The organism is Pseudomonas entomophila (genome assembly GCF_013523125.1).
Classification (GTDB): domain Bacteria; phylum Pseudomonadota; class Gammaproteobacteria; order Pseudomonadales; family Pseudomonadaceae; genus Aquipseudomonas; species Aquipseudomonas entomophila_B.
Genome location: NZ_JAAMQJ010000027.1, coordinates 1 through 56,415 on the forward strand (window position 1 = coordinate 1; position 56,415 = coordinate 56,415).

At 66.4% G+C, this 56,415-nt stretch carries 49 protein-coding genes and 1 pseudogene (1 of these 50 only partly in view); 16 read left to right on the forward strand and 34 right to left on the reverse strand.

Features of this window, described 5'->3' with window-relative positions; all coding sequences use genetic code 11:
• Positions 1 to 293 precede the first annotated feature (293 nt).
• The 3 genes from G7007_RS14375 to G7007_RS14385 all read right to left on the reverse strand — a co-directional run bounded on the left by G7007_RS14375 (position 294) and on the right by G7007_RS14385 (position 2,502).
• On the reverse strand, positions 294 to 1,397 hold the full coding sequence (locus G7007_RS14375) for an AGE family epimerase/isomerase (protein ID WP_181102705.1): 1,104 nt from the start codon (positions 1,395 to 1,397) through the stop codon (positions 294 to 296).
• Positions 1,398 to 1,457: 60 nt separating this feature from the next.
• Complete coding sequence (locus G7007_RS14380) at positions 1,458 to 2,090, reverse strand: TetR family transcriptional regulator (protein ID WP_181102707.1); 633 nt, start codon at positions 2,088 to 2,090, stop codon at positions 1,458 to 1,460.
• A 103-nt stretch (positions 2,091 to 2,193) separates the two neighbouring features.
• A complete protein-coding gene (locus G7007_RS14385) occupies positions 2,194 to 2,502 on the reverse strand; it encodes a hypothetical protein (protein WP_181102709.1) in 309 nt (102 codons plus the stop codon).
• A 325-nt stretch (positions 2,503 to 2,827) separates the two neighbouring features.
• On the opposite strand from G7007_RS14385, the gene G7007_RS14390 reads away from it, so the two are divergent.
• Positions 2,828 to 4,867, forward strand: a complete 2,040-nt coding sequence (locus tag G7007_RS14390; protein ID WP_181102711.1) for an AsmA family protein — start codon at positions 2,828 to 2,830, stop codon at positions 4,865 to 4,867.
• A gap of 275 nt (positions 4,868 to 5,142) precedes the next feature.
• Here G7007_RS14390 and G7007_RS14395 read toward each other — a convergent pair whose 3' ends face one another.
• The gene (locus G7007_RS14395) at positions 5,143 to 5,448 is read right to left on the reverse strand and encodes a chaperone modulator CbpM (protein WP_181102713.1); all 306 of its coding nucleotides are present in this window, start codon (positions 5,446 to 5,448) and stop codon (positions 5,143 to 5,145) included.
• Positions 5,449 to 5,450: 2 nt separating this feature from the next.
• Positions 5,451 to 6,401, reverse strand: a complete 951-nt coding sequence (gene cbpA / locus G7007_RS14400; RefSeq protein ID WP_181102715.1) for a curved DNA-binding protein — start codon at positions 6,399 to 6,401, stop codon at positions 5,451 to 5,453.
• A 164-nt stretch (positions 6,402 to 6,565) separates the two neighbouring features.
• On the opposite strand from cbpA, the gene G7007_RS14405 reads away from it, so the two are divergent.
• Complete coding sequence (locus G7007_RS14405; protein WP_181102717.1) at positions 6,566 to 7,831, forward strand: Hsp70 family protein; 1,266 nt, start codon at positions 6,566 to 6,568, stop codon at positions 7,829 to 7,831.
• A gap of 154 nt (positions 7,832 to 7,985) precedes the next feature.
• On the opposite strand, the gene G7007_RS14410 is transcribed toward G7007_RS14405, so the two are convergent.
• Positions 7,986 to 8,993 carry an AI-2E family transporter gene (locus tag G7007_RS14410; protein WP_181102719.1) on the reverse strand — a complete coding sequence of 336 codons (1,008 nt, stop codon included), beginning with the start codon at positions 8,991 to 8,993 and terminating at the stop codon, positions 7,986 to 7,988.
• 181 nt (positions 8,994 to 9,174) lie between these two features.
• On the opposite strand from G7007_RS14410, the gene osmE reads away from it, so the two are divergent.
• Both osmE and G7007_RS14420 read left to right on the forward strand, forming a co-directional pair.
• Entirely contained in the window at positions 9,175 to 9,516 is a 342-nt protein-coding gene (gene osmE, locus G7007_RS14415) for an osmotically-inducible lipoprotein OsmE (RefSeq protein WP_060395088.1), read from the forward strand.
• Between the two features lie 48 nt (positions 9,517 to 9,564).
• Positions 9,565 to 10,095 carry a ferritin-like domain-containing protein gene (locus G7007_RS14420; RefSeq protein ID WP_181102721.1) on the forward strand — a complete coding sequence of 177 codons (531 nt, stop codon included), beginning with the start codon at positions 9,565 to 9,567 and terminating at the stop codon, positions 10,093 to 10,095.
• 263 nt (positions 10,096 to 10,358) lie between these two features.
• Here the strand turns inward: G7007_RS14420 and G7007_RS14425 are convergent, their stop codons facing one another.
• Positions 10,359 to 10,862 (reverse strand): GNAT family N-acetyltransferase, encoded by a 504-nt coding sequence (locus G7007_RS14425; protein WP_181102723.1) that lies wholly within the window; start codon positions 10,860 to 10,862, stop codon positions 10,359 to 10,361.
• Positions 10,863 to 11,216: 354 nt separating this feature from the next.
• Here G7007_RS14425 and G7007_RS14430 point away from each other — a divergent pair, with 354 nt between their 5' ends.
• The 3 genes from G7007_RS14430 to G7007_RS14440 all read left to right on the forward strand — a co-directional run bounded on the left by G7007_RS14430 (position 11,217) and on the right by G7007_RS14440 (position 12,822).
• Positions 11,217 to 11,678: an antitoxin Xre/MbcA/ParS toxin-binding domain-containing protein gene (locus tag G7007_RS14430; RefSeq protein WP_375139498.1), complete on the forward strand. Its 462-nt coding sequence runs from the start codon at positions 11,217 to 11,219 to the stop codon at positions 11,676 to 11,678.
• A complete protein-coding gene (locus tag G7007_RS14435) occupies positions 11,675 to 12,166 on the forward strand; it encodes an RES family NAD+ phosphorylase (protein ID WP_181102725.1) in 492 nt (163 codons plus the stop codon). Before G7007_RS14430 ends, G7007_RS14435 begins: the two co-directional genes overlap by 4 nt.
• 356 nt (positions 12,167 to 12,522) lie before the next feature.
• Entirely contained in the window at positions 12,523 to 12,822 is a 300-nt protein-coding gene (locus G7007_RS14440) for a hypothetical protein (RefSeq protein ID WP_181102727.1), read from the forward strand.
• Between the two features lie 47 nt (positions 12,823 to 12,869).
• Here the strand turns inward: G7007_RS14440 and cycA are convergent, their stop codons facing one another.
• The 11 genes from cycA to cbiE all read right to left on the reverse strand — a co-directional run bounded on the left by cycA (position 12,870) and on the right by cbiE (position 24,172).
• Complete coding sequence (gene cycA, locus G7007_RS14445; RefSeq protein ID WP_181102729.1) at positions 12,870 to 14,261, reverse strand: D-serine/D-alanine/glycine transporter; 1,392 nt, start codon at positions 14,259 to 14,261, stop codon at positions 12,870 to 12,872.
• 132 nt (positions 14,262 to 14,393) lie between these two features.
• Entirely contained in the window at positions 14,394 to 15,758 is a 1,365-nt protein-coding gene (locus G7007_RS14450; protein WP_181102731.1) for a PepSY-associated TM helix domain-containing protein, read from the reverse strand.
• A gap of 55 nt (positions 15,759 to 15,813) precedes the next feature.
• The gene (locus tag G7007_RS14455; protein WP_181102733.1) at positions 15,814 to 17,880 is read right to left on the reverse strand and encodes a TonB-dependent copper receptor; all 2,067 of its coding nucleotides are present in this window, start codon (positions 17,878 to 17,880) and stop codon (positions 15,814 to 15,816) included.
• A 65-nt stretch (positions 17,881 to 17,945) separates the two neighbouring features.
• Positions 17,946 to 18,392 carry a DUF2946 domain-containing protein gene (locus tag G7007_RS14460; RefSeq protein ID WP_181102784.1) on the reverse strand — a complete coding sequence of 149 codons (447 nt, stop codon included), beginning with the start codon at positions 18,390 to 18,392 and terminating at the stop codon, positions 17,946 to 17,948.
• A 20-nt stretch (positions 18,393 to 18,412) separates the two neighbouring features.
• Positions 18,413 to 18,895 carry a copper chaperone PCu(A)C gene (locus tag G7007_RS14465; RefSeq protein ID WP_181102735.1) on the reverse strand — a complete coding sequence of 161 codons (483 nt, stop codon included), beginning with the start codon at positions 18,893 to 18,895 and terminating at the stop codon, positions 18,413 to 18,415.
• A 46-nt stretch (positions 18,896 to 18,941) separates the two neighbouring features.
• Entirely contained in the window at positions 18,942 to 19,343 is a 402-nt protein-coding gene (locus G7007_RS14470; RefSeq protein WP_181102736.1) for a DUF2946 family protein, read from the reverse strand.
• 106 nt (positions 19,344 to 19,449) lie between these two features.
• Positions 19,450 to 20,307, reverse strand: coding sequence for an SPFH domain-containing protein (locus G7007_RS14475; RefSeq protein WP_181102738.1), 858 nt, complete (start codon positions 20,305 to 20,307; stop codon positions 19,450 to 19,452).
• Positions 20,308 to 20,332: 25 nt separating this feature from the next.
• Positions 20,333 to 20,767 carry an NfeD family protein gene (locus G7007_RS14480; protein ID WP_181102741.1) on the reverse strand — a complete coding sequence of 145 codons (435 nt, stop codon included), beginning with the start codon at positions 20,765 to 20,767 and terminating at the stop codon, positions 20,333 to 20,335.
• Positions 20,768 to 21,154: 387 nt separating this feature from the next.
• Positions 21,155 to 21,877, reverse strand: coding sequence for a cobalt-precorrin-6A reductase (locus tag G7007_RS14485; protein ID WP_181102743.1), 723 nt, complete (start codon positions 21,875 to 21,877; stop codon positions 21,155 to 21,157).
• Positions 21,874 to 22,968 (reverse strand): cobalt-precorrin-5B (C(1))-methyltransferase, encoded by a 1,095-nt coding sequence (locus G7007_RS14490; RefSeq protein WP_181102744.1) that lies wholly within the window; start codon positions 22,966 to 22,968, stop codon positions 21,874 to 21,876. Before G7007_RS14490 ends, G7007_RS14485 begins: the two co-directional genes overlap by 4 nt.
• Positions 22,961 to 24,172 carry a precorrin-6y C5,15-methyltransferase (decarboxylating) subunit CbiE gene (gene cbiE / locus G7007_RS14495; RefSeq protein WP_181102745.1) on the reverse strand — a complete coding sequence of 404 codons (1,212 nt, stop codon included), beginning with the start codon at positions 24,170 to 24,172 and terminating at the stop codon, positions 22,961 to 22,963. Before cbiE ends, G7007_RS14490 begins: the two co-directional genes overlap by 8 nt.
• 128 nt (positions 24,173 to 24,300) lie before the next feature.
• On the opposite strand from cbiE, the gene cobG reads away from it, so the two are divergent.
• The 4 genes from cobG to cobJ are packed head-to-tail and all read left to right on the forward strand — an operon-like array spanning position 24,301 to position 28,682.
• Positions 24,301 to 25,632: a precorrin-3B synthase gene (cobG, locus tag G7007_RS14500; RefSeq protein WP_375139499.1), complete on the forward strand. Its 1,332-nt coding sequence runs from the start codon at positions 24,301 to 24,303 to the stop codon at positions 25,630 to 25,632.
• A complete protein-coding gene (locus G7007_RS14505; protein ID WP_181102747.1) occupies positions 25,625 to 26,251 on the forward strand; it encodes a precorrin-8X methylmutase in 627 nt (208 codons plus the stop codon). The genes cobG and G7007_RS14505 overlap by 8 nt, the downstream gene beginning before the upstream one ends.
• Positions 26,251 to 26,982 (forward strand): precorrin-2 C(20)-methyltransferase, encoded by a 732-nt coding sequence (locus G7007_RS14510; RefSeq protein ID WP_219859103.1) that lies wholly within the window; start codon positions 26,251 to 26,253, stop codon positions 26,980 to 26,982. Before G7007_RS14505 ends, G7007_RS14510 begins: the two co-directional genes overlap by 1 nt.
• Positions 26,970 to 28,682 (forward strand): precorrin-3B C(17)-methyltransferase, encoded by a 1,713-nt coding sequence (gene cobJ / locus G7007_RS14515; protein WP_181102749.1) that lies wholly within the window; start codon positions 26,970 to 26,972, stop codon positions 28,680 to 28,682. The genes G7007_RS14510 and cobJ overlap by 13 nt, the downstream gene beginning before the upstream one ends.
• Positions 28,683 to 28,904: 222 nt before the next feature.
• Here cobJ and G7007_RS14520 read toward each other — a convergent pair whose 3' ends face one another.
• The 15 genes and pseudogenes from G7007_RS14520 to G7007_RS22670 all read right to left on the reverse strand — a co-directional run.
• A complete protein-coding gene (locus G7007_RS14520; RefSeq protein WP_181102750.1) occupies positions 28,905 to 31,670 on the reverse strand; it encodes a hybrid sensor histidine kinase/response regulator in 2,766 nt (921 codons plus the stop codon).
• 138 nt (positions 31,671 to 31,808) lie between these two features.
• The gene (gene purD / locus G7007_RS14525; RefSeq protein ID WP_181102751.1) at positions 31,809 to 33,101 is read right to left on the reverse strand and encodes a phosphoribosylamine--glycine ligase; all 1,293 of its coding nucleotides are present in this window, start codon (positions 33,099 to 33,101) and stop codon (positions 31,809 to 31,811) included.
• A gap of 15 nt (positions 33,102 to 33,116) precedes the next feature.
• Positions 33,117 to 33,266: a hypothetical protein gene (locus tag G7007_RS14530; RefSeq protein WP_181102752.1), complete on the reverse strand. Its 150-nt coding sequence runs from the start codon at positions 33,264 to 33,266 to the stop codon at positions 33,117 to 33,119.
• Positions 33,267 to 33,324: 58 nt separating this feature from the next.
• Positions 33,325 to 34,932, reverse strand: a complete 1,608-nt coding sequence (gene purH / locus G7007_RS14535) for a bifunctional phosphoribosylaminoimidazolecarboxamide formyltransferase/IMP cyclohydrolase (protein WP_181102754.1) — start codon at positions 34,930 to 34,932, stop codon at positions 33,325 to 33,327.
• Between the two features lie 80 nt (positions 34,933 to 35,012).
• Positions 35,013 to 35,333, reverse strand: coding sequence for a DNA-binding transcriptional regulator Fis (fis, locus tag G7007_RS14540; RefSeq protein ID WP_060395064.1), 321 nt, complete (start codon positions 35,331 to 35,333; stop codon positions 35,013 to 35,015).
• On the reverse strand, positions 35,330 to 36,343 hold the full coding sequence (gene dusB / locus G7007_RS14545) for a tRNA dihydrouridine synthase DusB (protein ID WP_181102755.1): 1,014 nt from the start codon (positions 36,341 to 36,343) through the stop codon (positions 35,330 to 35,332). Before dusB ends, fis begins: the two co-directional genes overlap by 4 nt.
• Before the next feature lie 248 nt (positions 36,344 to 36,591).
• Entirely contained in the window at positions 36,592 to 37,854 is a 1,263-nt protein-coding gene (locus G7007_RS14550) for a DUF3426 domain-containing protein (RefSeq protein ID WP_181102757.1), read from the reverse strand.
• Positions 37,855 to 37,893: 39 nt separating this feature from the next.
• Positions 37,894 to 38,772: a 50S ribosomal protein L11 methyltransferase gene (gene prmA / locus G7007_RS14555; RefSeq protein ID WP_181102758.1), complete on the reverse strand. Its 879-nt coding sequence runs from the start codon at positions 38,770 to 38,772 to the stop codon at positions 37,894 to 37,896.
• Between the two features lie 222 nt (positions 38,773 to 38,994).
• On the reverse strand, positions 38,995 to 39,312 hold the full coding sequence (locus G7007_RS14560; protein WP_181102760.1) for a helix-turn-helix domain-containing protein: 318 nt from the start codon (positions 39,310 to 39,312) through the stop codon (positions 38,995 to 38,997).
• Entirely contained in the window at positions 39,290 to 39,655 is a 366-nt protein-coding gene (locus tag G7007_RS14565; RefSeq protein WP_181102761.1) for a type II toxin-antitoxin system RelE/ParE family toxin, read from the reverse strand. The genes G7007_RS14560 and G7007_RS14565 overlap by 23 nt, the downstream gene beginning before the upstream one ends.
• A 286-nt stretch (positions 39,656 to 39,941) precedes the next feature.
• Positions 39,942 to 41,288 (reverse strand): acetyl-CoA carboxylase biotin carboxylase subunit, encoded by a 1,347-nt coding sequence (accC, locus tag G7007_RS14570; protein WP_181102763.1) that lies wholly within the window; start codon positions 41,286 to 41,288, stop codon positions 39,942 to 39,944.
• Between the two features lie 17 nt (positions 41,289 to 41,305).
• Positions 41,306 to 41,767, reverse strand: a complete 462-nt coding sequence (gene accB, locus G7007_RS14575) for an acetyl-CoA carboxylase biotin carboxyl carrier protein (protein ID WP_060395059.1) — start codon at positions 41,765 to 41,767, stop codon at positions 41,306 to 41,308.
• 97 nt (positions 41,768 to 41,864) lie between these two features.
• Positions 41,865 to 42,317 carry a type II 3-dehydroquinate dehydratase gene (gene aroQ / locus G7007_RS14580; RefSeq protein WP_181102765.1) on the reverse strand — a complete coding sequence of 151 codons (453 nt, stop codon included), beginning with the start codon at positions 42,315 to 42,317 and terminating at the stop codon, positions 41,865 to 41,867.
• A gap of 176 nt (positions 42,318 to 42,493) precedes the next feature.
• Positions 42,494 to 44,278, reverse strand: coding sequence for a protein-disulfide reductase DsbD (locus G7007_RS14585; RefSeq protein WP_181102767.1), 1,785 nt, complete (start codon positions 44,276 to 44,278; stop codon positions 42,494 to 42,496).
• Positions 44,279 to 44,645: 367 nt separating this feature from the next.
• Positions 44,646 to 45,158: pseudogene (locus G7007_RS22670) on the reverse strand (methyl-accepting chemotaxis protein); the annotation flags it as partial.
• 1,761 nt (positions 45,159 to 46,919) lie between these two features.
• Between G7007_RS22670 and G7007_RS14595 the strand changes: the two are divergent.
• From G7007_RS14595 to speA, 4 genes are all read left to right on the forward strand, one after another.
• On the forward strand, positions 46,920 to 47,987 hold the full coding sequence (locus G7007_RS14595; RefSeq protein WP_181102770.1) for a DUF2333 family protein: 1,068 nt from the start codon (positions 46,920 to 46,922) through the stop codon (positions 47,985 to 47,987).
• Positions 47,987 to 48,523 (forward strand): NUDIX hydrolase, encoded by a 537-nt coding sequence (locus G7007_RS14600; protein WP_181102772.1) that lies wholly within the window; start codon positions 47,987 to 47,989, stop codon positions 48,521 to 48,523. Before G7007_RS14595 ends, G7007_RS14600 begins: the two co-directional genes overlap by 1 nt.
• 189 nt (positions 48,524 to 48,712) lie before the next feature.
• On the forward strand, positions 48,713 to 49,084 hold the full coding sequence (locus G7007_RS14605) for a translation initiation factor Sui1 (RefSeq protein ID WP_181102774.1): 372 nt from the start codon (positions 48,713 to 48,715) through the stop codon (positions 49,082 to 49,084).
• Between the two features lie 151 nt (positions 49,085 to 49,235).
• Entirely contained in the window at positions 49,236 to 51,149 is a 1,914-nt protein-coding gene (gene speA / locus G7007_RS14610; protein ID WP_060395053.1) for an arginine decarboxylase, read from the forward strand.
• A gap of 321 nt (positions 51,150 to 51,470) precedes the next feature.
• Here speA and G7007_RS14615 read toward each other — a convergent pair whose 3' ends face one another.
• A complete protein-coding gene (locus G7007_RS14615; protein ID WP_181102775.1) occupies positions 51,471 to 52,808 on the reverse strand; it encodes an MATE family efflux transporter in 1,338 nt (445 codons plus the stop codon).
• Between the two features lie 155 nt (positions 52,809 to 52,963).
• Here G7007_RS14615 and G7007_RS14620 point away from each other — a divergent pair, with 155 nt between their 5' ends.
• Positions 52,964 to 56,415 carry the 5' portion of an alpha-2-macroglobulin family protein gene (locus G7007_RS14620; protein WP_181102777.1) on the forward strand. 1,450 nt of this gene lie beyond the right edge of the window, so only the first 3,452 of its 4,902 coding nucleotides appear in the window; its start codon is at positions 52,964 to 52,966; its stop codon lies off the right edge, out of view.

Below are 56,415 nucleotides of genomic sequence, written 5' to 3' on the forward strand. Positions count from 1 at the left end.
GCTTGCTCATGGACTGGCCCTCGCTGCCGTTGGCTGTTCAAGAAACGCCACCGTGGCACTGTGATGCCTCGGCGGGGGCGAGTCCATTCAATTACACCCGTAGCCCCACCGCGGGGTTGCAGGCTATAGCGGTCACCTGTGGGGCCCCAGTGCCGCGATCGGCTCCGCAGGAGCCGCAAAGCCCGGCACCTCGGAGCAGCAGGCTGACGGTGTCCAAAGGCTTGCATCTTCTTCACGCCCCGCCAGATTCGCTTGCCGCTTGCCGCTTGCCGCTTGCCGCTTGCCGCTTGCCGCTACCCCTGCAACCCCGCCAGACAGGTCGCCAGGTGATAAGGCGTCGTCGAAGGCATGTCGTGCCGGCTGACCCGTCCTGCACCATCGCGGCACTCATGCCAACCCTCGGCGGTGAGAAAGCGCGTCTCCAGCACCTGCAGCTGCCGCGCCAACGTCTCGCGCCAGGCGGGCCGCAGGGCCAGGGCGCGCACGTATTCGGCCTGAGCCCAGATGCGCTGGGTCGCGTCGATCACCCGCCCGTCGACATCGAGCATTGCCAGCACCGCGCCGTCCTGCACGCCGAACCGCTCGGCCTGCGCAAAACCGCGCGTGATCGAGGCATGCAGCGCGGAGTCGCGCAGCAGCGGCGAGGTGTCGAGCAGGAAGAACCACTCGAACTGATGCCCCGGCTCGAACCAGTTGTCCGGTGCCCCCCTGGGACGCTCCAGCATCACGCCGGTATCGGGGTCGACGAAGTCGCGCTGCAAGGCCTCGCACAGCCCGATCAGCGCCTCCTGCACGGCCTCGTCCGCCCTGACCGCCAGGGTCTGCAGAAAGGCCTCGGCCAAATGCATCTGCGGGTTCTGCAGCGGGCCGCTGCCCAGGTCCGACCAGTTCTCGCCCAGGCTGGCCTCGTACAGGCCGTCGTCACGGGCGAAACGCTCGGCGATGACGCTCAGCGCACCCTCGAGGGTGGACGCGACCAGACGTTCGCCCACCTGGCCCCAATAATGGGCGCAGGCGAACACGATGAACGCGTGGGTGTAGAGGTCCTTGCGCCGATCCAGCGGCTGACCGTGCGCATCGATGCTGTAGAACCAGCCACCGTGCTCGGCATCGTGGAAATGCGTGCGCAACGAGCGGAACAGTGTGGCCGCACGCTCAGCGGCACCGGGCTCGCCCAGACGGCTGCTGAACAGGTACAGCTGGCGCGCGCAGGCCATGGCGCGGTAGCGCACCACGGGCAAGGGGCGATGCTCGGCGTCCAGGGCTTCATAGGGCAAGGCCATGTCCGCATTCCACCCCGGGCCTTGCCACAACGGCACGAGGGTATCGGCAAGGTGCTGCCTGAAGCGGTGCAGGCGGGCATCGAAGTCGGACAAGGCAGGCGAGGGCGTGGACATGAGGGCGCTCAGGACGGTCGGGCAGTGCGCCATGGTAGCAGAATCGGCCGTTGCGCGGCCTCAGCCTGGGTTGCCCAGGCCCTGCCAGTGGCGCGCGCCGACGAAGATGAAGCGCAGCTGCTGGATGATCTTTTCCTGGGCGCTCAAGGACGCCGGCCACTCGACGTCGGGGGTGTCGATCAGCTCCGGCAGGGTGGCGAAGACGGTCTTGACCACCAGGTCGGCCATCACCGCCAGCGCCGGCGCATCCAGGTGCTGCCAGCGCGGCATGTGTGCCAGGTCGGTGGCCAGGTCCGAGCTGATGCCATGGCGCAGGCGGGCAATGGCCTGGCGCACGACCTGTGAGCCCCCATATTGCTCGCGGGCCAGAAACAGAAACTGCGCACGGTGGGCCGCGACCACGTCGAGAAAGATCCGCACCGATGCATCGGTGATGCCGCCCATTTCCAGCTCGTTCTGTCGCACCAGGCGAATGGTCTGGCGGAACGTGGCGTCGATGGCACCGACCAGCGCCAGGCCCAGGGCGTCCATGTCCGGAAAGTGGCGGTAGAAGCCGGTGGGGACGATGCCGGCCAGCCGCGCGACCTCGCGCAGGCTGAGGCTGCCGAAACCGCGCCCGCTCTCCATCAACTGGCAGGCGGCGTCGAGCAGGGCCTGTCGAGTCTGAAGCTTCTGTTCGGCGCGCGGCAGCATGGCGGGCAATCTGTGGCTGATGTGGAACCGCACTCTAGAGAAAAGCACCGAGCCGGGTCAATGCAGGCTGGATCGCGTGTACAAGTCCTTCGACGTAACTCGCTCAGCCGAGATGACCGGCCTTGCGCACACGCTCGGAGCCGCCTTCGGCCACCGCTTCGGCCCGCTCGAGCAGACGATCGGCGCCACCTTCGGCCACCGCAGTGTCGCGTTCGAGCAGACGATCGGCACCGCCCTCGGCGAGCTGTGCGGCGCGTTCGAGCAGGCGGTCGGCGCCGCCTTCGGTAAGGAAGGCCTGGGTACGGGGTGCCGAGCGTACTTCGCCGATCGTGGGCTGATCCGGCGCGGGCAGGGCGAAGGCCTGGGTCGACAGCAGCGACAGGCTCAGGCTGAGCAGCAAGAACGATTTCATAGGGGATGCTCCTGTAATGGGCAAGTGAATGGGGAACGAGGCCCATGCTACGCCGCGTGCGCGTGACGAGAAGTTCATCCGGGTGATGGTGATCATCGACACCAATGATGATCGTTGCAGAGGCTCTGGCGCGCGGGTCTGGCGTCGGCGGCGGTCACTTGCAGAACGGGGATGGGCAGGGCGGTCTAGCCTGTAAGGGGGGGACGACGGCGAAAAAACCGTGATCTCGCGCCTTGGATAAAACCCGGCGGGCTTTCGTCAGTCCGACGTAATACGATCGCTTTCATCATCCTCGGCTTCGGCCCGCCATCAGGAGAACTTCGCAATGACGCGCCCTGCCCGAATCATCGCCTGGACCCTTGCCAGCTTCGTCGCGTTGCTGGCGATACTGGTGGTGATCATCGCCACCTTCGACTGGAATCGGGTCAAGCCGATGCTCAACGAGAAGGTGTCCGAGGCCCTGCACCGACCATTTGCCATCAATGGCAACCTGGCTGTGCGCTGGCAGCGCGAGCCTGAAGAAGGCGGCTGGCGCGCCTGGGTGCCCTGGCCACGGTTCATCGCCGACGACCTGACCCTGGGCAACCCGGACTGGGCCAAGGAGCCGCGCATGGTCGGCCTGGAGCGCGTGGAGTTTCGTCTGTCGCCCTTGCCCCTGCTGGCGCAGCGCATCACCATCCCGCGCATCGACCTGACCAAACCCGATGCGCAACTGACCCGTCTGGCCGATGGCCGGGCCAACTGGACCTTCGACCTGGGGCCCAAGGATGAGAACGCCGAGCCGTCGAGCTGGGAGCTGGACATCGGCTCGATCCGCTTCGACCAGGGCAACGTGCGCTACGACGACCAGATGCTCAAGGCGAGCGTGAAGGTGCAGATCGATCCGCTGGGCAAGCCGATTCCGTTCAGCGAGATCGTCGGCAAGGAGCGCGCGGAAAAAACCGGAAATGCCCAGGACTACGCATTCGGCCTGAAGGCCGAAGGGCGTTACAAAGGTGAGCCGGTCTCCGGCACCGGCAAGATCGGTGGATTGCTGGCCCTGCGCGACAGCGAGCAGCCGTTCCCCATCCAGGCCGACGTCCGTGCCGCCGACACGCGCGTGGTCCTGGCCGGTACCGTGACCGACCCGCTCAACCTGGGGGCGCTCGACCTGCGCCTGCGCCTGTCGGGCAAGAGCCTGGGCAACCTGTACCCGCTGACCGGCGTGACGCTGCCGGACACGCCACCGTACTCCACCGACGGCCACCTGACGGCCAACCTGCAGGACAAGCAGGGCATGCGTTTCCGCTACGAAGGGTTCAACGGCAAGATCGGCAACAGCGACATTCACGGCACCCTGGCGTACGCCGCCACCCAGCCACGGCCCAAGCTCAGCGGTGAGCTGGTGTCGAACCAGCTGCTGTTCGATGACCTGGCCCCGCTGATCGGTGCCGACTCCAACACCGAGCAAAAGGCTCGCGGTGGCGCCAGCAAGCAGCCGACGGACAAGGTCTTGCCCGTGGAGGAGTTCCGCACCGAACGCTGGCGCGCCATGGACGCCGACGTGAAGTTCACCGGCAAGCGCATCGTGCACAGCAAGGAGCTGCCGTTCAACGATCTGTCGGCCCATGTGCTGCTCGAAGATGGCCTGCTGCGCCTGAACCCGCTGCGCTTCGGTGTCGCTGGCGGCAACCTGGAGTCGCGTATTCGTCTGGATGGGCGCAACGTGCCGCTCCAGGGCCATGCCAAGCTCAGCGCCCGCGGCTTCAAGCTCAAGCAGCTGTTCCCAAGCTTTGCGCCGATGCAGACCAGCTTCGGTGAACTCAACGGCGATGCTGACCTGCGCGGGCGTGGCAACTCGGTGGCGGCGTTGCTGGGCAGCTCCAATGGTGATTTGCGCCTGCTGATCAACGACGGCGCGATCAGTCGCAGCCTGATGGAAATCGCCGGTTTGAACGTCGGCAACTACCTGGTCGACAAGCTGTTCGGCGACGAAGAGGTGAAGATCAACTGCGCGGCGGCCGACGTCGGGATCAAGGAGGGCCTGGCAAGTACGCGGGTGTTCGTGTTCGATACCGAGAACGCGATCATCTACGTCGACGGTAACGTCAACCTGGCCAGCGAGCGGATGGATCTGGAAGTGTCGCCGGAGTCGAAGGGCTTCCGGCTGTTCTCCCTGCGCTCACCGCTGTACGTACGCGGGACCTTCGCCAAGCCCAATGCAGGCGTGAAGGCCGTACCGCTGGCGCTGCGCGGTGCCGGCATGCTGGCCCTCGGCGCCACCGTCGGCCCGGCCGCCGGGCTGCTGGCCCTGATCGCGCCAGGGGACGACGTGCCGGACCAGTGCCGACCGCTGCTGGAGAAGGTGAAAGCGGGCAAGAAATAGGGCGAGGGGGAGTGCAGGCGCGCCGCGGAAGAGGCAAGGGCGCTTGAGCCTGCCCCGGCCGCATCGCTGGCAAAGCCAGCTCCCACACGGGCCGTGCGAAAATCTGAAGGATCTGAGGGGCCCATGACCCATTCACCCGCTGGGCTGTCTTCGATCACCCAGCTACGAATGACAGTGTGGGAGCTGGCTTGCCAGCGATAGCGTCGGTACAGGCACAGTGCCTCAAACCGACGTGCCTTGATGAAGCCGGCGCCTGAGCGAGTGCTATACCGGCCTCACACCTGCGTGAACCGCCCCAACCGCTGTCGCAGCCGATCGTTCTCGCTGCGCAACACGCGCACCTCCTGCAGCAGTTCCAGCGCCAGTGCCACACCTTCCCATTCCAGCTGCAGCTCGTCACGCAATCGAGCTGCCCGGCGAGCCAGGTGCGGCGCCTGGTCATCGAAGCGCCAGTCGTCGGGCGTGCGCCCCGACGGTTCAACGATGCCGTGTTCGACGATTTCGATCACACAGTCCGCCGACAGATCGGCTTCCTGGCAGAGGGTACGCATGTCCAGTTGAACGATCAGGGTGCTGCTCATGATCAGCTACTCCATTGAGTCCTCGGGTTGAATGCGGCCTTGTCGGCCAGCTTGCTCCACAATTCGCGGGTATCGGCGTTGGACTGGCTGGGCATCACCACCTTGAGCTGGGCGTACAGGTCACCACGCTCGCCCTGCTTGTTGGCCAGGCCCATGCCCTTGACGCGCAGGCGCTGCCCGGCCTGGCTGTCGGGCCGGATGGTCAGGTTGATCTTGCCGGTCAGGGTCGGGACCGCCACCTTGGTGCCCAAGGCCGCTTCCCATGGCGCCAGGGGCACGGTGATGATCAGGTCGTGGCCTTCGACATCGAACAGCGGATGCGGCGCCATGCGCAGCGTCAGGTACAGGTCGCCATTGGCCCCGCCATCGATGCCCGGCGCGCCCTGGCCCTTGAGACGAATGCGCTCGCCATCGGTCACTCCGGCCGGGATCTTGATGTTCAAGGTCTTGGTGGTGAAGCCGGTGCGCTGACCCTGCGCATTGACCTGCGGCACCTGGAAGCTGACCTGCTTGGACTCCTTGCTCAGGGTCTCCTCGAGAAACACCGCCAGTTCCAGTTCCACGTCCTGCCCTCGTCTGCCCGCGCTCTGTTGTGGGCCACGACCGAAGGGGTTACCACCGCGCGCGCCGAAGATCGAACTGAAGAAGTCCGAAAAATCACCCTGTTCGAACCCGCTGTCGGCGCCACCACGGCCCTGCCAACCAGGAGGGGCCTGGAAGGGTCGGCCATGCTGACCGCCGTACTTGCGGATCTCGTCGTACTCGGCACGTTTCTCCGGGCTGCCAAGCACTTCGTAGGCCTCGTTGGCCTCCTTGAACTTGTCCTCGGCGTCCCGCTCCTTGCTGACATCGGGGTGGTACTTGCGCGCCAGCTTGCGATAGGCGGCCTTGATCGCCTTGTCGTCCGCCGTCGGCTCCACACCGAGTATCGTGTAATAGTCTTTGAAGTCCATCTAAGGGCTCACCCTCGAAAAATAGGCGTTACTGCTGAAGATAAGGATCAAGCATAGCCTTTCAAGGTGCCCTATGGGTGGATCTGGCGCAGACGATCGGTCTTGATTCTCGCGTTCACTCGCATACACTGCGCGGCCGTTTTTGCCTCCGGACACCTGCAAGCATGTCAGATCACACCCCGGCCCGCGCCTGCGGCATCGACTTCGGCACCTCGAACTCCACGGTCGGCTGGCATCGACCGGGCGGCGACACCCTGCTCGCGCTGGAGGACGGCAAGATCACGCTGCCGTCGGTGGTGTTCTTCAACCTCGAAGAGCGGCGCCCGGCCTACGGCCGCATGGCCTTGCACGAATATCTGGAGGGCTACGAAGGCCGGCTGATGCGTTCGCTCAAGAGCCTGCTCGGCTCCAAGCTGATCAAGCACGACACCAGCGTGCTGGGCACGGCCTTGCCGTTCAAGGACCTGCTGGGCCTGTTCATCGGTGAACTCAAGCGCCGCGCCGAGGCGTCGGCCGAACGCAGCTTCGACCAGGTGGTGCTCGGTCGCCCGGTGTTCTTCGTCGACGATGATCCGGCGGCCGACCAGGAAGCCGAAGACACCCTGGCCGAGGTCGCCCGCACGCTGGGCTTCAAGGACGTGTCGTTCCAATTCGAACCGATCGCTGCGGCGTTCGACTACGAGTCGGGCATCGACCGAGAGGAGCTGGTGCTGATCGTCGACATCGGCGGCGGTACCTCGGACTTCTCCCTGGTGCGCCTGGCGCCTGAGCGCCATCAGCTCGATGAGCGCCAGAGCGACATCCTGGCCACCGGCGGCGTACACATCGGGGGTACCGACTTCGACAAGCAGCTCAGCCTGCACGGGGTGATGCCGTTGTTCGGTTATGGCAGCCGCATGAAGAGCCAGGCCCTGATGCCGACCAGCTACCACCTGAACCTGGCCACCTGGCACACCATCAACGCCGTGTATGCGCAGAAGTCGCAGCTGGCGCTGGGCAGCCTGCGCTACGACATCGAGGATGCCCAGGGCATCGACCGGCTGTTCAAGCTGATCGAGCAACGCGCCGGTCACTGGCTGGCCATGGAAGTGGAAGCCAGCAAGATCGCCCTGACCGACGAACCGAGCCGACGCATCGACCTTGGGCGCATCGAGCCGCACCTAGCCGCCGACCTGACCCGTCCTCTGTTCGAGCAGGCCATCGACGGCTTGCTCGAGCGGGTGCGCGGCAGCGTGACCGATCTGCTGAGCAAGGCAGGCGTGGGCGTCGGCCAGGTCGACACCGTGTTCTTCACCGGCGGCTCCAGCGGCATTCCGGCCCTGCGCCAGAGCGTCGCCGCCATGCTGCCCAGCGCCCGCCACGTGGAAGGCAACCGCTTCGGCAGCATCGGCAGCGGCCTGGCCATCGAGGCGCGCAAGCGGTACGGGTGAGGGGGGAGGGCGAGCCTCAAGCTACAAGCTACAAGCTACAAGCTACAAGCGGACGGTGGTGTGGTGCGTCAAGTGTTGACAGGACGTTGAGACAGGGCTGACGCTCTGGCTTGCCGCTTGCCGCTTGCCGCTTGCCGCTTGCCGCTTGCCGCTCTCACACCAACTCGATCCGCCGCAACTCACTCTTGAGGTAGGCGTAGTAGATAGGCCCGGCGACCACGCCGGGCAGGCCGAAGGCTGCCTCGAAGACCAGCATCGCCAGCAGCAGCTCCCAGGACTTGGCGCGGATCTGGCCGCCGACGATGCGGGCGTTGAGGAAGTATTCGACCTTGTGGATGACGATCAGGTAACCGAGCGCAGCGACCGCCACCCAGATCGACAGCGACAGGCCGACGATGGTGATCAGGGTGTTCGACATCAGGTTGCCGATCACCGGCAGCAGGCCGAGCAGGAAGGTCAGCACGATCAAGGTCTTGGTCAGGGGCAGGTGCACGCCGAACAAGGGCAGCACCAGCGCCAGGAAGATCCCGGTGAAGGCCGTGTTGAGCAGGGAAATCTTGATCTGCGCGAAGACGATGTTGCGAAACGCCTGGACCAGCAGGCTGAGCCGCTCGAACAGTGCCGCCGCCAGAGGCTTGCGCCGTGAGACGTCGGGCAGGCGCTGCAGGGCGACGATGGCGCCCAGGATCATGCCGATCAGCAGGGTGACGAACATGTGCGCCGCACCCTTGCCCAGCAGTTGCAGCTCGCCCATGTGGCTCTTGAACCACTCGCCGATGGCCACCCTGAACTCCGCCGCACTGGCCGGCAGGTAGCTGTCGATGAACGGCGGCAGCTGCGCGCGTGCGCGGTCGACCACCACCATGAAGCGATCCAGCGACGCCCCAGGGTTCTCGGCCTCGTGCAACACGAAGCTGATCGCCCCGGCGAACAGCAGCGCCAGGCTGGTGACCACCAGAGTGCCCAGCAGGGCCACCGCCAGCCAGCGTGCCCGTTGACCGGCGATCAGCGGTTGCAGCCGGGGCGTGAGCATGTTGACCAGTTCGAACACCAGCAGGCCCGCCAGCAGGCTCGGCAACAGCTTCAACGGCAGCGCCAGCAACAGGCCAGCCCCCACGATGAGCCAGCTGGCCTGGGTGATCTGACGGGGGGTGAAGGTCATACGGCCTCGCTGTGGGCGGCGAAAAGGCAGCAGTCTGCCAGCCTTCAGTCATCAGGCATAGCGTCTTGCGCCAAGGTGTTTCAGGGTTTTTCAAACTACAGGCCCAATGCTGGCCATCGCGATCGAACTCCTGGCGCGCGCTGCGGTTCCAAACCAAACAGACCTGAACAAGGACCGGACCATGTACAAGCAGACCCTGGCAATCCTTCTGGCCGGCATGACCCTGGCCGCCTGCAGCAGCCGCCCGGAGAACCCGGTGGACTACGTCACCTACCGCGACCAGCCGCTGGTCAAACAGGTGGAAAATGGCATGACCATGCAGCGCGTCATCGCCATCGGCGGTAGCCCGTCCTTCGTCAGCGACCTGCCCAATGGCGGCACCTGCAACGACTACATCCTGAACCACGAAGGCCAGCAGCAGCCGTACTACGTGCGCTTCGACGCCACCGGCCATGTGGACGCCAAGGGCTTCAAGACCTGCAAGGAACGCGAGCAAGACCGCAGAGCGACCCCAGGCGCCTGAGCCTGCAAGTCGCCGCGAGCACCGTGACCTGATTTCCTGGAGATAACGATGAGCAACGCTGAACTGACCGACATTCACGTCCTGCGTGAACGTGCCCGCCAGCACGTGGAGAATGGCGCCGTCACCGAGGGCTATTCGGCCGACCGCGAAGAGATCCTGCGCCTGCTGAACGAGTCGCTGGCCACCGAACTGGTCTGCACCCTGCGCTACAAGCGCCACTACTTCATGGCCAGCGGCATCAAGGCCAGCATCGCGGCCGAAGAGTTCCTCGAACACGCCAACCAGGAAGCCGAGCACGCCGACCGTCTGGCCGAGCGCATCGTGCAGCTGGGGGGCGAGCCGGACTTCAACCCGGACAACCTGAGCCGCAACTCCCACGCTCAGTACGTAGCAGGCACCACCCTGCGCGAGATGGTCCTGGAGGACCTGGTGGCCGAGCGGATCGCCATCGACAGCTACCGCGAGATCATCAAGTACATCGGCGACAAGGACCCGACCACCCGCCGTATCTACGAAGACATCCTGGCCCAGGAAGAAGAGCACGCCGACGACATGTCGGACATTCTCGAAGGGCTGTAAGGGGCGGGCTTGGCTGAGCCTGTCGAGTGAGCTATATGTCCGGTGTGGCTGATGCTACGGGCCCTGCGGGCCCGATCGCGGCACAGGGGCCGCTCAGTGTGGATCGCGCTGCTGACCTGTCAGACCGCCGCGTCCCCTGGAGCGGCCCCTGCCGGGGCGCCGGACCGGCCGCGATTGGGCCCGCAGGGCCCACAGGGCCAATCAACGCCTCGGCAGAATCAGCACCAAACTCCAAGGCATGTGCCCATCACAGCCCCTGGAATTCAACTCTTTCCCACGATCTTCTGCATGAACGTCAGGTCCAGCCACCGCCCGAATTTTACCCCCACCTGCGCCATCTGCCCGGTCACCACGAATCCCAAGCGCTCATGCAGCCGAATGGACGCCGCATTGCCACTTTCGATGGCAGCCACCATCACATGCTTGCCACAGGCGCGCGCGCGCTCGATCAGCGCTTCCATCAGCACCGGCCCCAGGCCCTTGCCGCGTTGATCACCACGCACATAGACCGAATGCTCGACCGTGTACTTGAACCCCTCGAACGGCCGCCAGTCACCGAACGAGGCGTACCCCAGCACGCCGCTGTCATCGACGGCCACCAGGATCGGATACCCTTGTGCGGCACGCAGCTCGAACCACGTCTGGCGATTGGCCAAGTCCACGGGCGTCTCGTTCCAGATCGCCGTGGTGTTGAGTACCGCATCGTTGTAGATGGCGAGAAGGTCGGGGAGATCGTCTGGCAGTGCGTCACGCAGGTGGTAGGTCATGGGTGTTCTTCACGAAGGATCTGGGAACAATAGGCCAAGCAGCATGGGGGTGGTACTGCCAGGGATGGGCATGTGGCAGGTTTGCACACTAGCTTGACCCACTCTATCTGACCAGCAGAAGGTTCAACCGCCAGACCCTGTGCCCAGATGGGATACTCAGGGCCTACGCGCAGGAACGTCGTCTTGCAAAACACATCCCGCTACACGCGCCTTGGCCTATCTGAATCAGGGCACGTAAGGGCAGATGGGCAAATCTGACCATCTTTGAAACATACTGCTGGCAACGTGAGCGTACGGTATACGACATTTGGCGCTATAATTGCGCCAAATGTCGTGCGAGGAGGATGCGCCATGATGTCCATCGAAACCGCCAAGGCCGGTGCTGCACGCAGGCCCACGGAATACCTGCTCAGCGGCAATTCCGACCAGTTGAGCAACGTCATGATCTACAAGCAGACCCTCAAGGGGTTCGCGCTCAAAGACGTACAAGACATGCTTTCCATTTCGCTTCTGTATTCGACTCAGAAAGTCCTGAGCCGTATCGTTGGCAGGTCCGTGAGGACGCTCCAGCGACGGGGCAGCACCGAGCAACCCGCGCAGCTCAACGCTCAGCAGAGCGCTATCGCGTTCCAGTACGCCAAGGTGCTCGAGCACGCCATCACTGTCTTTGGAACCCAGGCGCTTGCCGAGGAGTGGCTGGGACGTCCATGCAAGTACCTGGATGGCGACGTGCCGCTCGACGTCATCGACAACCCGGTCGGCTTTCAGGCAGTCGAGGATTATCTGGAGCGAATTGCCTTGGGCGTCTATCAATGAATGGATTGCCCTGGGCGTCATCCTGGCGTGCCTGGCGCCTCGATCGTGAGGTCTACAAAGCGTCCTGGGACAGTGGCATCGGAGCCCGAACGTTCGGCGGACGGTGGAATCCACCGGGTCGTACTGTCGTGTACGCCTCAGCCGACCCGGCCACTGCCATCCTTGAGGTCGCCGTGCATACTGGTTTCGACACGCTCGATACCGTTGCCCATGTACTCACCTGCTTCGAAGTACTGGATCACCGCCTGATCAAGGTCGTGCAACCCGAGGACGTCCCCAATCCCGTATGGCTGACGAGCGCTGCGGCTTCGCCCAACCAACAGAAGTTCGCCGATACGTTGCTCGCTGAGCATCCGTTCGTCCTGATTCCCTCTGCAGTTACCCGACACTCATGGAACCTGTTGATCAGCTGCGAGCTCGCCGAGGGTCACTATCGACTGGTGAGCCAAGAACGGTTTGGGCTGGACACTCGGCTGATCACGTCTTGACCGCTCGCCGAACATTTTGACACACCCTTGTGACTTGAGTACCGTGCGCCACCGCAGTAGATTCTGCGGCACGGGATTGGCGTCCCGGACAAGACAGAGATCGGACACGGCTGCTGAAGACAGTAGTGTCCTGCATGGTTGCACCCGCTATGGGCGGCGCCGTGTGCGGGAGCCTTCGGGCTCACCGGTCCTCTGTCCGGCACGCCAACCCGCACGGCTCCGCCCACCTATATTGGCGTATGGGTACGGAGCGTCATCACAGAGAGTTGCAAGGAGTGACCCATGCTCGAGAAAGCCCTCCCAGACCCACCCTGCCTGTCGATCAAGCCTCTCTCTTGCTGCCGAGAGGTGCGTTCATGAAACCACCATCCTTCATACGTCCCGACCCTGGTACCCCGCGCCCCGTCACGGCGTGTTCGACCTTCGGCACCTGCAACCACGCCCACGAACCCACCTTCATGGTACGCGCGGGTATCGACAGCGAAGATGCGCTGGTGTGTGCCGTCGCAGCCTTGAAGGCGGCATACGAGGCCAACGCCACGGCCCTGGAGAAAGCGGACGAACCGCTGCGCAGCCTGTTGATGGCGACGGAGAATTCGTTGGAGAAAGGCCTGGCGTTGACCGAAGCCGTGTTGCACGGCATCGAAGCCGACTAGCCAAGCGTGCGCCCTGTGTAAAGGGCGCACTGCTCGACGCGTCTCGATCAGCGGTCGAACGACCGCTTGCGCCGCACGACCTGGTAGCTCACCGCGAGCACCAGGAACCAGATCGGCGTGACCACCAGCGCGGCGCGAGTATCGCTTTCCAGGCTCAACAGCACCAGGATGAAGGCGAAGAACGCCAGGCACACGTAGCACATCACGCGCCCGCCGGGCATCTTGTAGATCGACGCCTGGTGCAGCGCGGCGCGGTGCTTGCGGTAGCTCAGGTAGGACAGCAGGATCAGCGTCCAGACGAACATGAACAGCACCGCCGACACAGTGGTGACCAAGGTGAAGGCCTCGACCACGTCCGGGATCAGGTAGATCAGCACCGCGCCGAACAGCAGGCACAGGCAGGAGAAATACAAGCCGTTGGCAGGCACTGCTCGACGCGACAGGCGCCCGAACGCGCCGGGGGCGTCGCCTTCCTGGGCCAGGCCGAACAGCATGCGGCTGGTGGAGAACACGCCGCTGTTGGCCGACGAGGCCGCCGAGGTCAGCACCACGAAGTTGATGATGCTCGCCGCCGCCGGCAGGCCGGCCAGCACGAACAGCTCGACGAACGGGCTCTTGCCCGGCACCACGTCGCGCCAGGGGGTCACGGCCATGATCGCGATCAGCGCCAGCACGTAGAACACGATGATGCGGATCGGGATCGAGTTGATCGCCCGCGGCAACGTGCGCTCGGGGTTCTTCGCCTCGGCGGCGGTGGTACCGACCAGCTCGATGCCGACGAAGGCGAACACGGCGATCTGGAAACCGGCGAAGAAGCCCATGAGCCCATGGGGGAACATGCCTTCGTCGTTCCACAGGTTGGCCAGCTGCGCGGTGCTGCCGCTCGGCGACTCGAACCCGGTGACCACCATGTACAGGCCGGTGGCGACCAGCCCGAGGATGGCGACGATCTTGATCAGGGCGAACCAGAACTCCATCTCGCCGAACAGCTTCACCGTGACCAGGTTCAGCGACAGCAGCACTGCGACGCAGGTCAGCGCCGGTATCCACTGCGGCAGGTCGGGAAACCAGAACTGCGAGTAGGCGGCGATGGCGATGACGTCGGCGATGCCGGTGATCACCCAGCAGAACCAGTAGGTCCAGCCCGTGAAGAAGCCGGCCCAGGGGCCGAGCAGGTCGGCGGAGAAGTCGATGAACGACTTGTAGTTCAGGTTCGACAGCAACAGTTCGCCCATGGCGCGCATGACGAAGAACAGCATGAAGCCGATGATCATGTAGACGAAGATGATCGACGGACCGGCCAGGCTGATGGTCTTGCCCGAGCCCATGAACAGGCCGGTACCGATGGCACCGCCGATGGCGATCAACTGGATGTGGCGGTTGGTCAGGTTGCGTTGCAGGTGCTGGTCGTCAGCAGGACGGGAAGGGGTCCGGTTCATTGGCTGCATTCCATCGAGGCTCAGTCTTTTTGTCAGGGAAAGCCGCACAGGCTACCACGGCTCCCCGACAAGTGTGCGCGACGGATTGCCTCGACCGGGGTCGAGGCCTGGCAGGCCCGCGACGCCGACGACTCAGGCGCTGGCCAGCACCCGACGGCGTACCAGCAGCTTGTCCACCAGCCACATCGCCAGCATCGACACCCCCACCAGCGGGAAGGCCACGCCCAGCACCAGCATTACCCCGGTGGCCACCTTCCAGCGCGGCAGGTCATGGCGCAGGGGTGGTACCCCCAGGCCTCCGGCCGGCCGCCGTTTCCACCACATCACCAGACCACTGACCGACCCCAGCAGCACCATCAGGCAGATCAGGCACACCACCGCCTGGTGCAGCGGGCCGTACAGCTTGCCCTGGTGCAGCATCACCCCCATTTCTGTGGCACGGGCCGCCAGCCCATAATCGCGCCAGCGCACGTCGGCCAGCACCTTGCCGGTGTACTGGTCGACGTGGAGCGTGGCGTCGTGGCGCGGGTCGTCGGCGAACACCGCAATGGTGAACACGCCTTCGGCGGTGGTGGGCAGCGTGATGCTGTAGCCCGGCTCGACCTCGCGCGCCGTGGCGATATCCTGGACGTGTTGCAGGCTGACCTGCGGTGCGGCAGGGCCGCTGGACATGCCGTGATGGCCGGCATGCTCGGCGTGCGCGCCGGACTGCGGCATCGGGGTGTTTTCCATGGCCCAGGGCACAGTCTGCCGGTGGGCGCTGTTCAGGTCGCGAGCCTGCTGATCCGAGGTGGGCATGGCGTTCCACATGGCCGCTGGAAAGCGATTCCACAGGTCCGCGTACTGCTTGCCCCAGAAGCCGGTCCAGGTCATGCCGCTGAGCAGCAGGAGCAACAGGAAGCCCGCGCCCCAGAAGCCGCTGACGGCGTGCAGGTCGCGCCACAGCACCCGTCCTCGCGCGGCAGCACGAGGCCACAGCACGCCACCGGTGCGCCGACCGCGTGGCCACCACAGGTAGAGGCCGGACACCACCAGCACGGTGCCCCAGCCGGCCGCCAACTCGATCAGGCGATCGCCCGTCGTGCCGATCATCAGCTCGGCATGCAGGCCGCGGGCGATGGCCTGCAGATTGTACTTGCTGTCCTGCGCGCCCAGCACCGTGCCCTGGTAGGGGTCGACGAACACGTTCAGCTCACGGCCGGCATCGTGCACCACGAATTGCGCACTGCGTTGCGGGTTCAACGGGGGCAGGTACTGCGCCACGTGGCCCTGGGGGTAGGTGTGCTGCACCGACGCCAGCAGGGCATCGGCGCTTTGCCGATGATGGCCGGTCTCGACCACCATCAGGTCCCGGTAGAGCAGCGGGTCCAGCTGTGGCTTGAACAGGTAGATCAGGCCGGTGATTGCCAGCAGGATCATGAACGGCGCGACGAACAGACCGGCATAGAAATGCCAGCGCCAGGCCAGGTTGTAGAATGAAACGCGTGACTCGCTCATGGAGCGCTCCCATCTGCATCAAACGGGGCGCGGTGACAGGACCGCGCCCACGGGTTCAGAAACTCAGGTCGACCTGGGTCCACAACGTGCGGCCCGGCTCGTTGACGGGCGTCGGGTCACTGGCCGGATATCCGAACCCGGCATTGCCCGCCAAGTTCAGGTGCTCGGCGTAGGTCTTGTCGAACAGGTTGTCGACCCCTGCGCTGAGCTTGACCTGCTTGTTCACCCGGTAGGCCCCGTTGAGCGAAAACACGCCGAACCCGGCACTGTCGCGGTAGTCCTTGCCCACCACGTTGCCCTGGCCTTCGGCGATGCGTCGCTGCGGCGCCACCAGGCGCAGCAGGGCGCCGGCGCTCCAGGCCTCGCGTGCATAGGTCAGGCCGAGCCGGCTTTCCAGCGGCGGCATCTGCGGCAGGGCACGCCCGTCGCTGCTGTTCTTGCCCCAGGCGTAGGCCAGGGTCGCGTCAGCCTTCCAGTGATCGAACAGCCTGTAGGCCGCGCCCAGTTCGCCGCCCATCACCCGCGCATCGACGTTGCTGGCGCGCGAGCGGGCCGCGCCGGTCATCCCGGACCGGTAATCGAACAGGATGTAGTCGCGGATCTGTCCGGCGTAGGCCGACGCCCAGGCTTCCAGGCGCTCGTCCTTGTAGCTCACGCCTAGGTCGAGCTGGGTGGTCTTCTCCGGCGCGATACCCTCGAAGGCGTCCCGCGAACCTACCGGGCCGACGCCTGGCGAGAACAGCTCCCAGTAGTCGGGGAAGCGCTGGGCATGGCCCAGGCCGATATAGGCGGTGGCGGGCAGTGCGGCAAGGTCGTGTTCCAGGCGCACGAACCCACTGGGCAAGGTCTCGGCACGTTCGCGGGTGCCGCTGGCGTCCGCCTGGCGGAAGTCGCGGGCGCTGGCCCGATCCAGGCGGGCGCCGCTGACCAGGCGATCGGTGTCGGTGGCGTGCCAGGTCAGCTCGGCGAAAGCGCCATAGTTGTGGAAGTCGGCGTCCTGGGTCCAGGCCTGGCCACGGTGGGCATCCACGCCCATCCCGCCCCGTTTGCGGTGTTCGTTGCGCTGGGCATCGAGCCCACCGATCAGCTGCAGGTCGTCCCAGCGCCAGGTGGCCTTGAGCCGTGCGCCCAGGGAGCGGCGGTCGACGTTGCTGACCATCGGCCGGCCCATCATGCCGCTGCCCGACGGGCGCCGCAGGCTGTAGTTGTCCATGACGTGGTCGGCGTAGTTGTACCAGACCTGCGCCTCGATCGAATCGAGCACCTCGCCCAGGTTGGAGCGTTCGAAGCGCAGGCCCAGGCTTTCGCGCTTGAACTGCGAGCCGTCCATGCCGCGCCCGGCATAGCGGGCTTCGCCGTCGCCCCGGCCTGCGGTCAGCTCCAGCAGGGTGTCGGCGTCCGGGGTCCAGCCCAGGGTCACGTCGCCGTTCCATTTGTCCCAACGGGACGGTACGTCGTCGCCTTGGCCATCGGCGTAGTCGCCGGCGCGTGACTGGTTGCCGACGAAGCGCGCGTAGGCCTGCTGGTGGCCTGCGGCTGCGTCGAGGCGCCTGTCGAAGCGGCCGTTGGAGCCGACCAGCAGGCTGGCGTCGACCCGGCTGCCCAGTTCGCCGAAGCGCTCGGGGTCGCGCTCGAACAGCACCGTGCCCGCCGAGCCGCCAGGGCCCCAGATGACGCTCTGCGGGCCTTTGATGACCGTCAGCCGGTCATAGGTCTGCGGCGAGATGTACGAGGTCGGTGCGTCCATGCGGTTGGGGCAGGCGCCAAGCATGAGGCCGCCATTGGTGAGGATGTTCAGGCGCGAACCGAACAGGCCGCGCAGCACTGGGTCGCCATTGGTGCCGCCGGAGCGGATGGCCGAGAACCCCGGAATGGTCTTGAGGTAGTCGGCACCGTCGCTGGCCGGGACGGGCTGGCGGGGTTCGCGAGGGTCGGTGACCACGGTCAGGGGCGAGCTGGGCGCGACGGCGGTGATGACGGTGGGGCTGAGTTCGTCGCTGCCGCGCAGGGCCGGAACGGGGTCCGGGCCTGCCGCCAGGGCGAAGGGGGCGAGCAGCGAGCTGCAGAGCAGCGTCAGCGGTGTGCGCAATGGTCGCGCAGAGAGGTACGTGCAACCGGTCATGAGGATTCCAGTCGATCAGTCGGAAACGGGCGCGCACGCCACAGGCGTAGGCGCAGGTCGAAGGTTCAGACGTCGATCAAGACGGGTGGCGCGCGGCTTCTGGCGCCTGGGAAGACGGTGGCGGTGGCATGGCCAGGCAACGGCGGCAGGGCCGAGGCGATGGCAGGTGGCAGGCTGTGATTGCCCAGCGAGCTCAGGGTGCCGGGCAGGGCGGGGCAGTTGAACAGCAGACTGCAGTAGCCGCACTGCTCCCAGATCACGTGCAGCTGAGGGTCGTGCTGGCGCCCGTGGTGCATGGCGCCATGGGCCTGCGGGTCGGCTGCCTGGGCAGCGTGCGCAGGCCCTTCCATACCTGCGCCCATGGCCATGCCGGCGTGGTGATTCATCGGCATCGACTGAGCGATCAGCGGGCCGATGAAGATCATCCACATGGCGAACAGGCTCAGCCAGCTGCCGTTCACGCGGTGGTGATCGGCGCGGCGTCGAGCGGGTCGACCGAGGGGCAGGCGCATCATGCAGGGGTCAGGGATGGTCAGTGGATGTGCGGCTGCCCCGTGGCGGCCTTGGGTGGCTCGCGCTGCACCAGCACCTGGACGGTGACGTCACCGGCCTTTTCGAAGTGCAGGGTCAATGGGAAACGCTGGCCGTCGCTCAGCATGGCACGGTCCTTCGGCTGCATGAGCATGACGTGGTAGGCACCCGGCGCGAAGGTCAGGTCCTGGCCGGCCGGCACCGCGACGCTCGGCACCGGTTGCATGCGCATCAGGCCATCGCCGGTCTGGACATGCGCATGCAACTGCGCGTCATCGGTGATCGGGCTGTCCACGCCGAGCAGGCGGTCGTCCGTCGTGGCGTTGTTGTGCACGACGAAGTAGGCCGCCACGCTGGGCGCATTGGGCGGCAGCTGCAGCGACCAGGGGTGAGCGATGTGCAGGTCGCCCTGGGTGTATTCGTGGGCGTTGGCGAAGGCACCGGGCAGCAGCAGGGCGGCCAGGAGCAGGGCGTGCTTGAGCATGAAAGGTCTCCAGTGAGTGAGGCACATGACGGGTGTCACAGCAGGCTCACACCGTGGGAGAGGCACGAGGGTTGAGCGCTGGCCACAACTGGCGAGGCGTGGGGCGTTCGCCGAGTGACGGCGTGGTATGGGCCAGCCAGCGCAGCGGTGGGTGGCGCAGTTGCGGCGCATGACTGGGCAGGCTGAGCAAGGGCGCCCCGCCCAGGCAGCAACTGTGATGCAGTTCGGCCTTGCCCGAGTCGTGCAACGTCAGGTCGATCGCAGCCTTGTCGAGCATGGCCAACACCTGACGGTCGGCCTTGGCCGTGCCCGACAGGCTGGAACAGAACGCCCCCCACACCAGCTGTTGCGCCGCATGTCGAGACGCGGCGGAGGACAGTGGCATGGCCAGCAGGTTGAACAGCACTGCGAAGCAGGCTATCCAGGCGATGTGCCGACGTGGGGGCATGGAGAGATCCGGTCAGGAATCAGGGCAGATTGTAACGCCGAGTATACGCAAAAGCGTCGGGGGTGCGATGACGTGCCGCACCCCGGGCCTGTGAAGGGCGTGTGTCTTACGCCGCCTTGCCACGGCCCAGCAGGCCACGAACGGTTTCCTGCAGGTCGGCCGGCAGCACCACGACCTTGGCATTGTCGCTGCCGGCCAGGTGCTCCATGGCACCGATGTAGCGCTCGCCGAGCAAGTACATGGCCGGCGTGGTCTCGCTGCCGATCGCTTCGCGCACCAGCGTGATGGCGCGCGCCGAGGCCTCGGCGAGGTTGATCTGCGCTTCGGCGTCCAGCCGCGCCGATTGCAGGCGCGCCTCGGCCTCGAGGATCGCGGCCTGCTTGGCCCCTTCGGCGCGGGTGACGTCGGCCTTTCGCTCACGCTCGGCAGCGGCCTGGCGCTCCATGGCGAGCTGCATGTTCGGCGAGGGCTTGATGTCCTGGATCTCCACCGAACGTACCGTGACGCCCCAGTCCTCGGTCTGTTCGGACATGGCGTCGCGCAGGCGCGCCTTGATCTGCTCGCGGCTCGACAGCGCTTCATCGAGGTCCATGGCACCGACGATGGCACGCAGCGAGGTCATGGTCAGGCTGGTCACGGCGAAGGCGAAGTCCTGCACGCCGTAGGAGGCTTTCTGCGGGTCGACCACCTTGGCAAAGCACAGGGCGTTGGCGACGATGACCGCGTTGTCGCGGGTGATGATTTCCTGCTGCTCGACGTCGAGGATGATGTCCTTGGTCGGCAGCCGGTAGGCGACCACGTCCATGTAGGGGATGACGATGTTCAGGCCGGGCTTGAGGGTACTGTGGTAGCGGCCGAGGCGCTCGACGATCCATTCCTCGCCCTGGGGCACGATGCGCACCCCCTTGAACACGGACACGAGCACGAAGAGGGCGAGGGTGCAGACGACGATGAGGCTGGTCATGGGGGTGAACTCCTTGTAACGGTGATCAGACCTGGGTGATGCGGGCGGTGTTGCCTTCGATGGCAGTCAGGCGCACGCGCGCTCCGGCGGAAATATCGGTATCGGCCACGCAGACCCACTCTTCATTGCCGAGGATGGGTTTCTGGAAGCGGACCCGGCCTTTCTGGAAGGGGGAGACGGGCACGGTCAGCAGGCCTATCTCCCCCAGCGCGCTGTCGGCGGTCCAGCGCACGTCCGGGGCCTTGCGGAACAGCCAGAACCACAGCGCGGTGGTGAGGCTCGAGAACAGCACCCACAGCAGGATCTGCACCGGCAGCTGCAGCGTCGGCATGGCCAGCGCGATCAGGGCGACCAGCACGGCGCCGATGCCGAACCAGAGGATGAAGAAGGTCGGGAGGGCCAGCTCCAGCAGGATCAGCGCGAAGCCGAACACCAGCCAGATCCACCAGTGCATGTCCATGGGGTGGGTTCCTTGAAGAGAGGGGGCGAAGTGTACGGCACAGGGTGGAAGGCCGGCCACGAGAAGGGGACGAAAACCGGGTAGGAGATTTCCCTGCTTTGAGCCCGGTCGTCGATGCAGGCGCCAGCAGATGGACAGTCTGGGGGCGCCCGTCTGCGAGCACATCGATGCGCCTACGGGCAGGAGCGGGCCCGCGATAGCGGTGGCAACCCTGCCCCATGGCCGACAGGTCGAGCGCTGGCCTGTCAGCGCTGAGGTGGGTGAGCAGGCCCTATCGCTGGCAAGCCAGCTCCCACCCAGACCTCTGCAGCCATCAATGTAGGCATGGCTGCGCAAGCAGCTTGTGGGAGCGGGCTTGCCCGCGATGACGTCAGCCCAGGCGCCGCCCTAGGCGATGCCCAGCGCCTCGGCCAACGCCTCGACGTCGAAGAACGCCCGGTCCACTGCCGGCAGGCAGGGCCGAGCCAGCACCAGCACCGGTACCCCGCGCTCGCGCGCTACCTCGAGCTTCGGCTCGGTGGCGCCGCTGCCGCTGTTCTTGCTCACCAGCACGTCGAACCGCCCCCGCGCAAACAGGGCCCGCTCGTCTTCCAAGCGAAACGGCCCACGGGCGCCGATCACCTCGCAGCGTGCATTGCCGGGGCAGGTTTCCAGCGCGCGCAGGGTCCAGAACTGGTGCGCCGGAATCTCGTCCAGGTGGCGCAGCGGCTCGCGGCCCAGGGTAAACAGCGGTCGCCGGAACGGCGCCAGCGCGTCGATCAGCGCAGGCCAGTCGGCCACCTCGCGCCAATCGTCCTCGGGCCGTGCCCGCCAGGCCGGGCGGCGCAACGCCCAGCAGGGGATGCCGACGGCCGCCGCCGCGCGTGCTGCGTTGCCACTGATCTGCGCGGCGTAGGGATGCGTGGCGTCGATCAGCAGGTCGATACGCGCCTCGCGCAGGTAGGCGGCCAGCCCCTCGGCCCCCCCATAGCCGCCCACGCGCACCTGGCACGGCAGATCCTCGGGCACCCGGCCGACCCCGGCCAGGCTGTAGATATGCTCGGGCCCCAGGCGGCGGGCCAGGGCCAGGGCCTCGGTGACGCCACCGAGCAGCAGCAGGCGCGGCGTCATGCCACCCCCGCCTGGCCGACGATGCCGCCTTGCCGGTCGATGGCGAACACCTCCACCTGGACGGTGGACGGCACCACGCTGCGGGCGAACGCCAAGGCGTGGGCGCAGACCGCATCGCCCAGCTCGAGGCCGGCCGCTCGCGCCAGTGCCAGGGCCTGCTGGCTGGTATTGGCGCCGACGATCTCGGCCTGCAGCGCGGCATCGGCGCCCAGCTGCGCCGCCCACCCGGCCAGTTGCGGCAGGTCGATGCTCGAGTGGCGGCTGTGCAGGTCCATGTGCCCGGCGGCGAGCTTGCTGATCTTGCCGAAGCCACCGCACAGGCTCAGGCGTGCCACCGGCACCTTGCGCACGTGCTTGAGCACCGCGCCGACGAAATCGCCCATCTCGATCAAGGCGATCTCGGGCAGGCCATAGACCCGGCGCATGGTGTCCTCGCTGGCATTGCCGGTGCAGGCGGCCAGGTGGGTATGGCCATTGGTGTGGGCAACGTCGATGCCCTGGTGGATCGAGGCGATGTAGGCCGCACAGGAGAACGGCCGGACGACGCCGCTGGTGCCAAGGATCGACAGCCCGCCCAGGATCCCCAGGCGCGGGTTCATGGTCTTGAGCGCCAGCACGTCGCCATCGCGCACGTTGACGATGACCTCGAAGCCGCCGGCATGGCCGCAGGCCTCGGCCAGGCGTTGCAGGTGTTCGCCGATCATGCGCCGTGGCACCGGGTTGATCGCCGGCTCGCCCACCGCCAGCACCAGGCCGGGGCGGGTCACCGTGCCGACCCCGACACCGGCGAAGAAGCGCACGCCTGGTTCGGCGCTCAGCCGCACTTCGCTGTACAGCAGCGCACCATGGGTGACGTCCGGGTCGTCGCCAGCATCCTTGAGGGTGCCGGCTTCGGCGCCCAGGGGTGTGAGACGACAGAACTCCAGGCGCATCTGCACCTCGCGGCCCTTGGGCAGGGTGATGCGTACCGCGTCGTCGCACTCACCGGTCAGCAGCAGGCGCGCCGCTGCCAGGGCGGTGGCCGTGGCGCAGCTGCCGGTGGTCAGGCCGCTGCGCAGCGGCGCGGCCTGTTCGCGGGTTTCTTCACGCATCGAGGGGCTTGACCAGGTCGAGCAGGGTGATCGGCAGCGCCTGGCGCCAGGTGTCGAAGCTGCCCAGTGGCTGGGCATGCGCCACGTGCAGACGGGTCAGTTCGCCGCCGTGGGCGGCACGCCACTGGGCCAGGGTCAGTTCGCTTTGCAGCGTGACGGCATTGGCGACCAGGCGTCCCCCAGGCTTCAACTGCGCCCAGCACTGCGCCAGCAGGCCGTCGACCGTCACACCGCCACCGATGAACACGGCGTCCGGACGCGGCAGGCCTTCCAGCGCGCCAGGTGCATGGCCGCGCACCAGCTGCAGCCCAGGCACGCCCAGCGCATCGCGGTTGTGTTCGATGTGCGCCTGACGGCCTCCATCGGCCTCGACGGCGATGGCTCGGCAACTGGGATGGGCACGCATCCACTCGATGCCGATCGAGCCGCAGCCGGCACCCACGTCCCACAGCAGTTCGCCGGGACGCGGCGCCAGACGGGCCAGGGTGACGGCGCGCACGTCGCGCTTGGTCAACTGGCCATCGTGACGAAAGGCGCTGTCCGGCAGGCCCACCACCGGTGACAGGGGGCACGCCGAGAGGGCGGCCACGCACTCGATGGCCATCAGGTTGAGCGCCGCGACTTGGGCATGGGACCACGCTTCGGCGGTGTCGCTCACCCGGCGTTCGTCGGCACCGCCCAGGTGCTCGAACACGTGCAGCCGGCTCGGACCGAACCCGCGTTCGCGCAACAGCGCGGCGACCTGGGCCGGCGTCTGGCCGTCGTTGCTCAGCACCAGCAGGCGCACGCCGCTGTACAGCTGGGCATTGAGCGCGGCCAGGGGACGTGCGACCAGCGACAGCACCTGCACCTCCTGCAAGGGCCAGCCCAGCCGGGCCGCCGCCAGGCTGCACGAGGACGGCATGGCGATGACCTGCATCTCGTCGGTCTGGACCTCGCGCGCCAGGCTGGCGCCGACGCCATAGAACATCGGATCGCCGCTGGCCAGCACGCAGACCGGCTCGCCGCGACAGGCCAGGACCGGCGCCAGGGAGAAGGGGCGCGGCCACTCCAGCCGTTCGGCGGTCACGCGGCGGGGCAGCAAGGCCAGCTGGCGCGGGCCGCCCACTACGCGCGACGCCGCCAACAGCGCGCGCCGTGCCTGTTTGCCCAGACCACTGAAGCCGTCTTCTCCGATCCCCACCACCGTCAGCCAGGGCGTCATTGCAGTACCTCGTCCACCAGAAGGGCGCGTGCCCCGATTCATTCGCCTCTTCGACCACTGGCTTTTCATGCCGATGGACAAAGCAGGCATAATACCGCGCCTTTCTACCCACCAGCGCACTTTCACGATTGTCGGATGCCCTCTTGAAGCCGGTCCTGCCTCCCGTCGCCTCACCCCGTCCCTCGGCCTGCCCGGGGTTGTGGCGTATCGTCGGCGCACGCGACGGCGGCATCTGCCGCATCAAGCTGCCCGGCGGCGTGCTGTCGGCCGCGCAGGCCGAGGTGGTGGCCGACGCGGCCCAACGGTTCGCCGGAGGCGTGATCGAGGCGACCAACCGCGGCAACCTGCAGGTTCGCGGGGTCGGTGCCGACCATCAGGGCCTGGTCGAGCACGTGCTGGCCGCCGGACTGGGCCCACGTGAGGCTGGCGGTGACGATGTGCGCAACCTCATGCTCAGCCCGCTGGCGGGGCTGGACCCGGCCGCGCTGTTCGACGCACGGCCCCTGGCCGAGCAGATCCTGGCCCTGCTGGAGGGCACGCCGCATTTTCACCAGCTGTCGGCCAAGTTCGCCGTGCAGCTGGATGCCGGCGAAGCCCTGGCGATGCTCGAACACCCCCATGACCTGTGGTTGTCGGGCCTCGAACTCGACGGGCAGCCCTGGCTGGCTTTCGGTCTGGCCGGCTGCCCGGCGACCGATGCGCCGCTGGGCGCGGTGCCCTTGAGCGAGGGTCTGGACCTGGTACGGGTGGTACTGGCGCGATTCCTCGACCTGGCCAGCCCCGAACAGACGCGTATGCGCCAGTTGCTCGAAACCTGCCCTGCCGCGCACTTCGTCGCAGGGCTCGGGTTGCCCGTGCGCGGCGACCAGGCCGTGCGCGCGTGGCGGCGGCCGGTCCAGGCGCCGTGCTGGCTCGGGGTGTTGCCCCAGCGCCACGGGCAAGCCCTGGGCCTGGCGCCCCCACTGGGGCGGCTGAACCCGGACATGCTGCGCGGCGCGGCGCACCTGGCGCGTCTTCATGGCGATGGCAGTCTGCGCGTGACTCCTTGGCAAAGCCTGGTCGTGCCCAATGCCGAGTCTGCGTCGCTGATCGATGCGCAGGCGCAGGCGCGCCAGCTCGGTCTGTTGACCGGGCCCGACCAGCCGTTGGCGCAGTTGATCGCCTGCACTGGATCGGTGGGCTGCGCCAAAGGGCTGGCCGACACCAAGGGCGATGCCACGATTCTGGCAGACCTGTTGCCCACGGGCGCGCCGGGCCGCGTGCACCTCAGCGGTTGTGTCCGCTCCTGCGCAGCGGCCCATATCGCCCCTGCCACCCTGCTGGCCCGCGCCCCGGGCCGCTATGACTTGTACCTGCGCGATGCACGCCTGCCGGGCTTCGGTGCCCTGCGCGCACGCGACCTCACCTTGAACGGAGCAGGCGCCATGCTCGACCTGCCGACGGAGCACCCCGATGATTGACTACATTCGCGACGGTCAGGAGATCTATCGCAATTCCTTCCGCATCATCCGTGAGGAGGCGCGCCTCGACCGGATTCCGGCCGACCTGGAAAAACTCGCGGTCCGGGTGATCCACGCCTGCGGCATGGTCGACGCCATCGACGGGCTGCAATTTTCGCCAGGCGCAGGTCAAGCCGGGCGTGATGCCCTGGCCAAGGGCGCGCCGATCCTCTGCGACGCGCACATGGTGGCCGAAGGCATCACCCGCGCTCGCCTGCCAGCCAGCAATCCGGTGATCTGCACCCTGCGCGACCCCAGCGTGCCGGGCCTGGCCAAGGCCGCGGGCAACACCCGTTCGGCCGTGGCGCTGGAGTTGTGGCGCCCGCACCTGGAAGGCAGCGTGGTGGTGATCGGCAATGCCCCGACCGCGCTGTTCTACCTGTTGGAGATGCTCGATGCCGGCGCGCCGAAACCGGCCTTGATCCTGGGCTTCCCGGTCGGGTTCGTCGGCGCGGCGGAATCCAAGGCCATGCTGGCGGCCGACAGCCGGGGCGTGCCGTTCGTCATCATGCAAGGGCGCCTGGGCGGCAGTGCCATGGCCGCCGCAGCGGTCAACGCGCTGGCCACGGAGGTGGAGTGATGGGCGTGCGCGGACGGTTGTTCGGACTGGGCGTCGGGCCTGGCGATCCTGAACTGATCACGGTCAAGGCGCAGCGCCTGCTGGGCGAGGTCGCCGTGGTGGCGTACTTCGTCGCCAAGGGCAAGCGCGGCAATGCCTTCGGCATCATCGAGGCGCACCTGCAGGCCGAGCAGACCTTGCTGCCGCTGGTGTACCCGGTGACCACCGAGGCACTGCCGGCGCCCTTGTCCTACGAGCAGGTGATCAGCGACTTCTACGACGACGCCAGCCGACAGGTCGCCGCGCACCTGGACGCCGGACGCGACGTCGCGGTGATCTGCGAGGGCGACCCGTTCTTCTATGGCTCGTACATGTACGTGCACGACCGGCTGGCGCAGCAGTACGAGACCCAGGTGATTCCGGGCGTGTGCTCCATGCTCGGCGGCGCCTCGGTGCTCGGCGCGCCCTTGGTCTACCGTAACCAGAGCCTGTCGGTGCTGTCAGGCGTGCTGCCTCATGACGAACTCAAGCGCCGCCTGGCCGATGCCGACGCGGCCGTGGTCATGAAACTGGGCCGCAACTTCGTCAAGGTCCGCCAGGTGCTGGTCGAGCTGGGCCTGGACGGGCGCGCGCTGTACGTCGAGCGCGCGACCATGGGCAACCAGAAGATCGTGCCGCTCGACGCGGTCGATCCGCAGTCTTCGCCCTACTTCTCGCTGATCATCGTGCCGGGGGAAAAATGGCAGGGCTAACCACGCGCACCGCGCCAGCCATCGTCGTGCTGGGTCAGGGCGGCCTGGCCACGGCGCGACAGATCCAGACGCTGTATCCACAGTCCCAGGTGCACGGCCTGACCGGACGCGTGGAGCAGGCCGACCTTGGCTACACGGCGTTTGGCGAGACACTGCGGACCCTGTATCGACAGGACACGCCGATCATCGCCTTGTGCGCGGCCGGTATCGTGATCCGTGCGCTGGCCAGCCTGTTGAGCGACAAGGACCACGAGCCGCCGGTGCTGGCGGTGGCCGAGGACGGCAGCGCGGTGGTGCCGTTGCTCGGTGGGTTGGGCGGGGTGAACGTCATGGCCCGCGAGATCGGCGCGGCGCTGGCGGTGCCGGCAGCGATCACCACCAGCGGTGAGCTGCGTTTCGGCACCTGCCTGCTCAACCCGCCGAGCGGCTATGTGCTGGCCGATCTCGAACAGGGCAAGCGTTTCGTCTCCGACCTGCTCGGGGGCGAAGCGCTGCGCATCGAAGGGCAGGCTCCCTGGTTGGCGCCTGCACGGCTGCCGACCGACGCGCAGGCACGGCGTACTCTGTATGTCGGCTGCGAGGCACGCCCGGCGAACCGCGACGAATTGTTGATCCATGCGCGTCAGGTGGTGGTCGCGCTCGAAGGCCCTGGGCCGACGCTGGCTGCGGATGTTCGCCAGGCGCTGGCCCAGGCCGCGTTGGCCGAGCCGGCCGTAGCCTGCCTGGTGACCTGTGAGCAGCACATGGCCGAGCCGAGCCTGCACGAGGCTGCGCGTGCGTTGGGCGTGCCGTTGCGTTTCGTGGCCGGCGACACGGGTGCCGAAGCGCTGCTGGCCCAGGCCATGCCGGACGCACGTCTCGTCACGACCGAGGTCGCTGGGGTCGCGCTGGCCGTGGCCGCGCAGCCGGTGATGCCTGAGACGGTAGGGCGTGCCCGCGGGCGTCTGGCGGTGATCGGCCTCGGGCCGGGCGCGGCCGACCTGATGGTGCCCGCGGTCAAGGCCGAGCTGGCCCGCGCCAACGATGTGCTGGGCTACGAGACCTACGTGCGCATGGCTGGCCCGTTCCGCGCGGACCAGGTGCTGCATTGCACCGACAACCGTGAAGAGATGCAGCGCGCTCGGCATGCCTTCGAACTGGCGGCGCAAGGTCGCTCGGTGGTGGTGGTGTCGTCGGGCGATCCGGGTGTGTTCGCCATGGCGGCGGCGGTGATGGAGGCCTTGCATGAGTCGAGCGACCCGGCCTGGGCCAGGGTCGAGCTGGAGGTGCTGCCAGGCGTGTCCGCCTCGTTGGCCACCGCCGCCTTGTCGGGTGCGCCCCTGGGGCACGATTTCTGCGTGATGTCATTGTCCGACAACCTCAAGCCCTGGTCGATCATCGAGACCCGGCTGGACCTCGCAGCCCAGGCCGACCTGGCCCTGGCGTTCTACAACCCCATTTCCCGCGCGCGCCCGTGGCAGCTGGGCAAGGCCCTGGACGTGGTGCGCCGTCACCGCGACCCGGCCACACCGGTCGTGCTCGGTCGCGACGTCGGCCGCCCGGCCCAGGCCCTGCGAGTGGTGACCCTGGGCGACCTGGTGCCGGAGATGGTGGACATGCGCACCATGGTGCTGGTGGGGTCGTCGACGACCTGCACGTTCCCACGCGCCGAGAGTGGGGTGTGGGTGTATACGCCACGCTGGTATGGCAGCAAACCGTGAGTGTCGGGCGGTGTGACATCGGTTGTTGATGGGGGTTGTGGGAGAGGGGCTGGCCTATGAGGTAGGCAGCGGCTGGTCTGGCCCCATCGCTGGCAAGCCAGCTCCCACAGGGCGCTGCATTTCAAGCCTGCATCCCAGCGGTTAGTTGCTTGTGAACCGGTCCTGTGGGAGCGGGCTTGCCCGCGATGAGCCCGCAGGGCGCCCGGGCACCCGGCCCGCGTCTTACGACTCCCGCTTTCCCACGCGGTAGGCTCGCTGCCTGACCCAGTGCTGCACCAGCTCGCGCAACTGCGACAGCTCCACCGGCTTGGCCATGTGGCCATCCATGCCGGCCTGCAGCGCGCGCTCTTTGTGCTCGGACAGGATGTGCGCGGTCAGGGCCACGATCGGGGTGCGCGGACGCTGCTGCTCGGCTTCCCAAGCGCGCAGGCGTTCAGTGGCCGAGAAGCCGTCGAGCACGGGCATCTCGCAATCCATCAATACCAAGTCGTAGCAGGTGCGTTGCATGGCTTGCAGCGCCTCTTCGCCATTGCTGGCGGTATCGGGCTGCAGGTTGAGCTTGCCGAGCATGCCGCGGATCACCTTGGTGGAGATGCTGTTGTCTTCGGCCACCAGGATGTGGAAATCGCTGGGCAATTCCAGCGACGACGCGCCCTCGGCGGCAAGCGGCAGGGCGGCCTCCCGGCCACGCTGGGCCAGCTCTTCGGCCAAGGTGGTCTTGAGCGTGTAGCCGGCCACCGGCTTGGCCAGGATGCGCTTGATACCGGCGTTGCGCGCGACCACCCGGCTCGGTGCGTTGCTGATGCCGGTGAGCATGATCACCAGGATGTCATGGTTCAGGCTCGGGTCTTCCTTGATACGGGCCGCCAGGTTCATCCCGGTCATGCCGGGCATGTTCTGGTCCAGCAGCACCACGTCGAAGTAGTCACGCAGGTGTGCCTTGGTCCGCAGCAATGCCAGGGCTTCCTTGCCCGAGGCGACCGCACTGACGTTCATGCCCCAGGCGCTGCATTGCTGGACCAGCACCTTGCGGCAGGTTTCGTTGTCGTCGACCACCAGGACCCGTGCATCGCGCAGCGATTCGTCCAGATCGGTCGGCGTCTGTTGCAGGCGCGCCGGATCGAGCGGCAAGGTCAGCCACAGCGTGTTGCCCAGCCCGCTGGTGCTCTTGATGTTGAACTCGCCCTGCATCAGACCGACCAGCTGTTTGGCGATGACCAGCCCCAGGTGCCCGCCCAGTTCGTGATCGGACAGGAAGTGCCGGCTGTGCAGCTCGGACTGCAGCAGGGCCTCGCGCTCGGCTTCGGGCATCGGTGCGCCGTTGTCCTGCACGGCGATGCGCAGCCGTGGTGACTCGCCACGCTGCTCGAGCCCCACTGCCAACAGGATCTCGCCCTGTTCGGTGTTCTTCACGGCATTGTCCAGCAGGCTCGACAAGGCCTGGCGCAGGCGCGTCGGGTCGCCGCTCACCACCTTGGGCACCGAGGGGTGCATGAAACTGATCAGCTCGATGTCATGCTGCTCGGCCTTGGCACGGAAGATGTCCAGGCAGTCCTCGATCAGCGCGTTGAGGTCGAACTGGACGTCGTCGAGTTCGATCTGCTGCGATTCAAGCTTGGAAATGTCGAGAATCTCGTTGATCAGCGTCAGCAGTTCGTTGCCGGCGCTGTGGATGGTCTGCACGTAGTCGCGTTGCTTGACCGACAGCGGCGTGCCCAGCAACAGCTCGGTCATGCCCAGCACCCCGTTCATCGGCGTGCGGATCTCGTGGCTGATCTTGGACAGGAACTCGGCCTTGGCATTGATTTCGGCATCGCTCGCGGCAAGGGCTCGGCTGGCGCTGATGCGCGCCAGGCTGATCGTGCGCAGGCGCTCGCCCACTGCCATGTTGAACAGCACGCCGCTGATCACCGTCATGCCCATCAGGATGCACAGCAACCAGGGCATGGGCGTGCGGGTGAATGCCAGCAGGGCCGGCAGCAGGACCAGCCCGCCCAGGGTGAATACCAGCATGGCGTCGATGAACAGGCGAGCCGGGGCGTAGCCGCGATGGCCATGGTAGATCGCCACCGCCAGTGTGCTCAGGTTGCCGAGCGCGAGCAGGGCATAGGTCATCAGGTTCAGCGGCAGGGTATCGACGAACAGCAGGACCAGCCCGCTGATACCCGCGACCAGGATCTCGACCTGCAGCAGCCGGTTCAGTCGCGCCGACTGGCACGGGGCGAAGAAATGCTGGGTGAAATACAGTGCTGCCATGCCCGCCAGCACCAGCGTCAGGTAGGCGGCCGGGGTCTGTGCCGTGTGCCAGAGGTGCCACCAGGGGCCGCTGAGGTTCAGCAGGATCAGCGCGCTGAGCAGCATCAGCCCGTGGTAGAGCGCCAGCACCAGACAGGTACTGGAACGCGAATGGAAGAAGCGGATGAGGTTGTGCAGGATCAGCATCACCAGCCCACCGAACAGCATGCCGAACAACAGCGGTTGGAACTGGTGGGCCGCGGCGACCGCGGCGGTCTCCAGGCTGATCGCCGGACGCAGCTGGTGTTCGGAGACCAGCCGCAGGTAGATGTCCAGGGAGCGGTCTGCATTGGGCAGTGCCAGCACGTGATCGCTGCTGCGCAGGGTTGGGCTGCCGCCCGCTGTGTCGCGCCCGTGGTGCAACTGGCGCACGAGGGTCTGACCGTCGAGTGCGTACAGGTCCAGGCGTGAAAGGTCGGGGGCGAAGATGCGCAGCAGGCGTTCCTGCTGCCCGGGTTCGAGTCGATAATGCAGCCACAGGGCCTGATCGGGCAACGCGGCATCCAGTTCGTTCAGGCGCAAGGGGCTGAACTGGTGCCGGTAGCGGTCGGAACGCACGTCGCTCAACTGCAGGTTGGCCTGCTCGTCGAGCAGCATGGCCCAGCCGTCGCCTTGGTTGGCGGTGGCCGGCGGCAGGCAGAGCAAGGTCAGCGCACTGAAGATCAGGACAATGGCAATCCGAAGCCGACGCACGACGAGTTCCCTTCTTTGCTGGGTGCCAGGGCCGCCACTATGCGTGGCATACCAAGCTGAAGGCAAGGCCCGGGGTGGGCCTTGCGACGAACCGAGGCCAGCGCGCGACGCCGCTGGCGCTGACCGGCTCGCAGACGGTCAGTGCTGCTCGCCACGCTCGCGGGCGATGGCACGGTAACCGATGTCACTGCGGTAGAAGCCGCCGTCCCAACGGATCTGCTCAGCCAGGCGGTAGGCCTGCTGCTGGGCTGCCTCGACCGTGTCGCCCAGCGCCGTGGCGCACAGTACGCGACCGCCACTGGTGACGACCTGGCCGTTCTTGAGCGTCGTGCCGGCGTGGAAGACCTTGCCGTCGAGCGCAGCCGCAGCGTCCAGGCCGCTGATCGGCGTACCCTTGGCATAGTCGCCGGGGTAACCGCCGGCGGCCAGGACCACACCCAGGCTCGGCCGTGGGTCCCACTGGGCTTCGACCTTGTCCAGCGCCTTGGCGAACGCCGCTTCGATCAGCAGCACCAGGCTCGACTCCAGGCGCAGCATGACCGGCTGGGTCTCAGGGTCGCCGAAGCGGCAGTTGAATTCGATCACCTTGGGGTTGCCGGCCTTGTCGATCATCAGGCCTGCATAGAGGAAGCCCGTGTAGACGTTGCCTTCTTCGGCCATGCCACGCACCGTCGGCCAGATCACCTGGTCCATGACGCGCTGGTGCACCTCGGCGGTCACCACGGGCGCGGGCGAGTAGGCACCCATTCCGCCGGTGTTCGGGCCGCTGTCGCCGTCGCCGACGCGCTTGTGGTCTTGGCTGGTGGCCATCGGCAGCACGTTGTGGCCATCGACCATGACGATGAAGCTGGCTTCCTCGCCGTCGAGGAACTCCTCGATCACCACCCGCGAACCGGCATCGCCGAAGGCATTGCCTGCCAGCATGTCACGCACGGCGGCTTCGGCTTCGTCCAGGGTCATGGCGACGATGACGCCCTTGCCTGCGGCCAGGCCATCGGCCTTGATCACGATCGGCGCGCCTTTCTCGCGCAGGTAGGCCAGCGCCGGCTCGATCTCGGTGAAGTTCTGGTAGTCGGCGGTTGGGATCGCGTGACGGGCCAGGAAGTCTTTGGTGAAGGCCTTGGAGCCTTCCAGCTGCGCCGCGCCCTTGGTCGGGCCGAAGCAGTCCAGGCCACGGCTGCGGAACAGGTCGACCACACCGGCCACCAGTGGCGCCTCGGGGCCGACGATGGTCAGCTCGACGTTCTGCTCGGCGAAGTCGGCGAGCTGGTCGAGCGCCGTGACGGCGATGTCGACGTTCTCGCACTTGGCTTCGGTGGCGGTGCCAGCGTTACCTGGGGCGATGAAGACCTTCTCGACGCGGGGGTCTTGCGCGACTTTCCACGCCAGGGCGTGTTCGCGACCGCCATTGCCGATGATCAAAACTTTCATGTCAAACCCTCGAAATCAGATGATCCGCAGGCGGGCGACGAACGGTGTGGGAGCAGGCTTGCCCGCGAATGCGGCGGTGAATGCACCTTCGTATTCGCGAGCAAGCCCGCTCCCACAGGGTCGCCGCTTGCCTGGGATCGGCAGTAAGTTGATGGCAATGAGCATCAGCGGAACCGGCCCCAACGCAGCAGATGCCTGCTTCAGTGCGGCCGATTGCGTTAAGTCAGTGGCGGAAGTGGCGCATGCCGGTGAACACCATGGCAATGCCGGCCTCGTCGGCAGCGGCGATCACTTCGGCGTCACGCATCGAGCCGCCTGGCTGGATCACGGCGCTGATGCCGGCCTTGGCGGCGTTGTCGATGCCGTCGCGGAACGGGAAGAAGGCGTCCGAGGCCATGACCGCTCCTTGCACCTGCAGTCCGGCGTGCTCGGCCTTGATGGCGGCGATGCGGGCGGAGTTGACGCGGCTCATCTGGCCAGCGCCGACGCCGATGGTCTGGCGGTTCTTGGCGTAGACGATGGCGTTGGACTTGACGAACTTGGCGACTTTCCAGGCGAACACCAGGTCGTGGATTTCCTGCTCGGTCGGGGCGCGGCGAGTGACGATCTTCAGGTCGTCGGCAGTGATCATGCCATTGTCGCGGCTCTGCACCAGCAGGCCGCCGTTGACCCGCTTGAAGTCCCAGCCGGCGGTACGCTCGGCCGGCCACTGGCCGCACTCGAGCAGGCGCACGTTCTGCTTGGTGGCGACCACGTCGCGGGCGGCCTGGGAGATGCTCGGGGCGATGATCACTTCGACGAACTGGCGCTCGACGATGGCCTGGGCGGTGGCGCCATCGAGTTCACGGTTGAAGGCGATGATGCCGCCGAACGCCGACTCGCTGTCGGTGGCGTAGGCCAGCTCGTAGGCCTGGCGAATACCGCCTTCGGCGTCCAGGGCAACGGCCACGCCGCAGGGGTTGGCGTGCTTGACGATCACGCAGGCCGGCTTGGTGAAGCTCTTCACGCATTCCAGCGCGGCGTCGGTGTCGGCCACGTTGTTGAACGACAGTTCCTTGCCTTGCAGCTGCACGGCGGTGGAGATGCTGGCTTCGCCTTTCTTGGCCTCGACGTAGAACGCTGCGCTCTGGTGCGGGTTCTCGCCGTAGCGCATTTCCTGCGCCTTGACGAACTGGCTGTTGAAGGTGCGCGGGAACTCGCTGCGCGCGTCGGTGGACAAGGTCTCGCGGGACTGGTCGAGGGTACCCATGTAGTTGGCGATCATGCCGTCGTAGGCCGCGGTGTGCTCGAACGCCTTGAGCATCAGGTCGAAGCGCTGGGCGTAGGTCAGGCCACCGGCCTTGAGACCGTCGATCACGCTGGCGTAGTCGCTGGCGTTGACCACGATGGCCACGTCCTTGTGGTTCTTGGCCGCCGAGCGGACCATGGTCGGGCCGCCGATGTCGATGTTCTCGACCGCCGTCGGCAGGTCACAGCCTGGCTTGGCGATGGTCGCTTCGAACGGGTAGAGGTTGACGGCCACCAGGTCGATCGGCTGGATGCCATGCTCGGCCATGATGGCATCGTCGGTGCCGCGGCGGCCGAGGATGCCACCGTGGATCTTCGGGTGCAGGGTCTTGACCCGGCCGTCCATCATTTCGGCGAAGCCGGTGTAATCGGCCACTTCCACCGCGTCGACGCCATTGTCCTTGAGCAGCTTGTAGGTGCCGCCGGTGGACAGGATCTCGACGCCCAGCTGTTGCAGTTCACGAGCGAATTCGAGGATACCGGTCTTGTCGGAGACGCTGATCAAGGCGCGGCGGATCGGCAGGCGGGTAGTCTGGTCGGTCATTTCGGATTCCATAACGCGGTGGAGTCAGCAAAAAAGGCGACCTCATCGAATGGGAGTCGCCTTTTCTGGTTGGGATTCGGTTACAGCAGGTCGTACTGCTTGAGCTTCTTGCGCAAGGTGCCCCGGTTGAGTCCGAGCATCTCGCTGGCCTTGGTCTGATTGCCCTTGACGTAGTTCATCACGCTTTCGAGCAGCGGCGCCTCCACTTCGGAGAGCACCAGGTTGTACACGTCCGTGACGGTCGCACCTTCGAGGTGGGCGAAGTAGTTGTGCAGCGCCTTCTCGACACTGCCGCGCAGGGTCCGGCCCTCTTCGCTCGGCGTGTTGAGGTGCTGTTTGAGGTTGACGTTGTCGCTCACGGGCGTTGTTCCACTCACTAAAGTCTCGGTCATCATCGTCATGCGGCCACCCCTGGTCCTTCCGTTGTCTCAAGGCTCTGTCGACGTTCCTCGAAAAATTCGCGAACGTTGGCGCACTGCGCTTGTGTCTCTTCCAAGGCATTGAATCGCTGGCGAAACTCCTTTCCGCCCGGTTGTGTCGCCAGGTACCAGCTCACATGCTTGCGTGCGATGCGCACGCCCATCACATCCCCGTAGAAGGCATGCAGCGCGGCCAGGTGCCCCAGCAGGATGCTTTCCACCTCGTCCAGCCCCGGCACCGGCAGCGTCTCGCCGGTGCGCAGGTAGTGCTCGATCTCGCGGAAGATCCACGGCCGGCCCTGGGCCGCACGACCGATCAGCAAACCGTCGACCCCGGTCGCGTCGAGCACGGCGCGGGCCTTGGCCGGCGAGGTGATGTCGCCATTGGCGAAGACCGGGATCGACACCGCCTGCTTGATCTGCGCGATGGTGTCGTACTCGGCTTCGCCGGTGTACAGGTCGGCACGGGTACGGCCATGCACCGCCAGGGCCTGGATACCGGCCTGCTCGGCGATCTTCGCCACGTTCAGGCCGTTCTTGTTGTCCCGGTCCCAGCCGGTGCGGATCTTCAGGGTCACCGGGACGTCCACGGCGCCGACCACGGCGTGCAGGATCTCGGTGACCAGTGCTTCATCTCTCAATAAAGCAGAGCCTGCCGCCTTGTTGCAGACTTTTTTCGCCGGGCAGCCCATGTTGATGTCGATGATCTGCGCCCCCGACTCGACATTGGCCCGCGCGGCAGCCGCCAGCATCTGCGCGTCGCCGCCGGCGATCTGGACCGAGCGGGGCTCGGGATCGCCTTCGTGGATGCGACGCAACCGTGACTTGCGGCTGTTCCACAGGCGCAGGTCGCTGGTCACCATTTCCGACACCACCATGCCAGCACCCAGCCGTTGGCAAAGCGTACGGAAAGGCTGGTCCGTGACCCCGGCCATGGGCGCAAGGATCAGGTTGTTCCGTAAGGTGTAAGGACCGATGCGTACCGCCGACATAGGTGTTCCCTGTTGTGGGGCCGGATCATGGGAGTTCGAAAAAGGGATCGCATGATACCCGCTCTCGATGACTGGATAAAGATGGAATTGGATAAAATCTGAGCAATTGGCGGGGCGGGTGACGTGCTTCGGGTGGCAAGGGGTAAGCTTCAAGCTTCAAGCTTCAAGCTTCAAGCTTCAAGCAAGAGCAGATTCGCAAAACGCCGCGATCTGCTTTTACTTGCAGCTTGTAGCTTGCAGCTTGTCACTCACTGGGGCGAACGGAAGCTGAGGCTGTAGTTCACCGCGGCGGGCCCAGGGTCGAGAATATCGAGGGCGATGTGGATGGGCGTCTGGCTGGGCATGTCGCCGCGCCCGGCCAGTTCGCCACTGAGGTACTCGGTGGGCTTGAAGCGGCGGCTGGCGATCAGTTGGCCGTTGAGGTCGGCGAAGCGCAGCTCGAGCAGGGGGAACGGTTGGGCGAACGGCGCGCGGTTGTAGAGGATCGCGTCGACGATGAGCGCGCCCTTGAAGTCCGGGTGGCTGCGCACCACCAGGTTGCTGCTCTTGATCCGTTCGATGTCGACCCGCGTCGGTACCTGGCAGCCTAGGGCCGGGCAGAGGCTCTGGAACAGGGGGCGGTACGAGTCCTGACGAGCAAGCGCGTCGAAGTGGTAGACGACGTATTGCAGCGCCAGCCCGGCCAGGGCCAGCAGGCTCAGCACGCCCCACAGGATGCGCTTGCGCCAGTTGGGCTTGGGTTTCTGCCAGTCCAGGCGCAGCGGGTCGTCGATCACGTGGATCAACGGCTCCTTGCGTAGGGGCTGGCCCAAGCCTGGCTCGATGCGGTCTGCATCATCCGGGGAGAAAGTGTGGGCGCTGAGCCGACCGTCGGTTTCCGTGATGTCCACCGCCGACAGCGACCCCAGGGGCACGGAGGGCTCTGCGGTGTCGCGCAGGTCGCCGAGCCGGGGCTGGTCGGCATCGACCGTCGTGTCCACGGCGGCGTCGAGGCTCAGGGTCGGCTCGTCACGCTCGAGCAGGGCCGGCACCTCGCGGGGCGAGGCGTCGTCATGCTCGAGTGTGGCATGGACCGGCTCGTGAGTGTCGTCCGATGCCGTGCCGAACGGGCGTTCGTCCTGGGGTTCGGCACGAGGGTCATCGCGTCGAGCATGCAGGCTTGCCGCCTGACGTGGCGCACGGGTTTCGGCTGGCTGGTCACGTTGTTCCAGGCGCGCCAGTTCCTCGTCGAGGTCGACCTCGTCCAGCGTACTGTGGGTCCAGTGGGCCGGCACCACCGCCTGGGCAGGCGCGGACGTCACCGGGGCCGGCGCGTCCAGGGCAGGTGCCTGAACGGACTGCTCGGCGGCCTCACTCTGCGTGCGATGCGCCTCGAGCAGCTGCTTGGCGGCATTGAACATCTGCATGCAGGCGCCGCAGCGCACCACCCCTCGGGCCACGCCGAGCTGATGATGCGTGACGCGAAAACGTGTCTGGCAATGCGGGCACTGGGTGACGAAGCTGTCGCTCATACGCCGGTCCTGAGTCTGCTGGGGTGCAAGGCCAAGGGATCAGCGGCGACGGCCGCTGATGCGAACCCAGCCGTCGCGCTCGACGATCGGGTCGAGGTCGAAGGCCTCTGCGTAGGCGTCGGCGACCTCCTGACCCTGCTCGGCCAGGATACCGGAAAGGGCCAGCAGGCCACCGGGACGGACCAGGCCGGACAACTGAGGCGCGAGCGAGACGAGGGGGCCGGCCAGGATGTTGGCCACCAGCACGTCGGCGTGCAGGGCCGGCAGTTGCTCGGGCAGGAACAGGCTCAGGCGCGCGTCGGCGATGCCGTTGCGCCCGGCGTTGTCGCGCGAGGCTTCCAGCGCCTGCACGTCGATGTCGGTGCCAATCGCTTCGCGGGCACCGAGCAGCAGGGCGGCGATCGCCAGGATCCCCGAGCCACAGCCGAAGTCCAGGACCTGGACACCGTCCAGCGCCTGCGCATCGAGCCATTCCAGGCACAGCGCCGTGGTCGGGTGCGTGCCGGTGCCGAAGGCCAGGCCGGGGTCGAGCAGCAGGTTCACCGCCTCGGCGTCCGGTGCCTCGTGCCAGCTCGGCACGATCCACAGACGCCGGCCGAAACGCATGGGCTGGAAGTTGTCCATCCAGCTGCGCTCCCAATCCTGGTCTTCGATCACCTCGGCCTGATGCTCGGGCAGCTCGGCATCGGTCAGCAGGCGCAGGTGCGCGAACACGCTGTCGGGCGGGGTGTCGGCTTCGAACAGCGCCAGCAGGTGGGTGTTGCTCCACAGCGGCGTGGTGTTGAGGTCTGGCTCGAAGATCGGCTGGTCCTCGGCGTCCATGAAGGTGACCGAGACGGCGCCGACGTCCAGCAGCGCATCTTCGTAGGTTTCGGCTTGTTCCGGGCTGATGGCCAGGCGTACTTGCAGCCAGGGCATGGCGGGTACCTGTGACAGATTCGAGAAGGGCAGCGCCAGGCTGCCAGAGGCGTGCAGTCTACTTGAGTGCAGGGGGTTTGTGCACAGGAGTAGAGTAGGGGGCTGTCGGCTTAGCGGCCCCACACAGGCCGTAGACCACTTGAGTTGAAGTGCGGCTCACATCCCACGACAAAGCCCCCTCTCATGCCTGAGGGCACCGGGGTTATGGGTAACCCGGACAGATCAGGCCAAGATTTCGATACCGTGCTTTTCAACAATAGCCAGCAGCTTGAGGGCCATGCCGCTTGGGCGCTTTTCACCGGTCTCCCATTGCTTGACGGTCGATGGGCTGGTGTTCAGGTACCGCGCGAAAATGGGCTGGCTGACGTGACTGCGCAGGCGGATTTGCTTGATCTGCGCAGCCCCAATCTCAGGCACTGCTGCAATGCAGGATTCATCGAATTCACGCATGGTGGCCTTGTCGATGGCGCCAATGGCCAGCAATGCACGTGCGGAATCGTGAATGGATGCTAGCGCTTCACTTTTGAATGTCTTCGTCATTGCAGATCTCCACGAATTCCTTCTGATCGAGCAGAAGGTTGATGTGCTCGCTACTCAAGACCTCGTAGACCTTTGCCAGTTTTCTGAATGCAAGCAGCTCCCTCTTGCCGATATTGTCCATGTCGCGTTTGGCGAACAGGAACTGATAGACCCAGTATCCTCTACCTCTAGCGAGAATGATTGACCGGTGATGATTTTCGTTCAACCGTTTTTTCCATACGCCACCGCCTAGGTCAGAGCCTTGTCCCTTCATGACTTCCTGGATCGCCTTACATAACTCGCCATCAGGTATCTCAGCTTTCCTTGCCGCAGTAGCAAACGCTTTGGTTTTGAACACCTTCATCGGTAGAGGTCCTCCTGGCGATCAAATGTACCACCAGGTGTTATACCTGTCAAAAACAGTTCTAGGTGGGTAGCGATCGATCGAAGCAGGAATGATCGCGTTTATTGCAGACAAGCTGCCACTCCTGCCAGGGCATCAGTCGAATAGGGTTGCCAAGAGACAGCCATAAAAAAATCCGGCACCAGAGCCTGGTACCGGATTTTTCGAAACGCCTCGCCTGGACGCGCGCTGTTCAGCTGAACAGCCTCACGCTCCAGGACGAGGTGCCCTGACGCCTACCCGTCGATCACGCCTGGTCAGCCAGTTTGTGCTCGAGGTAGTGGATGTTGACGCCGCCCTTGCAGAAGGCTTCGTCGCGCACCAGGTCCCGGTGCAGCGGGACGTTGGTCTTGATGCCGTCGACGATGATCTCGTCCAGGGCATTGCGCATGCGCGCCATGGCTTCGTTGCGGTCCTTGCCGTAGGTGATCAGCTTGCCGATCAGCGAGTCGTAGTTCGGCGGAACCGTGTAGCCGCTGTACAGGTGCGAATCGACCCGCACGCCGTTGCCGCCTGGCGCGTGGAAGTGCTTGACGGTGCCTGGGCTGGGGATGAACTTGCGCGGGTCTTCGGCGTTGATCCGGCATTCCAGCGCGTGACCGCGGATGACCACGTCGTCCTGGGTGAACGACAGCTTGTTGCCAGCGGCGATGCTCAGCATCTCCTTGACGATGTCGATCCCGGTGACCATCTCCGACACCGGGTGCTCCACCTGCACACGGGTGTTCATCTCGATGAAGTAGAAGTTGCCGTCCTCGTACAGGAACTCGAAGGTCCCCGCACCGCGGTAACCGATCTCGATGCAGGCCTGCACGCAGCGGGCGAAGACTTCCTGGCGGGCCTTCTCGTCGATGCCGGGGGCCGGCGCTTCTTCGAGAACCTTCTGGTGGCGGCGCTGCAGCGAGCAGTCGCGGTCGCCCAGGTGCACGGCATTGCCCTGGCCGTCGGACAGGACCTGCACTTCCACGTGACGTGGGTTGGTCAGGAACTTCTCCAGGTAAACCATCGGGTTGCCGAACGCAGCGCCCGCTTCGTTACGGGTCAGCTTGGCCGAGGAGATCAGGTCCTCTTCCTTGTGCACCACGCGCATGCCGCGACCACCACCGCCACCGGCGGCCTTGATGATCACCGGGTAGCCGACCTCGCGGGCGATGGCCAGCGCGGTCTCTTCGTCTTCCGGCAGCGGGCCGTCGGAACCCGGCACGGTCGGCACGCCCGACTTGATCATGGCGTCCTTGGCCGACACCTTGTCGCCCATCAGGCGGATGGTGTCCGCCTTCGGACCGATGAAGGCGAAGCCGGATTTCTCGACCTGCTCGGCGAAGTCGGCGTTTTCCGCAAGGAAACCATAACCTGGGTGGATGGCGGTGGCGCCGGTCACCTCGGCCGCGGCGATGATCGCCGGGATGTGCAGGTAGGAATCCTTGGACGGCGCCGGGCCGATGCACACGGACTCGTCGGCCAGGCCCAGGTGCATCAGCTCACGGTCGGCCGTGGAGTGGACGGCGACGGTCTTGATGCCCAGCTCCTTGCACGCGCGCAGGATCCGCAGGGCGATTTCGCCGCGGTTGGCGATCAGAACTTTTTCCAACATCGGAGGCTCTCCGCGGTTCAAACGATGGTGAACAGCGGCTGGTCGAACTCAACCGGCTGGCCGTCTTCTACCAGGATGGCGTCGATGACGCCGCCGATGTCGGCTTCGATGTGGTTCATCATCTTCATGGCTTCGACGATGCACAGGGTGTCGCCCTTCTTCAGGGTCTGGCCCACTTCGGCGAAGTTCGGCGAGGTCGGCGACGGCTTGCGGTAGAAGGTACCGACCATCGGCGAGCGGATCACGGTGCCCTTGAGGGCAGGTGCGGCGGCTTCGGCGGCAGGTGCAGCGGCAGCGACGGGTGCTGGCGCAGCGGCAGGTGCCGGTGCGGCGACAGGGGCGGCAAAGTACTGCTGACCGGCTGGGGTCTTGCTGTGACGGCTGATCCGGACGGACTCTTCGCCTTCCTTGATCTCCAGCTCGTCGATGCCAGACTCTTCCAGCAGCTCGATCAGTTTCTTGACTTTACGGATATCCATTGAGCAGCAGCTCCCAAGTTTGGTCAGGGATTGAATTGAAAACGTAGCGAAGACGTTTCTTGAGACCCAGGCCCTTCAAGGCCGGGGTCGTGTGGCATCAGGGCTGTACGCGCGCAGCCAGGTGCTCCATCGCCGACTCCAGCGCCAGGCGGTAGCCGGTGGCGCCGAGGCCGCAGATCACGCCCACCGCCACGTCGGAAAAGTAGGAGTGGTGACGGAACGGTTCGCGTTTGTGCACGTTCGACAGGTGCACCTCGATGAATGGGATGCTCACCGCCAGCAACGCGTCACGTAATGCGACGCTGGTGTGGGTGAAGGCAGCCGGATTGATCAGGATGAAGTCGACGCCTTCGTCGCGCGCGGCATGGATGCGCTCGATGAGTGCGTACTCGGCGTTGCTCTGCAGGTGCAGCAGGTGGTGACCGGCGGCGCGCGCCTGCTGCACCAGGCCCTGGTCGATCTGCGCCAGGGTGGTGGCACCGTAGACCGTGGGTTCACGGGTCCCGAGCAAATTCAGGTTGGGGCCATGCAGCACCAGGAAGGTCGCCATCCGCAGTTCCTTGATCGTGTAGGGCAAGTCGACGTAGCGCGGCGACTATGCCGCAAGCGGCACCGACTGTCCAGTTCCCGGCAATAGCCCGCACGTTGCCCGAGAATCGTGGAAAGTATGTGACCGGAATGACGGCTTTGGTCATTCCAGGTGAAAAATCCCTGCCGGACGGGCGGTTACAGGGCGAGGTGCGTGCGCAGGGTCTGCAGGTGCGCAGCGAATTCGGCGGCATTGATCTCGCCAATCACCCGATCGGCGGTCAGTTCGCTGCCGTTCGCTGCAAAGAACAATAATGCAGGCGGGCCGAACAGATGATAGCGGTCGAGCAACGCCCGCTGCGCTGCGGTGCTCTGGGTCATGTTCAGGCGCACCAGGCTGAAGCCCTGCAAACCACGTTTGACGGCAGCGTCGGTCAGCACGTCGCGTTCGATCACCTTGCAGCTGATGCACCAGTCGGCGTACCAGTCGAGCACCACCGGTTGCCCCTGGGCCTTGGCCTGGGCGAGGGCGGCCGCCAGGGCCTCGGGGGTCTCTACCGTCTGCCAGTCCTGCGCAGCGGCCTGCGCTTGGGTGGAGCTGGCCGCTGACGTGGCCGTGGACAGAGGCCGCAGTGGATCGCTCTGGCCGCTCAAGGCGCCGTACCAGCAGACCAGCGCATAAAAGAGCAGGCAGAGGCCAGCCAGTTGCGCCAGGCGCTGCACAGGCGTCTTGCTGCCGAACTCCAGCGTGCCGAGGAACAGCGCCACGCCGGCCGCCAGCAGGCCGATGACGAGCAACGTCAGCGGGCCGGGCAGCACGCGGCTGAGCAGACCGATGGCCAGGCCCAGCAGCAGCACACCGATGGCGTTCTTCACCGTGCCCATCCAGGGGCCGCTGCGTGGCAGCCAGGCGGCGCCACCTGCGGCGATCAGCACCAGAGGAGCGCCCATGCCCAGGCCCAGGGCGAAGAGCTTGAGCGCACCGCCGATGGCATCGCCACTGGCGCTGATGTACAGCAGCGCACCGGCCAGCGGCGCCGAGACGCAAGGCGACACCAGCAGGCTGGAGAGCACCCCCAGCACCGCCGCACCGAGCAGTGAACCCCCCTGGGTACGGTGGGCGATCTGGTCCAGACGGTCGCTCAGGCGCCGTGGCAGACGCAGCTCGAAGAACCCGAACATGGCCAGGGCGAACACCACGAAGAACAGCGAGAAGGGCACCAGGACCCAGGCCGACTGCAGGCGCGCCTGCAGGTTGAGGCCGGCGCCGAACACGCCCATCAGCGCGCCGAGCAGCGCGAAGCAGGCGGCCATCGGCAGCACGAACGCCAGCGACAGGCTCAGACCACGCAGGCCACCGTTCTGACCGCGCAACACCACCCCCGACAGGATCGGCAGCATCGGCAGGACACAGGGGGTGAAGGTCAGGCCAAGGCCGGCCAGGAAGAACAGGGCCAGCGAACGCCAGCGCCAGCCCTCGGCCGGTACAGCGGGCGGCGTGGCCGTAGTGCCTGCGCTGCCGTCGATCGTCAGGCGCTCGGTTTCCGGCGGGTAGCACAGGCCCTTGTCGGCGCAGCCCTGGTAGGTCACCAGCAGGGTGAAGGGACGCGTCTCGTCGGCCGGCCGCGGGATCTCCACGTCGAGCACGCCATGGTAGACCTCGACGTCGCCAAAGAACTCGTCGTGCTTGGCCTCGCCTGGCGGCAGGCGAGGGGTGCCCAGGGCGATGTCCGCCGGTTCGGTCTTGAATTGCAGGCGGTGGCGATAGAGGTAATACCCTTCGCTGGCGACGAAGCGCAGCTTGAGGGTCTGCGGGTCATCGCTGTCGACCCGGCTGAGCGCGAACGCTTCACGCACCGGGAGGAAGTCCGCACCGCTCTGGGAGGCGGCACCCAAGGTGGCGCTGGGGCGGTTGTCGAGCAGGCCGGCGGCACAGACAGGCAGGGCCAGCGACAGGAGCAGCAGAAAGAACAGGCGGCGCATGGTGGTCTCGCACGGTGGAACGTGGGCGCATGATAGCGAAGTCTGGCGGTCGCGGGGCTCATCGTAGCCGGGCGGACTCCCCGACCGGCATCGACCTCGCGGACGCCATCGCCGGCAAGCCGGCTCCCACAAGCTGCTTGCGCAGCCATGACTACATGGATGGCTGCAGAGGTCAGGGTGGGAGCTGGCTTGCCAGCGATAGGGCCCTGCCAGGCGCCGCATGCGGTCGGGCATGTACCGAGTAGAAAAGACAGTTGCTCCCACAGAAGGTGTCTACCTGAGCCAACCAGGCACAACGCCGCCTACTCGCGGCCGGTCCTGCGCCCCGGCAGGGGCCGCCACAAAGTCCGTCACCACGATGCCGGCCTCAGACCTTGAACGCCAACACCGCCGAATTCAGCGCCCCACCCAGCCTGAGCAAATGCTCGCCTTGCTCACGCCCTTCGCCAATGCGCTGCAGGTTGTCTTCCCCTAGGCGATGAATACGTTCGCTGTGGCCACGGATCTCGCTCACCGCGCCGGTCTGCTGCCCGGTGACTTCGGCGATGCGTACCGCCGTGTCGGCAATGGTGCCGATCGCACCGACGATTCGCGCCAGTGCCTGGTCGGCTGCCTGGGCCTGCCCGGCCGTAGCCTCGGCGCGGACAAGCTGGGCGCGCATGCCGTGCACGGACCGCTGTGCCGCCACGTGCAGGCGATCGATCAGCGCCTGGATCTCGCCCGTTGCCCCGGTGGTGCGCTGGGCCAGCGAGCGGACTTCGTCGGCCACGACCGCGAAACCGCGCCCCATGTCCCCTGCCCGAGCCGCCTCGATGGCGGCGTTGAGGGCCAGCAGGTTGGTCTGCTCGGCGATGGCGCGAATCACCGTGAGTACGCTGCCGATGGTTGCCGACTCTTCAGCCAGTTGCTCGATGGCCTGGGCATTGCCTTGCACCTCGTCGACCAGCGAGCGCAAGCCTTCGAGGCTCTGGCCGATCACCACCTGGCCCTGCTCGACGGCCTGACCGGCGTCGCCACTGGCGTGGGCGGCCGCACGGGCATCACCGGCCACTTGCTGGATGGTCGCCTCCAGCGCGCCCAGCGCGTCGCGAATCTGCCCGGTGTCGCCCGCCTGGCGCTCGGCACCGGCGTGCAGCGCGCTGCTCACCCCGGCCAGGGCATGGCTGCTGTCGGCTACCTGCTCGGCCTGATGACGCAAGGTTGCGACCAGGTCGAGCAGGTAATCGCGCAGGCGGTTGAGCGAGCCCTGGATGGCCTGCAGCTCCCGGTGGCTCCTGCCCAGGTCGATCGGTTGGCCGAAGTCGCCTTCCGCCCAGCGCGACAGGGCCGGCGCCAGACGGGTCAGCACACGGACCAGGCGCCGCTGGAGCGTATCCACCAGCAAGGCGATGCCCAGGATCAAGGCGATCATCAGGCCCTGGATCAGCCGCACGTCGCCCTGGATCCGCGCATGCTGGGCGCGGACCTCCGGTTCCAGCGTCGCCAGGGCCTGGCGCACGTCGTCGATGAGTTGCGTGGTGCGCACCGTCAGGACCGTGCGCTGCTCGATCTGCTGACGGGTGCGCTGCAGCTCGGCCGGGTAACGGTTGAGCAGGCTCAGCAGCTCACGCTTCAACGGCACGGCGACGTCTTCTTGCCGAACGCTGGCCTGGCTGTGCAGGCCCATCAGCGCTGCAAAGTCGTCGGCGCCGGATTCGCTGGCGCGGGTCACGCCCAGCAGCGGCAGCCCGTCGATCACTTCGGCCTGTGCCCGGACCAGCGCCACCTCGCGCACGACGTCTTCGGCCAGTTCGGCACGGCCGCTGCTGACCAGCTTGTCCCGCGCCAGCGACAGTCGACCCAGGTGCAAGATGGCCTCGAGCAGGGGTGCGCGATACGCTTCGCCTGGCGTACCGCCGTCGCGGGCATAATTCATCAGTTGTTCGAGCGTGGCACCCAGTTCGCGTTCGGCCTGCAACAGCAAGGCCTGCGGGTCGCCGGCGAGCTTGCCGGCGGCCAGCAGCTCACCGCCCATGAACCTGTGCAGCGCCTCGAGACTCGGTCGCACGTGGTCGGCCAGTGAGGCGGGCCAGTCGTCCAGGCTGGTCGATGCCTGCTGGGCAGCTTCCATGGCCGCCGCATGGCGAACGGCATCGCCCGTGTGCTGGTAGGCCTCGACGCCTCGGACGACCTGGTTCTGGAACTGCTGTGACAGGGCCAGGTAGCGCTCCATCCCTTGATAGGGCTGCTCCAGGGCACGCTGCGACCACCACAAGGTAGCCGCCAAGGCCAGGCAGACAGCCAGCAGAAGCACGGTCGTGAGGTTGGTCAGCCATTTCAGACGCATTGCCGTCTCTGCCTTGGGAGTCAACGATAGGTCGCTGAACCTAGGGCGTTTCTGTGACGCTGTGATGACGAAATGCACAGCACTCCAAGAAGAAGTGGCTATTGGCCGCCAGGGGCGTCGGCCAGCGCCGAACACCGGGGGCGTTTCGTGGAAACGACGCCGCCCGATGCGGCAGCGACCCGCAGGCGCGGCAGGCCTTTGCCGCTTATGTTCCTGGGCACGCTTGCTTTATAGTTCGGCCATGCTTGCCGTGGCACCCTGGCCGGTGCGCGTGGTCCAAGCCCCTGAATCGTCGTGACTAAAAAGGACACTGCCATGCTGGACTGGAAAAACCGAAAGGGCCAAGCCGAGCCGCGCGAGCGCGTGGATGCCCGGGGCACCGCCACCCGTACCTACCTCGGCGGCCTGTGGGGCAAGGCGCTGGCCATCCTGATCGGTCTCTACCTGCTGGTGTGCATTGGCCTCAGCTGGTACTGGAGCCAGGAGCCGGAACTGTTCCCGGTGCAGCAGAACGCCCAGTCGGCAGCGCAGCGCAACAACCAGCAGATGGTCGTGGGCTACACCACCATCGAAACCCTCAAGACCGTGGCCGACACGCTGCTGACCAAGCCAGGCGGCTACATCAGCAACGACCGTTTCCCGCCTGGGCTGTGGATGGACAACATGCCGAGCTGGGAATACGGCGTGCTGGTTCAGGTTCGTGACCTGTCCCGCGCGCTGCGCAAGGACTTCGCCCGTTCGCAGTCGCAATCCACCGAAGACGCCGACCTGGCCCGTGCCGAGCCGCGCTTCAACTTCGACCAGAAGAGCTGGATCCTGCCGTCGAGCGAATCCGAATACCGCGAGGGCATCCAGTCGCTGAGCCGCTACCAGGCGCGCCTGGCCTCGGGCGACAAGGGCGCGATCTTCTACACCCGTGCCGACAACCTGAACAACTGGCTGGGCGACGTCGCCACCCGTCTGGGCTCACTGTCCCAGCGCCTGTCGGCGAGCGTCGGTCGGGTCAAGCTCAACAGCAACCTGAAGACCGAAGCCGTGGTCGCTGGCCAGGCGCCGCAGGTCGACGAGGAAGTGGTCGAGACGCCGTGGCTGCAGATCGACAACGTCTTCTACGAAGCCCGTGGTCAGGCCTGGGCGCTGTCGCACCTGCTGCGTGCCATCGAAGTCGACTTCGCCGACGTGCTGGCCAAGAAGAACGCCACCGTCAGCGTGCGCCAGATCATCCGTGAGCTGGAAGCCTCCCAGGAACAGCTGTGGAGCCCGATGGTGCTGAACGGCAGCGGCTTCGGCATGTGGGCCAACCATTCGCTGGTCATGGCCAACTACATCTCGCGCGCCAACGCCGCGGTCATCGACCTGCGTCAGCTGCTGTCCCAGGGCTGATGACACCCTCCGCCCGTGAAGCCGCCCACCGGGCGGCTTCCGACGCCGAGTCCATCGCCTGGGTCGACGAGCACGACCAGGTGCTCGGCAGCCTGCCGCGTGCCGAGTTGCGTGCCCGTGGGCTGATCGGCCGCTGCACCTTCATCCTGCTGTTCAACCGCGCCGGTGAGCTGTGCGTGCACCGACGCACCTTGAGCAAGGCGATCTACCCAGGCTACTGGGACGTGGCAGCCGGTGGCATGGTCGGCGCCGGAGAACACTACGACGATTCGGCTGCGCGCGAGTTGCGCGAGGAGTTGGGGGTGAGTGGTGTTGCGCTGCAGTTTCACGACACGTTCTTCTTCGACCAGCCCGGCAACCGGGTGTGGTGCGCGGTCTATTCGGCGACCTGGGACGGCCCGTTGCGGCTGCAGCCCGAAGAGGTCAGCGAGGCGCGCTTTCTCAGTCTGGCGCAGGTCGCGACCGACTGCCGCTGGCAGCCTTACTGCCCCGATTCTCTGGTCGCGCTGCAGCACGTGCTGGACCGGCGTGGCTGACGTCGCGACAGCTTCAGGAAATGGCGCATTCCCGGCTTAGCAAGCGCGCGCAATCTGGGTACACTGCGCGACCTTTTCGGGCCGACGCACTGCATGCGACGGTAGCGCCGCCCCTGCCAGAGTGGGGCATCGCGGTCGATCCTGGTGCCAGGGGTCGATCATTTTTTGTCCTCAGCAAGAGGCACAAAAGTGGCCAAGAAAGCCTCATCCTTCGCCGCCCTGGGCGGTCTGGTGTACTCCACCGACGCCGGGCGCCATTGCCCGACCTGCGCCAAGCCCCTCGATGCCTGCATCTGCGGCCAGGCGGTAATCCCCGAAGGCGACGGGATCGCCCGGGTCCGCCGTGAAACCAAGGGGCGTGGCGGCAAGACCGTCACCTCGGTCAGCGGCGTACCGCTGCCACCCGACCAGCTCAAGGACCTGGCCGCTGCGCTCAAGCGCCGCTGCGGGACCGGTGGCGCGCTGAAAGACGGCGTGATCGAGATCCAGGGCGATCACGTCGAGCTGCTGCTGGCCGAGCTGATCCGCCAGGGATTCAAGGCCAAGAAGTCCGGCGGCTGAGCGCTGTCACAGGCTTTTTGCCAGGCCGGTTCTAAACTCGCTCCGGTGAGCAGGGTCTATTCCTGACACGGGAACTCGTCATTTTCAGTTTCTGCACGGTGGGCCGAGGGTTTCGCCCGCCGTGTCTTCGACTTTCTTATAGGGGACTTGAATGTCCGTACGACGCACACGCAAAGACGATGGCAGCCAGTGGACCGTGGGCGACAGCCGCAGTGTCTATGGTATCCGCCACTGGGGCGCCGGTTATTTCGCGATCAACGAGGCCGGGCGTGTCGAAGTGCGTCCCAATGGTCCGGACAGCTCGCCGATCGACCTGTACGAGCAGGTCGAGCAACTGCGTTCGAGCGGCCTGTCGTTGCCGCTGCTGGTACGCTTCCCCGACATCCTGCAGGACCGGGTGCGCCAGCTGACCGGTGCGTTCGACGCCAACATCGCGCGGCTCGAGTACCAGAGCCAGTACACGGCCCTGTACCCGATCAAGGTCAACCAGCAGGAGGCCGTGGTCGAGAACATCATCGCCACCGAGAACGTCTCCATCGGCCTGGAAGCCGGCTCCAAGCCGGAACTGCTGGCGGTGCTGGCCCTGGCGCCGAAGGGCGGCACCATCGTCTGCAACGGCTACAAGGATCGCGAGTTCATCCGCCTGGCGCTGATGGGCCAGAAGCTCGGTCACAACGTGTTCATCGTCATCGAGAAAGAGTCCGAAGTCGCCCTGGTGATCGACGAGGCCAACGACCTCAAGGTCAAGCCACAGGTCGGCCTGCGCGTGCGCCTGTCGTCACTGGCCTCGAGCAAATGGGCCGACACCGGCGGCGAGAAGTCCAAGTTCGGCCTGTCGGCCGCGCAGCTGCTGTCGGTGGTGCAACGCTTCCGCGACGCCGGCCTGGACCAGGGCGTGCGCCTGCTGCACTTCCACATGGGCTCGCAGATCGCCAACCTGGCCGACTACCAGCACGGCTTCAAGGAAGCCATCCGCTACTACGGGGAGCTGCGCGCGTTGGGCCTGCCGGTGGATCACATCGACGTGGGCGGTGGCCTGGGCGTGGACTACGACGGCACCCATTCGCGCAACGCCAGTTCGATCAACTACGACATCGACGAGTACGCGGCCGTGGTCGTGGGCATGCTCAAGGAGTTCTGCGACGCGCAGGGCCTGCCACACCCGCACATCTTCTCCGAAAGCGGCCGGGCGCTCACGGCGCACCATGCCATGCTGGTGGTGCAGGTCACCGACGTCGAGCGCCACAACGACGAGATGCCGCTGATCGAGAACCGCGACAGCCTGCCGGAGACCGTGCAGTGGCTGGTCGACCTGCTGGGGCCGACCGACATCGAGATGGTCACCGAGACCTATTGGCGCGCGACGCACTACATCGGCGACGTGGCGGCCCAGTATGCCGATGGCAAGGTCACGCTGGCCGAGAAAGCCCTGGCCGAGCAGTGCTACTACGCCGTCTGCCGGCGCCTGTACAACTCGTTGAAGGCGCGTCAGCGCTCGCACCGTCAGGTGCTCGACGAACTCAACGACAAGCTGGCCGACAAGTACATCTGCAACTTCTCGGTGTTCCAGAGCCTGCCCGACACCTGGGCGATCGGCCAGGTGCTGCCGATCCTGCCGCTGCACCGTCTGGATGAGGAGCCGCTGCGCCGCGCGGTGCTGCAGGACCTGACCTGCGACTCCGATGGCAAGATCAACCAGTACGTCGACGAGCAGAGCATCGAGACCAGCCTGCCGGTGCATGCCGTGCGCGAGGGCGAGGACTACCTGCTGGGCATCTTCCTGGTGGGCGCCTACCAGGAAATCCTCGGTGACATGCACAACCTGTTCGGTGACACCGACTCGGTGAACATCTACCAGCGTGCCGACGGCAGCGTCTACCACGCGGGGATCGAGACCCACGACACCATCGAGGACATGCTGCGCTACGTGCACCTGTCGCCGGAAGAGCTGATGACCCACTACCGCGACAAGGTCGCCAGCGCCCGCATCACCGCGCGTGAGCGTACGCAGTACCTGGACGCCTTGCGGCTGGGCCTGACGCGGTCGTCCTACCTGTCTTCCTGACAGGGCAGGGCTGCCGCTTGTCCGGTCCGTCCCCTGACCGCGATGCCTTCGGACCGCAGCCTTGAGCTGCGGTTTTTCATGGGCGGCAGGTGGGGGTACTGCTCGGACTTGCAGCGTTGATCTGGCAGGCTGCCCTCCTCGCAGTGCGGGGCTTGCCCGCGATGCAGGCGGCGACTGGTCAGGCCCTATCGCTGGCAAGCCAGCTCCCACAGGCACCTGTTTCAAGCAGACAGCAGCGTGATGGTTCAGCCTTTTGTGGGGTCTGCCCGCGATGCAGCGGCGACTGGGCCTGGAGTCCGCCGATCAGCTGCGAACCTTGCCTTACCCCACCCACGCCCCACGTCGCGCCAGCCGCCAGCCCAGCCACCCCAGGCTCAGCGCCCGCACGGCCATGAATCCCAGAAATGCCAGCCACAACCCGTGGTTGCCGAACCCGCTCAGCCCCCAGGCCGCCGGCAGCATCAGCAGCACGCTGAAGAGCATGGCGTTGCGCATGTCCCGCGCGCGGGTGGCGCCGATGAACAGCCCGTCCAGCAGGTAGCTCCACACCGCCACCAGTGGCAGCACGGCCAGGTAGGGCAGGAAGGGATAAGCCGCATCGCGCACCGCGGCGATGTCGGTCTGCAGGTCGATGAACACAGGCCCGACCAGCAGAAAGACCATGGCGAACCCCAGGCTGACGATCAACGACCAGCCACAGGCGACCACCAGGGACCGGCGCAGCGCGGTGCGGTCACGTGCGCCGATGGCATGGCCGCACAGCGCTTCGACGGCATGGGCCAGGCCATCGAGGGCATAGGCCGTGAGCAACAGGCCATTGAGCAGCAAGGCATTGGCCGCGACCGTCGCCTCGCCCAGTCGGGCGCCTTGCAGGGCGATCAGCAGGAACACCCCCTGCAGCGCCAGGCTGCGCACGAAGATGTCGCGGTTCACGCTGAGCAAAGGGCGCCAGGCCGACCAATGTCCGAGCGTGGCCCAGGCCAGGCGTCCAGGGTAGGCTCGCAGCGCCGGTCGCGTCAGGGCCAGGCCCAGCAACGCCGCGCTCCACTCGGCGATCACCGAGGCCCGTGCCGACCCCAAGACGCCCCAGTCCAGGCCCAGGACGAACCACAGATTGAGGACGATGTTCAGGGCGTTGGTGGTCAACAGGATGGCCAGCGGCGCACGAGCGTTCTGTGTGCCGAGGAACCAGCCCACCAGCGCATAGGTGGCGAGTGCCGCCGGCAGGCCCAGCAGGCGCGTGTGAAAGAACGCCTCGGTGGCCTGCCCCAGGGCGGCGCTCGGTTGCATCACGTGCAGGGCCAGACGGCTGAAGGGCAGTGCCAGGCTGCCGAGCAGCCCGGCGAACACGAGCGCCAGCAGCAGGCCCTGGGCCAATACCTGGCGCAGGTGATCGCCGTCGGCGCGCCCGGCCGCCTGGGCGGCGAAGCCGGTGGCGCCCATGCGCAGGAACGTCATCAGACCGATCATGAAGGTGAACAGGGTCGCGCCCACGGCCACGGCGCCCAGCTGATGGGCATGGGGCAAGTGCCCGACCACCGTGCTGTCGACCAGCGCCACCAGGGGCACCGAGACGTTGGAGAGGATCATGGGTGCGGCCAGGGCCCAGACCTGGCGGTGGGTGCGCCGATGGCGCCAGTCGTGGGATGTGACGGACATGCAGGCTCCTGTGACGAGGCGCCAGTATACCGGTCGACAGGCCACGGAACACGGGGCCTGCCGTCTGCCGCTAGGCGAAAGTCGAGCGCTACGCGCGGCCACAGGTGCGCTATGATGGCAGCCCTCACGACCTCCCTGCCGAAGAGTTGCCCTCCATGTTGGACAAAGGATTGTTACTGGCCTGTGCGCTGGCGTTGCTGACCGCCTGCGACAGTGGTTCATCGAGCGCGCCGCCAGCGCCGCCGACCGCGCACGCTACCGCACCCGCCCAGGCCAAGGCGCCCGTGCGCCAGGACCTGGCGGTGCTGGCCAAGCGTTACGCCGACCGCGAACTGACCGTGGCGGACGCCTCGGAAATCCAGCTCGATGGCGCGGCCGCCCTGTCGATCAGCTTCACGGCCCCGCTGGACGCCAATCAGGACTTCGCCGCCAAGGTTCACCTGGTCGACACGGTCAAGGGCAAGGTCGACGGCGCCTGGGAGCTGTCCGACAACCAGATGGAGCTGCGCCTGCGGCACCTGGAGCCTCAGCGCAAGCTGGTGCTGACCGTCGAGCCGGGCCTGCTGGCGGTGACTGGCAAGCGCCTGGCCGAGGAATCGGTGACGCGCCTGGAGACCCGCGACATGCAACCGACCGTCGGCTTCGCCAGCCGTGGCTCGCTGCTGCCGACGCGGTTGGCCGAAGGGCTGCCGGTGATCGCGTTGAACGTGGACAAGGTGGACGTCGAGTTCTTCCGCGTCAAACCCGAGACGCTCTCGACCTTCCTGGTCAACTGGGGACGCAACAGCAGCCTGGAGTACTACCAGTCCAAAGAGCTGCTGGACCTGGCCGAGCTGGTCTACAGCGGCCGCTTTGACCTCGACTCGCCGCGCAACACCCGCGACACCGTGCTGCTGCCCATCGCCGGGATCAAGCCGCTGCAGGCTCCGGGCGTCTACCTGGCGGTGATGCGCGCAGCCGGCACCTACGACTATTCGCAGCCGGCGACACTGTTCACGCTCAGCGACATCGGCCTGTCGGCGCACCGCTACCGTGACCGCCTGGACGTGTTCGCCCAGGCGCTGGAGGGTGGCAAGGCGCTGAGCGGCGTCGACATCGAGGTGCGTGATGACAAGGGCAAGAGGCTGGCCCAGGCCAAGACCGACGGTGACGGCCATGCGCAATTGCCGATCACGGCCAAGGCCAACACCCTGATCGCCACCCAGGGCAGCGAGACCACGCTGCTGCGCCTGGACAGCGCCGCACTGGACCTGGCCGAGTTCGACATCGCCGGGCCACCGTCCAACCCGCTGCAGTTCTTCGTGTTCGGCCCGCGTGACCTGTATCGCCCTGGCGAGACGGTGCTGCTCAACGGCCTGCTGCGCGACCAGGACGGCAAGCCGGTCAAGGCCCAACCGGTCAGCGTCGAAGTGCGCCGCCCCGACGAGCAGGTCAGCCGCAAGTTCGTCTGGGAGGCCGGCGACAGCGGGTTGTACCAGTACCAGTTGCAACTGGCCGACGAGGCGCCGACCGGGCGCTGGCAACTGCTGTTCGACCTGGGCGGCGGGCGCAAGCAAGTGCACGAATTCCTGGTCGAAGACTTCCTGCCCGAGCGCCTGGCGCTGAACCTCAAGGGCAGCGAGCAGCCGATCAGCCCGGAGCAGACCGCCAAGGTCCGTGTCGAAGGACGCTACCTCTATGGCGCACCGGCCGCCGGCAACCGGCTCAGTGGCCAGGCCTACCTGCGGCCCTTGCGCGAGGCGGTCAAGGCGCTGCCGGGCTACCAGTTCGGGTCGGTCACCGAGAGCGAACTCAGCCAGGACCTGGAACTCGACGAAGTCACCCTCGACCAGGCCGGCAAGACCACCCTGGCCATCGAGAGCCGCTGGGCCGAAGCACGTTCGCCGTTGCAACTGACCGTGCAGGCGAGCTTGCAAGAGTCGGGCGGTCGCCCCATCACTCGCCGCCTGGAGCAGCCGATCTGGCCAGCCGAGCGGCTGCCGGGGGTACGCGGTCTGTTCGACGGTGAGGAAACCGACAGCGACGCGCCGGTCAGCTTCGAAGTGCTGGTGGCCGACCGTGACGGGCACAAGCTGGCCGTCGATGGCCTGAAGGTCCGGCTGATCCGTGAGCGCCGCGACTACTACTGGAACTACTCCCAGAGCGACGGCTGGAGCTACGCCTACAACGAGAAATTCCTCGACGAAGGCGAGCAGACCGTCAACCTGGCCGCCGGTGCCACCGCCAAGGTCGACTTCCAGGTCGAATGGGGCCCTTACCGCGTCGAAGTCGAGGACCCGGAAACCGGCATCGTGACCAGCGAACGATTCTGGGCCGGCTACCGCGCCCAGGACAACGCCGAAGGCGGCGCCGTGCGGCCGGATCAGGTCAAGCTGGCGCTGGATCAACCGGCGTACGCCGATGACGCGACCGCCAAGGTCACCGTCACGCCACCGGCCGCCGGCAGTGGCTACCTGATGGTCGAATCCAGCGATGGCCCCCTGTGGTGGGAGCCGATCGACGTTCCTGCCGAAGGCAAGACCTTCGATGTGCGCCTGGACCCGAGCTGGGCTCGGCACGATCTGTACGTCAGCGCGCTGGTCATCCGCCCCGGTGAGCGCAAGGCCAATGCCACGCCCAAGCGTGCCGTGGGCATCCTGCACCTGCCGTTGGCCCGGGCGCAGCGCAAGCTCGACCTGGCCCTCCAGGCGCCGCAGCAGATGCGCCCCAAGCAGCCGCTGACCGTCAAGCTCAAGGCCAGCACGGCCGAGGGCACGCTGCCCAAGCAGGTGCACGTGCTGCTGGCGGCGGTGGACGTCGGCATCCTCAACATCACCGAGTTCAAGACGCCGGATCCGTTCACCGGCCTGTTCGGGCGCAAGGCCTACGGCGCCGACCAGTTGGACATCTATGGTCAACTGATCGAGGCTGGCCAGGGCCGCCTGGCCAGCCTGGCGTTCGGTGGCGACGCGGCCATGGCCAAGGGCGGCAAGCGGCCCAACACGACCGTCAACATCGTTGCCCTGCAGAGCCTGCCCGTCACCTTGAACGAGCAGGGCGAAGGTCAGGTCTCGCTGGACATCCCGGACTTCAACGGCGAACTGCGGCTGATGGCCCAGGCCTGGAGCGACGAGCAGTTCGGTGTGGCCGAAGCCACCACCGTGGTCGCCGCACCACTGATCGCCGAGCTGTCGGCGCCGCGCTTCATGGCCAGCGGTGATCAGACCCAGCTGGCCCTGGACCTGGCCAACCAGTCCGGCCAGGCCCAGCAGCTCAGCGTGCAGCTCGACGCCGAAGGGCAGCTGGCGTTGGACGGCGCCGCGCAACGCTCGCTGACCCTGGAAAAAGGCCAGCGCACCACGTTGATGATCCCGGTGCACGCCCAGGGCGGGCTGGGTCAGGGCACGGTGCGTGTACGCATCAACGGTCTGACGCTGCCGGGCGAGTCGTTCGGCGCCTTCGAGCGGCACTGGACCCTCGGCGTGCGCCCGGCGTACCCCGCCACGCTCAAGCACTACCGCGTCGCTCTCAAGGATCAGTCCTGGACCCTGCCGCCGGGCGATCTGGAGGCTTTCGAACCGGCCGGTCTACAGGCCAGACTGGCACTGTCCAGCCGTCCCCCCTTGAA

What these genes read in the sequence shown, in the direction of transcription:
- G7007_RS14375 (WP_181102705.1), bottom strand. Translation starts at nt 1,397, where the DNA reads ATGTCCACGCCCTCGCCTGCCTTGTCCGACTTCGATGCCCGCCTGCAC.
- G7007_RS14380 (WP_181102707.1), bottom strand. Translation starts at nt 2,090, where the DNA reads ATGCTGCCGCGCGCCGAACAGAAGCTTCAGACTCGACAGGCCCTGCTC.
- G7007_RS14385 (WP_181102709.1), bottom strand. Translation starts at nt 2,502, where the DNA reads ATGAAATCGTTCTTGCTGCTCAGCCTGAGCCTGTCGCTGCTGTCGACC.
- G7007_RS14390 (WP_181102711.1), top strand. Translation starts at nt 2,828, where the DNA reads ATGACGCGCCCTGCCCGAATCATCGCCTGGACCCTTGCCAGCTTCGTC.
- G7007_RS14395 (WP_181102713.1), bottom strand. Translation starts at nt 5,448, where the DNA reads ATGAGCAGCACCCTGATCGTTCAACTGGACATGCGTACCCTCTGCCAG.
- cbpA (WP_181102715.1), bottom strand. Translation starts at nt 6,401, where the DNA reads ATGGACTTCAAAGACTATTACACGATACTCGGTGTGGAGCCGACGGCG.
- G7007_RS14405 (WP_181102717.1), top strand. Translation starts at nt 6,566, where the DNA reads ATGTCAGATCACACCCCGGCCCGCGCCTGCGGCATCGACTTCGGCACC.
- G7007_RS14410 (WP_181102719.1), bottom strand. Translation starts at nt 8,993, where the DNA reads ATGACCTTCACCCCCCGTCAGATCACCCAGGCCAGCTGGCTCATCGTG.
- osmE (WP_060395088.1), top strand. Translation starts at nt 9,175, where the DNA reads ATGTACAAGCAGACCCTGGCAATCCTTCTGGCCGGCATGACCCTGGCC.
- G7007_RS14420 (WP_181102721.1), top strand. Translation starts at nt 9,565, where the DNA reads ATGAGCAACGCTGAACTGACCGACATTCACGTCCTGCGTGAACGTGCC.
- G7007_RS14425 (WP_181102723.1), bottom strand. Translation starts at nt 10,862, where the DNA reads ATGACCTACCACCTGCGTGACGCACTGCCAGACGATCTCCCCGACCTT.
- G7007_RS14430 (WP_375139498.1), top strand. Translation starts at nt 11,217, where the DNA reads ATGTCCATCGAAACCGCCAAGGCCGGTGCTGCACGCAGGCCCACGGAA.
- G7007_RS14435 (WP_181102725.1), top strand. Translation starts at nt 11,675, where the DNA reads ATGAATGGATTGCCCTGGGCGTCATCCTGGCGTGCCTGGCGCCTCGAT.
- G7007_RS14440 (WP_181102727.1), top strand. Translation starts at nt 12,523, where the DNA reads ATGAAACCACCATCCTTCATACGTCCCGACCCTGGTACCCCGCGCCCC.
- cycA (WP_181102729.1), bottom strand. Translation starts at nt 14,261, where the DNA reads ATGAACCGGACCCCTTCCCGTCCTGCTGACGACCAGCACCTGCAACGC.
- G7007_RS14450 (WP_181102731.1), bottom strand. Translation starts at nt 15,758, where the DNA reads ATGAGCGAGTCACGCGTTTCATTCTACAACCTGGCCTGGCGCTGGCAT.
- G7007_RS14455 (WP_181102733.1), bottom strand. Translation starts at nt 17,880, where the DNA reads ATGACCGGTTGCACGTACCTCTCTGCGCGACCATTGCGCACACCGCTG.
- G7007_RS14460 (WP_181102784.1), bottom strand. Translation starts at nt 18,392, where the DNA reads ATGCGCCTGCCCCTCGGTCGACCCGCTCGACGCCGCGCCGATCACCAC.
- G7007_RS14465 (WP_181102735.1), bottom strand. Translation starts at nt 18,895, where the DNA reads ATGCTCAAGCACGCCCTGCTCCTGGCCGCCCTGCTGCTGCCCGGTGCC.
- G7007_RS14470 (WP_181102736.1), bottom strand. Translation starts at nt 19,343, where the DNA reads ATGCCCCCACGTCGGCACATCGCCTGGATAGCCTGCTTCGCAGTGCTG.
- G7007_RS14475 (WP_181102738.1), bottom strand. Translation starts at nt 20,307, where the DNA reads ATGACCAGCCTCATCGTCGTCTGCACCCTCGCCCTCTTCGTGCTCGTG.
- G7007_RS14480 (WP_181102741.1), bottom strand. Translation starts at nt 20,767, where the DNA reads ATGGACATGCACTGGTGGATCTGGCTGGTGTTCGGCTTCGCGCTGATC.
- G7007_RS14485 (WP_181102743.1), bottom strand. Translation starts at nt 21,877, where the DNA reads ATGACGCCGCGCCTGCTGCTGCTCGGTGGCGTCACCGAGGCCCTGGCC.
- G7007_RS14490 (WP_181102744.1), bottom strand. Translation starts at nt 22,968, where the DNA reads ATGCGTGAAGAAACCCGCGAACAGGCCGCGCCGCTGCGCAGCGGCCTG.
- cbiE (WP_181102745.1), bottom strand. Translation starts at nt 24,172, where the DNA reads ATGACGCCCTGGCTGACGGTGGTGGGGATCGGAGAAGACGGCTTCAGT.
- G7007_RS14505 (WP_181102747.1), top strand. Translation starts at nt 25,625, where the DNA reads ATGATTGACTACATTCGCGACGGTCAGGAGATCTATCGCAATTCCTTC.
- G7007_RS14510 (WP_219859103.1), top strand. Translation starts at nt 26,251, where the DNA reads ATGGGCGTGCGCGGACGGTTGTTCGGACTGGGCGTCGGGCCTGGCGAT.
- cobJ (WP_181102749.1), top strand. Translation starts at nt 26,970, where the DNA reads ATGGCAGGGCTAACCACGCGCACCGCGCCAGCCATCGTCGTGCTGGGT.
- purD (WP_181102751.1), bottom strand. Translation starts at nt 33,101, where the DNA reads ATGAAAGTTTTGATCATCGGCAATGGCGGTCGCGAACACGCCCTGGCG.
- G7007_RS14530 (WP_181102752.1), bottom strand. Translation starts at nt 33,266, where the DNA reads ATGCTCATTGCCATCAACTTACTGCCGATCCCAGGCAAGCGGCGACCC.
- purH (WP_181102754.1), bottom strand. Translation starts at nt 34,932, where the DNA reads ATGACCGACCAGACTACCCGCCTGCCGATCCGCCGCGCCTTGATCAGC.
- fis (WP_060395064.1), bottom strand. Translation starts at nt 35,333, where the DNA reads ATGACGATGATGACCGAGACTTTAGTGAGTGGAACAACGCCCGTGAGC.
- dusB (WP_181102755.1), bottom strand. Translation starts at nt 36,343, where the DNA reads ATGTCGGCGGTACGCATCGGTCCTTACACCTTACGGAACAACCTGATC.
- G7007_RS14550 (WP_181102757.1), bottom strand. Translation starts at nt 37,854, where the DNA reads ATGAGCGACAGCTTCGTCACCCAGTGCCCGCATTGCCAGACACGTTTT.
- prmA (WP_181102758.1), bottom strand. Translation starts at nt 38,772, where the DNA reads ATGCCCTGGCTGCAAGTACGCCTGGCCATCAGCCCGGAACAAGCCGAA.
- G7007_RS14560 (WP_181102760.1), bottom strand. Translation starts at nt 39,312, where the DNA reads ATGACGAAGACATTCAAAAGTGAAGCGCTAGCATCCATTCACGATTCC.
- G7007_RS14565 (WP_181102761.1), bottom strand. Translation starts at nt 39,655, where the DNA reads ATGAAGGTGTTCAAAACCAAAGCGTTTGCTACTGCGGCAAGGAAAGCT.
- accC (WP_181102763.1), bottom strand. Translation starts at nt 41,288, where the DNA reads ATGTTGGAAAAAGTTCTGATCGCCAACCGCGGCGAAATCGCCCTGCGG.
- accB (WP_060395059.1), bottom strand. Translation starts at nt 41,767, where the DNA reads ATGGATATCCGTAAAGTCAAGAAACTGATCGAGCTGCTGGAAGAGTCT.
- aroQ (WP_181102765.1), bottom strand. Translation starts at nt 42,317, where the DNA reads ATGGCGACCTTCCTGGTGCTGCATGGCCCCAACCTGAATTTGCTCGGG.
- G7007_RS14585 (WP_181102767.1), bottom strand. Translation starts at nt 44,278, where the DNA reads ATGCGCCGCCTGTTCTTTCTGCTGCTCCTGTCGCTGGCCCTGCCTGTC.
- G7007_RS14595 (WP_181102770.1), top strand. Translation starts at nt 46,920, where the DNA reads ATGCTGGACTGGAAAAACCGAAAGGGCCAAGCCGAGCCGCGCGAGCGC.
- G7007_RS14600 (WP_181102772.1), top strand. Translation starts at nt 47,987, where the DNA reads ATGACACCCTCCGCCCGTGAAGCCGCCCACCGGGCGGCTTCCGACGCC.
- speA (WP_060395053.1), top strand. Translation starts at nt 49,236, where the DNA reads ATGTCCGTACGACGCACACGCAAAGACGATGGCAGCCAGTGGACCGTG.
- G7007_RS14615 (WP_181102775.1), bottom strand. Translation starts at nt 52,808, where the DNA reads ATGTCCGTCACATCCCACGACTGGCGCCATCGGCGCACCCACCGCCAG.